This window comes from Kitasatospora sp. NPDC024654 (genome assembly GCF_055559155.1).
Window position 1 is genome coordinate 1 of sequence record NZ_JBVHLF010000032.1, and the last position, 57,671, is coordinate 57,671.

General features: G+C 73.9%; 15 protein-coding genes and 3 pseudogenes (1 of these 18 running past the window's edge). 12 read left to right on the forward strand and 6 right to left on the reverse strand.

Annotated features, from left to right (window positions below):
- The 5 genes from ACZ38L_RS20025 to ACZ38L_RS20045 form a co-directional block, all read left to right on the forward strand.
- The coding region (locus ACZ38L_RS20025) for a type I polyketide synthase (protein ID WP_465695050.1) at positions 1-6,508 on the forward strand (6,508 nt) is incomplete at its 5' end.
- A 43-nt stretch (positions 6,509-6,551) separates the two neighbouring features.
- Entirely contained in the window at positions 6,552-21,494 is a 14,943-nt protein-coding gene (locus ACZ38L_RS20030) for a type I polyketide synthase (protein WP_465695055.1), read from the forward strand.
- Between the two features lie 24 nt (positions 21,495-21,518).
- Positions 21,519-32,774 (forward strand): type I polyketide synthase, encoded by an 11,256-nt coding sequence (locus ACZ38L_RS20035; RefSeq protein WP_465695203.1) that lies wholly within the window; start codon positions 21,519-21,521, stop codon positions 32,772-32,774.
- A 66-nt stretch (positions 32,775-32,840) separates the two neighbouring features.
- Entirely contained in the window at positions 32,841-43,052 is a 10,212-nt protein-coding gene (locus ACZ38L_RS20040) for a type I polyketide synthase (protein ID WP_465695059.1), read from the forward strand.
- Between the two features lie 88 nt (positions 43,053-43,140).
- A complete protein-coding gene (locus ACZ38L_RS20045) occupies positions 43,141-43,917 on the forward strand; it encodes a thioesterase II family protein (protein WP_465695062.1) in 777 nt (258 codons plus the stop codon).
- A gap of 195 nt (positions 43,918-44,112) precedes the next feature.
- Here ACZ38L_RS20045 and ACZ38L_RS20050 read toward each other — a convergent pair whose 3' ends face one another.
- The gene (locus tag ACZ38L_RS20050; RefSeq protein WP_465695066.1) at positions 44,113-45,735 is read right to left on the reverse strand and encodes a carboxylesterase/lipase family protein; all 1,623 of its coding nucleotides are present in this window, start codon (positions 45,733-45,735) and stop codon (positions 44,113-44,115) included.
- Between the two features lie 196 nt (positions 45,736-45,931).
- Between ACZ38L_RS20050 and ACZ38L_RS20055 the strand changes: the two genes are divergently transcribed.
- On the forward strand, positions 45,932-46,429 hold the full coding sequence (locus ACZ38L_RS20055) for a P-loop nucleotide/nucleoside kinase family protein (protein ID WP_465695071.1): 498 nt from the start codon (positions 45,932-45,934) through the stop codon (positions 46,427-46,429).
- 127 nt (positions 46,430-46,556) lie between these two features.
- Here the strand turns inward: ACZ38L_RS20055 and ACZ38L_RS20060 are convergent, their stop codons facing one another.
- Complete coding sequence (locus ACZ38L_RS20060) at positions 46,557-46,919, reverse strand: DoxX family protein (protein ID WP_465695205.1); 363 nt, start codon at positions 46,917-46,919, stop codon at positions 46,557-46,559.
- Between the two features lie 264 nt (positions 46,920-47,183).
- On the opposite strand from ACZ38L_RS20060, the pseudogene ACZ38L_RS20065 reads away from it, so the two are divergent.
- The 3 pseudogenes from ACZ38L_RS20065 to ACZ38L_RS20075 form a co-directional block, all read left to right on the forward strand.
- Positions 47,184-47,468 (forward strand): annotated as a pseudogene (locus ACZ38L_RS20065) (helix-turn-helix domain-containing protein); the annotation flags it as partial.
- Between the two features lie 7 nt (positions 47,469-47,475).
- A pseudogene (locus ACZ38L_RS20070) lies at positions 47,476-48,378 on the forward strand (LysR family transcriptional regulator); the annotation flags it as partial.
- 195 nt (positions 48,379-48,573) lie between these two features.
- A pseudogene (locus ACZ38L_RS20075) lies at positions 48,574-49,011 on the forward strand (LysR substrate-binding domain-containing protein); the annotation flags it as partial.
- Positions 49,012-49,070: 59 nt separating this feature from the next.
- Here ACZ38L_RS20075 and ACZ38L_RS20080 read toward each other — a convergent pair.
- Positions 49,071-50,117: a TolB-like translocation protein gene (locus ACZ38L_RS20080; protein WP_465695075.1), complete on the reverse strand. Its 1,047-nt coding sequence runs from the start codon at positions 50,115-50,117 to the stop codon at positions 49,071-49,073.
- 418 nt (positions 50,118-50,535) lie between these two features.
- Here ACZ38L_RS20080 and ACZ38L_RS20085 point away from each other — a divergent pair, with 418 nt between their 5' ends.
- The gene (locus tag ACZ38L_RS20085) at positions 50,536-51,711 is read left to right on the forward strand and encodes an alanine--tRNA ligase-related protein (RefSeq protein WP_465695079.1); all 1,176 of its coding nucleotides are present in this window, start codon (positions 50,536-50,538) and stop codon (positions 51,709-51,711) included.
- A 139-nt stretch (positions 51,712-51,850) separates the two neighbouring features.
- On the opposite strand, the gene bla is transcribed toward ACZ38L_RS20085, so the two are convergent.
- On the reverse strand, positions 51,851-52,654 hold the full coding sequence (gene bla, locus ACZ38L_RS20090; protein WP_465695083.1) for a class A beta-lactamase: 804 nt from the start codon (positions 52,652-52,654) through the stop codon (positions 51,851-51,853).
- A gap of 219 nt (positions 52,655-52,873) precedes the next feature.
- Here bla and ACZ38L_RS20095 point away from each other — a divergent pair, with 219 nt between their 5' ends.
- On the forward strand, positions 52,874-53,761 hold the full coding sequence (locus ACZ38L_RS20095) for a LysR family transcriptional regulator (protein ID WP_465695087.1): 888 nt from the start codon (positions 52,874-52,876) through the stop codon (positions 53,759-53,761).
- Entirely contained in the window at positions 53,758-54,675 is a 918-nt protein-coding gene (locus tag ACZ38L_RS20100; protein WP_465695091.1) for a serine hydrolase, read from the forward strand. The genes ACZ38L_RS20095 and ACZ38L_RS20100 overlap by 4 nt, the downstream gene beginning before the upstream one ends.
- A gap of 58 nt (positions 54,676-54,733) precedes the next feature.
- On the opposite strand, the gene ACZ38L_RS20105 is transcribed toward ACZ38L_RS20100, so the two are convergent.
- Entirely contained in the window at positions 54,734-56,941 is a 2,208-nt protein-coding gene (locus ACZ38L_RS20105; RefSeq protein WP_465695095.1) for a xanthine dehydrogenase family protein molybdopterin-binding subunit, read from the reverse strand.
- Positions 56,938-57,671, reverse strand: the 3' portion of a protein-coding gene (locus tag ACZ38L_RS20110) for an FAD binding domain-containing protein (protein ID WP_465695099.1). 256 nt of this gene lie beyond the right edge of the window; 734 of the gene's 990 nt are visible here — the last part of the coding sequence; its start codon lies beyond the right edge, outside the window — the gene reads right to left on this strand; the stop codon is at positions 56,938-56,940. The genes ACZ38L_RS20105 and ACZ38L_RS20110 overlap by 4 nt, the downstream gene beginning before the upstream one ends.

Consider the following 57,671-nt stretch of genomic DNA (forward strand, 5'->3'; position numbering starts at 1 on the left):
GGAGTTCGAGGCTGAGCTTGCCGCTCTGGGGGCTGAGGTTGTGACGGCTGCTTGTGATGTGGCGGATCGTGATGCGTTGGCGGCGTTGTTGGCGGCTGTTCCGGTCGAGTGTCCGTTGACGGGGGTGGTGCATGCGGCGGGTGTCATCGATGACGCGGTGGTCGAGTCGTTGACGCCGGAGCGTGTTGATCGGGTGTTCCGTCCGAAGGTTGATGCGGCGTTGTATTTGGATGAGTTGACGCGGGATTTGGGGTTGTCGGCGTTTGTGGTGTTCTCCTCGGCGGCTGGTGTGTTGGGTAGTGCGGGGCAGGGCAACTATGCGGCGGCGAATGCCTTCCTGGACGCGCTCGTGGAGCGGCGTCGGGCGGTGGGGTTGCCGGCGGTGTCGATGGCTTGGGGTCTGTGGGCGGAAAGCAGCAAGTTGAGTGGCGGGTTGAGTGAGGCGGATCGGCGTAGGATCTCCCGTTCCGGGATGGCCGCGCTCGAGTCCGCGGACGGCCTGGCGCTCTTCGACGCCGCCATCCGGTCCGCCGAGCCGGTGCTGGTGCCGACGCGGTGGGATGCGCGGGTCCTGCGGGAGTCGGCCCGCTCCGGCGCGCTGCCGCCGCTGCTGCGGAACCTGGTGCCCGCGTCGGCGCGTCGTGCTGTCGCGACGGCGGTCGCGCGGCCCGGCGCGTCGCCGGCGCTGGCGCAGCAGCTGGCCGGCCTCCCGGAGCCCCAGCAGCACGAGCTGCTGGTGGGTCTGGTCCGTACCCACGCTGCCGCGATCCTGGGTCACGGCCGTGCTGATTCGATCCAACCAGCGCAGGCGTTGCGGGAGTTGGGATTCGACTCGCTGACCGCCGTGGAGCTTCGCAACCGGCTCGGCACTGCCACCGGCGTGCGGCTGCCCGCCAGCCTGGTGTTCGACTACCCGACACCCCTGGCGCTGGCCGGCCACCTGCGTGATCAGCTGGTCGACCTACCGCGCACCGCTCCCGCTGCCGTGATTGCCTCGGACCGGAGCGACGAGCCGATCGCGATCGTGGCGATGAGCTGCCGCTACCCCGGCGGGGTGCGGTCGCCGGAGGAGCTGTGGCAGCTGCTCGCCTCCGGCACGGACGCCATCTCCGAGTTCCCCGTCGACCGTGGCTGGGACCTCGATCTGCTCTCCGCCGACACCCCCGACAAGGCGGGCAGCAGTCACACCCGCGAGGGTGGATTTCTGCACGACGCCGGTGACTTCGACGCGGCGTTCTTCGGGATCTCGCCGCGTGAGGCGCTGGCGATGGACCCGCAGCAGCGGTTGCTGCTGGAGACCTCGTGGGAGGCGTTCGAGCGAGCCGGGATCGATCCGACCTCGGTGAAGGGTTCGCGGACCGGGGTGTTCGCGGGTGTGATGTACCACGACTACGCCTCCTCGCTGCAGACGGTCCCCGAGGACGTGGCGGGCTTTCTCGGCACGGGTAACTCGGGGAGTGTCATCTCGGGCCGGCTGTCCTACTCCTTCGGCCTGGAGGGGCCGGCGGTGACGGTGGACACCGCGTGCTCCTCCTCGCTGGTGGCGCTGCACCTGGCGGTGCAGGCACTGCGACAGGGCGAGTGCACGCTCGCCCTCGCCGGCGGTGTGACCGTGATGGCTGGGCCAGGGGCGTTCGTGGAGTTCAGCCGGCAGCGTGGGCTGGCGGCCGACGGTCGCTGCAAGGCGTTCGGCGCCGCGGCGGACGGGACCGGGTGGGCCGAGGGCGCGGGCATGCTGTTGGTGGAGCGGCTGTCGGACGCGGAGCGCAACGGGCACCCGGTGCTGGCGGTGGTGCGGGGTTCGGCGGTGAACCAGGACGGTGCGTCGAACGGTCTGACGGCGCCGAACGGGCCGTCCCAACAGCGGGTGATCCGGCAGGCGTTGGCGAGTGCGGGGCTCTCCCCGGCGGATGTCGACGCGGTGGAGGCGCACGGGACCGGTACCACGCTGGGTGACCCGATCGAGGCGCAGGCGTTGCTGGCGACCTACGGGCAGGACCGCCCCGAGGACCGGCCGCTCTGGCTGGGCTCGTTGAAGTCGAACATCGGGCACACCCAGGCCGCGGCGGGGGTGGGCGGCATCATCAAGATGGTGCAGGCACTCCAACACGGCATGCTGCCCAGGACCTTGCACGCGGAGCAGCCGTCCCCGCACGTCGACTGGTCCACCGGCGCGGTGCGGCTGCTGACCGAGCCCGTCGCGTGGGCGGAGAACGGGCATCCGCGTCGGGCCGGCGTCTCCTCGTTCGGGTTCAGCGGGACCAACGCGCACGTCATCGTCGAGCAGGCGCCATCCGCGCCGCCCGTTCGCCGTGACCCGGAGCGGTCCAGCCGGATCGCGACCCCCTGGGTGCTGTCAGCCAAGGGGTCCGAGGCCCTGCGGGACCAGGCCGCGCGGCTTCTCTCGTACGCGCAGGGGCGTGACGACCTGGTGGCGGCCGACATCGCGTACTCGCTGGCCACGTCCAGGGCCGCGCTGGAGCACCGTGCGGCCGTGGTCGCTTCCGACATGGCCGGGGCGCTGGAAGGCCTGCGCGCGCTGGCGAACGGCGAGCCGTCCGGCTCGGTCGTCCGCGGCCTCGCGGCGCCGGGTGCCAGGGTGGCCCTGCTGTTCTCGGGGCAGGGGAGTCAGCGGTTGGGGATGGGGCGTGAGTTGTACGCGTCGTTCCCGGTTTTCACCAACGCCTTCGACGCGGTGTGTGCTGCCGTGGACGTTCACCTTGGGCGGTCGTTGCGTGAGGTGGTGTTCGGTGCGGACGCCGGGCTGTTGGAGCGGACGGAGTTCGCGCAGCCGGCGTTGTTCGCGGTCGAGGTGGCGCTGTTCCGTCTCGTCGAGTCGTGGGGTGTGCGGGCGGACGTCCTGGCCGGGCACTCGATCGGTGAGTTGGCCGCCGCGCATGTGGCGGGGGTGTTCTCGCTGGCGGATGCTGCTCAACTCGTCGCTGCTCGTGGGCGGTTGATGCAGGTGTTGCCGTCGGGTGGGGTGATGGTGGCGGTGCGGGCCTCGGAGGGCGAGGTGTTGCCGCTGCTGGCCGGGCGTGCGGATCGGGTGGGGGTTGCCGCGGTCAACGGGCCGTCGTCGGTGGTGCTTTCGGGTGCCGAGGACGCGGTGGTCGAGGTCGTGGCGCTGTTGGCGGCCGAGGGTCGTCGTACGAAGCGGTTGGCGGTGTCGCACGCGTTCCATTCGCCGTTGATGGAGCCGATGCTGGCGGAGTTCCGCGCGGTGGCCGAGGGTGTCACCTTCGGTGCTCCGACGCTGCCGATCGTTTCCACGTTGACCGGACGGCTTGTCGCCGAGGGTGAGTTGGGCGACCCGGAGTACTGGGTGCGTCACGTTCGTGAGAGCGTCCGGTTCGCCGACGCCGTGCGGACCCTCGCGGCCGAGGGGGTGACGGCGTTCCTGGAGGTCGGACCCGGTGGTCTGACCGCGATGGCCCAGGAGGCCCTGGCCGACTTCGATGCCGTCGCGGTCCCGGTCCTGCGCGCCGACCGGCCGGAGGACGTGGGCTTCGCCGCCGCCCTGGCCCAGCTGCACGTACACGGCGTTCCCCTCGACTGGGACGTGGTCTTCGCGGACACCGGCGCCCGGCGCGTCGAGCTCCCCACGTACCCCTTCCAGCGCCGCCGCTACTGGCTGGAGTCGACCCGGCCGACCGGTGATGTCGCCTCGGCGGGCCTGACGGCGGCGGACCACTCCCTGCTGGGCGCCGCGGTCACGCTGGCCGGCGGCGAGGGCGTCCTGCTCACCGGTCGCCTGGCTCTCAACACGCACCCCTGGCTGGCCGATCACGCGGTGATGGGCACGGTACTGCTACCCGGAACCGCCCTGGTGGACCTCGCGCTGCGGGCCGCCGAGGAGGTGGGCTGCGAGTGCGTCGAGGAGCTGACCATCCAGGCGCCGCTCGTCCTGCCCGAGCAGGCCGGCGTCCAGCTCCAGGTCGTCGTGGCGCCCGCCGACGGCAGTGGCCGCCGCACGCTGACGATCTACTCGCGCCGCGAGGGCGGCGACGCGGCGGACGAGCCGTGGACCAGCCATGCCGCGGGTGTGCTCGGGGCCGGCCCGGGCGCGGAGTTCGAGCTTTCCGAGTGGCCCCCAGCGGGGGCGAGTGCGGTAGACGCCGAAGCGCTGTACCAGCGGATGGCCGGCCTCGGTCTGGACTACGGCCGGGTGTTCCGGGGCCTGCGGGCCGCCTGGCGCGCGGGCGACGCCCTGTTCGCCGAGGTCGCGTTGCCGGAGGGCACGGACGTCGGTGGGTTCGGCGTGCATCCGGCCCTGCTGGACGCGGCGCTGCACGCGGTCGGCCTGGGCGGGCTGCTGCCCGACACCGGTCAGGCACGGGTTCCGTTCTCCTGGAGCGGCGTGCGCCGGTACGCGCTCGGCGCGGGCGCCCTGCGGGTCCGCCTGGCCCCGGCCGGCGCGGACGCGGTGTCCCTGCTGCTCGCGGACGGCACCGGTCGCCCCGTCGCCTCGGTCGACTCGCTCGTCCTGCGTCCCATCTCCGCCGAGCAGTTGGCCGCTGCTCGCGGTGCGCGGCCCGACTCGCTCTACCGGGTCACCTGGACGCCCCTGCCGCTCGGCAACACCGCCGCCGATGCCGTACCTGGGCACTGGGCGCTGCTGAGCGGCACGGACGCCGGGCCGGCTGAGGCCCTGACCGCTGGCGGCCTCACCCCGGAGATCCACACCGACCTGTCCGGCCTGCTCGCCGTGTCGGGCGTCCCCGACACCGTGTTGGCGTTCTCGCCCCGGCCGTCCACCGAAGCGGCGGGCACGCCGGAAGCGGCCCGTACCGCGACCGGGCACGCCCTCGCCCTGCTGCGCGAGTGGCTGGTGCACCCCGGTACCGAGCCCGCCCGGCTGGTGGTGGTGACACGCGGTGCCATCGCGGTCGACGGCGTGGTCGACGGCGCGGGTGCGGCGCAGCCGGATTCGGCGCAGGCCGCGGTCTGGGGCCTGCTCCGCTCCGCCCAGTCGGAGCACCCGGGCCGGTTCGTCCTGGTCGACCTGGACGACCACGAGGACTCCGCGCGCGCCCTGGCAGCGGCCTTGCCGGCCGCCGTGGTCGCCGGTGAACCGCAGCTGGCGCTGCGTGGCGGTCGGGTGTTCGTGCCACGGCTGGCGCGTGCCGCGGCGGCCGCCGCCCCGGCGGTGCCGGGGCTGGACCCGGCGGGCACCGTCCTGGTGACCGGTGCGACCGGCGCGCTGGGCCGGCTGGTGGCGCGGCACCTGGTGTCCGTCCACGGGGTGCGGCACCTGCTGCTGACCAGCCGCCGTGGGCCGGCCGCCGACGGCGCGAGCGAGTTCGAGGCCGAACTGGCCGCGCTGGGCGCCCGAGTGACGACGGCGGCCTGCGACGCGGCCGACCGCGACGCGCTCGCCGCGCTGCTCGACGCGGTGCCGGCCGAGCACCCGTTGACGGCCGTGGTGCACGCCGCCGGTGTCCTGGACGACGCGCTGGTCGACTCGTTGACACCGGAGCGCCTGGACCGGGTGTTCCGCCCGAAGGTGGACGCGGCCTTCCAACTGCACGAGCTGACCCAGCGCTTCGACCTCGCGGCGTTCGTCCTGTTCTCCTCGCTGGCCGGCACCCTCGGCACCGCCGGGCAGGCCAACTACGCCGCCGCCAACGCCTACTTGGACGCGCTGGCGGAGCGGCGCCGCCTCCAGGGCCTGGCGGGCGCCTCGCTCGCCTGGGGGCCGTGGGCCAGTGCCGAGGGCATGCTGGGCGAGTTGGACGGCGAGGTGCTCGGGCGGATGGCCCGGGGCGGGGTGACCCCGTTGTCGGTGGAGGAGGGACTGGCCCTCTTCGACGCGGCCTGCGCGGCAGCCGCGCCGAGCGCGGAGGCCACCACCGGTGCCCCGGGCGTGCTCGTCCCGGTCCGGCTGAACCTCGCGGCCCTGCGGGCCCGTGCGGAGACCCAGCCCCTGCCTGCCCTCCTGCGCGGTCTGGTGCGGGCCCCGGCCCGGCAGCCGGCCCGGGCGACCGCCACCCCGCTGGCGGAGCAACTGGCCGGAGCGTCGCCGGAGAAGCGCCGGCGGGTCCTGCTGACCACCGTTCGCGGCGAGGTCGCCGCGGTCCTGGGCCACGCCTCGGCCGAGGCGGTCGGTGGCACGCAGGCCTTCCGCGAGCTCGGCTTCGACTCGCTCACGGCCGTCGAACTGCGCAACCGCCTGGGCGCCGTCACCGGGCTGCGTCTGCCGGCCAGCCTGCTGTTCGACTACCCGACGCCGGCGGCCCTCGCCGACCACCTCGGCGCCTCGATGCCGGCCGGGGGGGAGGCGGCGCCGCCGTCCCCGCTCGCGGAGATCGACCGGCTCGAAGCCGCGCTGGCCGCCTCCCCGCAGGACCGGGGCATGCGCAGCACGGTCACCATGCGCCTGGAGGTCCTGCTGTCGAAGTGGAACGAGGCGGAGGACCAACACCGCGCCACCGACCCGGGCACCTCGGTCGAGTCGGCCACCGACGAAGAACTCTTCGAGCTGCTGGACAACGAGCTCGGCACCTGATCGACAGGCACGAACCCCCTTGGCGTTGAGGAACAGAATGCAGATGACTGACGAGAACAAGCTCCGGGACTACCTCAAGCGTGCCACTGTCGACCTGCGCCATGCGCGCCAGCGGCTGCGGGAGGTGGAGGGCAGGAACCACGAGCCGATCGCGATCGTGGCGATGAGCTGCCGCTACCCCGGCGGGGTGCGGTCGCCGGAGGACCTGTGGAACCTGGTCGCGGACGGCGGCGACGCGATCTCCGAGTTCCCGACCGACCGCGGCTGGGACCTGGAGGCGCTGTACCACCCGGACCCCGAGAACCCCGGCACGACCTACACCCGCGAGGGCGGATTCCTCCACGACGCGGGCGAGTTCGACCCGGCCTTCTTCGGCATCGGCCCGCGTGAGGCGCTGGCCATGGACCCGCAGCAGCGGCTCCTGCTGGAGGCCTCCTGGGAGGCGGTGGAGCGGGCCGCGATCGACCCGCGCTCGTTGCGCGGCAGCGACACCGGTGTCTTCGCCGGCGTCATGTACCACGACTACGTCTCCCGGCTGCCGCAGATGCCCGAGGGCATCGAGGGCTACGTGAGCACCGGCAACTCCGGCAGCGTCGTCTCCGGCCGGATCGCCTACACGCTGGGCCTGGAGGGTCCGGCGGTGACGATCGACACCGCGTGCTCGTCCTCGTTGGTCGCACTGCACCTCGCCGTCCAGGCACTGCGCCAGGGTGAGTGCTCGCTGGCGCTGGCCGGCGGCGTCACCGTGATGGCGGGCCCGACGACGTTCACCGAGTTCAGCCGCCAGCGGGGTCTGTCGCCCGACGGCCGGTGCCGGGCGTTCTCCGCCACCGCGGACGGCACGGGCTGGGGCGAGGGCGTCGGCGTGCTGCTGGTGGAGCGGCTCTCCGACGCCCGCCGCAACGGGCACCCGGTGCTGGCGGTGGTGCGGGGGTCGGCGGTGAACCAGGACGGTGCGTCGAACGGTCTGACGGCGCCGAACGGGCCGGCTCAGCAGCGCGTCATCCAGCAGGCGCTGGCCAACGCCCGGCTCTCGCCCGCCGAGGTGGACGCGGTGGAGGCGCACGGGACCGGCACCGCGCTGGGCGACCCGATCGAGGCGCAGGCGCTGCTGGCTACCTACGGGCAGGACCGCCCCGAGGACCGGCCGCTCCGGCTCGGGTCGATCAAGTCGAACATCGGCCACACCCAGGCCGCGGCCGGGGTCGCCGGTGTGATCAAGATGGTGCAGGCGATCCGGCACGGGGTGCTGCCACCGACGCTGCACGTGACGGCCCCCTCGCCGCACGTGGACTGGTCGGCCGGCGCGGTGTCGCTGGTGACCGAGGCGACCGCCTGGCCCGAGACGGGCGCGCCCCGGCGCGCCGGCGTGTCGGCCTTCGGCGTCAGCGGCACCAACGCGCACGTCGTCATCGAGCAGCCGGAGCCGGAGCCGGAGGCGGACGCGAACGCCGGAGGCACCGGGCAGGCCGGGCCGGCGGTCGCGCTGCCGCTGATCCCCTGGGCCCTGTCCGGCAAGGACCAGGACGCCCTGGTGGCCCAGGCCGAGCGTCTGCGCTCGCACCTCGCCGCCGACCCGGCACTCGACGCCACCGACGTCGCCTTCTCCCTGGCCACCTCCCGCTCGGCGTTCGAGCACCGAGCCGTGCTGCTCGCCGAGGACCGGGCCGGTCTTGACGAGGCCTTGGCCGCGCTGGCCGTCGGCGAGCCCGAGCCGACCCTGGTGCGCGGCGTCGCCGAGGACGTCCGCCAGGTCGCCCTGGTCTTCCCGGGCCAGGGCTCGCAGTGGGCCGGCATGGCCGTGGAACTGCTCGACGGTTCCGCGGTGTTCCGCGAGCGGATCCGCCAGTGCGAGGACGCCCTCGCGCCGCACGTGGACTGGTCGCTGACGGCCGTGCTGCGCGGCCGGGACGGCGCCCCCGGGCTGGACCGGGTGGATGTCGTGCAACCGGTGCTGTTCGCGGTGATGGTGTCCCTGGCCGAGCTGTGGGGTTCGTTCGGGGTGCGCCCGGAGGCGGTGGCCGGGCACAGCCAGGGTGAGATCGCGGCCGCCTGCGTGGTGGGCGCGCTCTCCCTCGAGGACGCCGCGAAGGTGGTGGCGCTGCGCAGCCAGGCGCTGGTCGCGCTGGCCGGCCGGGGCGGCATGATGTCGGTCGGCCTGCCGCTGGAGCGCCTGACCCCGCGTCTGGAGCCGTGGGGCGAGCGGCTCTCGGTGGCCGCGGTCAACAGCCCGTCGTCGATCGTGCTCTCCGGCGACCCGCAGGCGCTGGCCGAGCTGCGCGAGAGCCTGCTGGCCGACGACGTCCGGGCCCGGATGATCGCCGTCGACTACGCCTCGCACTCGGCGCAGGTCGAGTCGGTGCGCGAGCGGGTGCTGGCCGACCTGGCGGACATCGCGCCGCGCTCCTGCGACGTGCCGTTCTACTCCACCGTGACCGGCCAGGTGCTGGACACCGCCGGGCTGGACGCCGAGTACTGGTACCGCAGCCTGCGCCAGACCGTGCGGTTCGAACAGGCCACCCGCTCGCTGGTGGAGCACGGTCACGGTGCGCTGATCGAGGTCAGCGCCCACCCGGTCCTGACGATCGGCATGCAGGAGACCATCGACGCCCTGGACAGCGACGCCGTGGCCCTGGGCACCCTGCGCCGGGGCGAGGGCGGCCCGGCCCGCGTGCTGCGCTCGGTCGTCGAGGCCCACGCGCACGGCGTCGGCGTCGACTGGCCGGCGGTCTTCGCCGGCACGGGCGCCCGTACGGTCCCGCTGCCGACCTACGCCTTCCGGCACCAGCGGTTCTGGCTGGACGCCCCGCACACCAGCGGCGACGCCGCCGGCCTCGGGCTGGGCTCGGCCGACCACCCGTTGCTGGGCGCCGTCGTCACCCTGGCCGACTCGGACGGCCTGTTGCTCACCGGCCGGCTGTCCGCGCAGACCCAGCCGTGGCTCGCCGACCACGTCGTGCTGGGCACGGTGCTGCTCCCGGGCACGGCGTTCGTCGAGCTCGCGATCCGGGCCGGCGACCAGGTGGGCTGCGGCCTGCTTGAGGAACTGACCCTCCAGGCACCGCTGTTCTTCCCCGACCACGGCGGCGTGGTGGTGCAGGTCACGGTCGGCCACCCGGACGGGAGCGGCCGGCGCTCCTTCGGCCTGTACTCGCGGCCCGAGGACGCGGCCGCGGACGAGAACTGGGCCTGTCACGGCACCGGCGTGCTGAGCGTGAGCTCCGCCGCGCCCGATGAGGACCTCACCGCCTGGCCGCCCGCCGACGCGACCGCGATCGACCTCACCGACTTCTACACCCGGCTCGCCGAGCGGTCCTTCGACTACGGCCCGGTCTTCCAGGGGCTGCGGGCCGCCTGGCGGCGCGGCGAGGAGGTCTTCGCCACGGTGGCGCTGCCCGCCGAGGTGCGGCCGGAGGCGGGCAGGTTCGGCCTGCACCCGGCGTTGCTGGACGCGGCGCTGCACGCCGTGGGCTTCGGGCCGCTCGGCGACATGGGCACCGGCCGGCTGGCGTTCTCCTGGGAGGGCGTGCGCCTGCACGCCACCGGCGCCGCGGAGCTGCGCGTGCGCCTGGCTCCCACCGGCGCCGACGCCGTGTCGGTGACCGCCGCGGACGGCACGGGTCGGGTGGTGGCCACCGTGTGCAGGCTCTCCTTCCGCACGGTGAGCGAGGAGCAGCTCCGCTTCGCCCGCGGCGGTCACCACGACGCGCTCTACCGGGTGGACTGGACGGCGCTGCCCGTGGTGGCCGCCGCGCCGAGCGGGCCGTGGGCCGTGCTCGGTGACGACGCCTCGGCGGCCGTGCGCGCGCTGCGCGCCGGCGCCCAGCGGGCGGCCTGTTACCCCGACCTGGCCGCGCTGGCCGAGGCCGTCTCGACGGGTGCGCCGCTGCCCGAGGTGGTGGTGGCCGTACTCCCCGGCGTCCCCGGCGTCCCCGGCGTCCCCGGCGTCCCCGCCGGCCTCGCCGGCGAGACCGGCGCACAGTCCGTCCGGACCACCGCGCGCGACAGCCTCGCGCTGGTGCGCGCCTGGCTCGCCGAGGAGAGGTTCGCCCCGTCCCGACTGGTGCTGCTCACCAGCGGCGCGGTGGCCACCCGGCCCGGGGCGGACGCTCCGGGCCTGGACCACGCGCCGGTCTGGGGCCTGGTCCGCTCCGCGCAGTCCGAGAACGCCGACCGGCTGGTCCTGGCGGACATCGACGACCACCCCGACTCCTACCGTCTGCTGTCCGCCGCCATCGCCACCGGCGAGCCACAACTGGCCCTGCGTGCCGGGGCGGTGTCCGTCGCGCGGCTGGCGCGCGTGCCGCTGCGGGCCGCGCCGGACACCGCCGGGGACGTCGCCGCCCCGCTCGACGGCTCCGCGCTCGACCCGAACGGCACCGCCCTGATCACGGGCGGCACCGGCGCCTTGGGCAAGCTGGTCGCCGAACACCTCATCACCGCGCACGGCATCCGGCACCTCGTACTGACCAGCCGCCGTGGGCTCGCCGCCGGGGGCGCCGCCGAACTGCGCGAGGAGCTGTCGGCCCTCGGCGCGTCCGTCACCGTCGCCGCCTGCGACGCGGCCGACCGCGGCGCGTTGGCCGAACTGCTGGCGGGCATCCCCGAGGACCGGCCGCTGACCGCCGTCATCCACGCGGCCGCCGTGGTCGCCGGTGGCCTGGTCGACTCGCTGACCGCCGACGAGCTCGACCGGGTGCTGCGCCCCAAGGTCGACGCGGCGCTCAACCTGCACGAACTGACCCGGCACCTGGACCTGGCCGCGTTCGTCCTGTTCTCCTCCTTCGCCGGCACGCTCGGTGGCGCCGGGCAGGGCGCCTACGCGGCGGGGAACGCGTTCCTGGACGCCCTGGCCTGCCACCGCGTGGCCCAGGGGCTCGTGGCCTCCTCGCTGGCCTGGGGCGTGTGGGAGGAGCGCGGCGCGCAGACCCGGTTGGAGGCCGGCGACCTCCAGCGGATGGCCCGCGCCGGCCTGGTGCCGCTCTCGGCCGAGGAGGGGCTCCGGCTCCTCGACGTCGCCCGCGTCCTGGACGACGCGGCCCTCGCGCCCGTCCGGCTGGACCTCGCGGCGATGCGCGCCCAGGCAGCCGGCGGCACCGTGCCCGCCCTGCTGCGTGGCCTGATCAGGACGCCGGTGCGGCGCGCCGCGGAGGCGGCGGCCGGTGAAGTCTCCGCCGAGCTGCGGCGGTTGGCCGCGCTCTCGTCGGTCGACCGCCGGCAGGCGCTGGTCAAGCTGGTCCGCACCCAGGCGGCGGCCGTGCTGGGCCACACCGCCGCCGAGCTCATCGACCCCGGGCGGGCCTTCCGCGAGCTGGGCTTCGACTCCCTCGCGGCGATGGAACTGCGCAACCGCCTCGGCGCCGCGACCGGTGTCCGGTTGCCGGCCACCGCCGTCTTCGACCACCCGACCCCCGCGGCCCTGGCCGGCTACCTGCTGGAGGAGGTCGCCGGCGGCGGGCAGGAGACCCTGGTCACCGCCGCCCCGGCGCACGCCGGCCACCCGGCCGACCACGCCGAGCCGATCGCGATCGTCGCGATGAGCTGCCGTTTCCCGGGCGAGGTGCGCTCGCCCGAGGAGCTGTGGAGCCTGGTGGCCGACGGCGCCGACGCGATCACCGGCCTCCCGACGAACCGCGGCTGGGACCTCGAGCGGCTCTACGACGCCGACCCCGACGCGCCGGGCCGCTGCTACACCCGCGAGGGCGGATTCCTGCACGACGCGGACGAGTTCGACCCGGAGTTCTTCGGGATCTCGCCGCGTGAGGCGCTCACCATGGACCCGCAGCAGCGGCTGCTGCTCGAGACCTCCTGGGAGGCGTTCGAGCGGGCCGGCATCGACCCGGCCGCCCTGCGCGGCAGTCGGACCGGCGTCTTCACCGGTACGAACGGCCAGGACTACGCCGCCGGCCTGCGCCGGCAGGACGCCGAGGGCCTGGAAGGACACCTGCTCACCGGAAACTCCGCGGCGGTCGTCTCCGGCCGCCTCGCCTACACCTTCGGCCTGGAGGGGCCGGCGGTGACGGTGGACACCGCGTGCTCCTCCTCGCTGGTCGCGCTGCACCTGGCGGCGCAGGCGCTGCGCTCGGGCGAGTGCTCGCTGGCGCTGGCCGGCGGTGTCACCGTGATGTCCACTCCCGGGGCGCTCATCGCCTTCAGCCGCCAGCGCGGCCTCTCCGAGGACGGGCGCTGCCGGGCCTTCGCGGCCTCGGCCGACGGCACCGGCCTCTCGGAGGGCGTCGGCATGCTGCTCGTCGAGCGGTTGTCGGACGCCCGCCGCAACGGGCACCCGGTGCTCGCGGTGGTGCGCGGCTCGGCCGTGAACCAGGACGGCGCCTCCAACGGTCTGACGGCGCCGAACGGACCCGCGCAGCAGCGGGTGATCCGGCAGGCCCTGGCGAGCGCGGGGCTGTCCGCGGCGGACGTCGACGTGGTGGAAGCCCATGGCACGGGCACCACGCTCGGCGACCCGATCGAGGCGCAGGCCCTGCTCAACGCCTATGGGCAGGGGCGCTCCGAGGGCAGCCCGCTGTGGCTCGGGACGGTCAAGTCCAACATCGGGCACACCCAGGCCGCGGCGGGCGTGGCGGGCGTCATCAAGATGGTGATGGCGATGCGCCACGGGGTTCTGCCGCGGACCCTGCACGTGGACGAGCCGTCCCCGCACGTGGACTGGTCCGCGGGCGCGGTGCGGTTGCTGACCGAGCCGGTGGCCTGGCCGGACGAGGCGCATGCGCGCCGGGCCGGCGTGTCGTCCTTCGGCGTGAGCGGCACCAACGCGCACGTCATCATCGAACAGGCTCCCGCACAGGCGACGGATGAGCCGATGCACGAGCCGACGCACGAGCCGACGGACGTGCCGCAGCCGACCGCGTCGGCGCCCGCTGTCGTGCCGTGGATGCTCTCCGCGAAGGACCCGCGAGCCCTGCGGGACCAGGCCGCGCGGCTTCTCTCGTACGCGCAGGACCGTGACGATCTGGTGGTGGCCGACGTGGCCTACTCGCTGGCGACCTCCCGCGCCGCGCTGCATCACCGCGCTGCCGTCATCGGCACGGACCGGGACGAACTGCTCGCCGGGCTGGGCGCGTTGGCCCGTGGTGAGGCGCTGAACAGCACGGTGGAGGGTGTCGCGGTCGCGGACGCCAGGCTCGCGTTCCTGTTCTCGGGGCAGGGGAGTCAGCGGTTGGGGATGGGGCGTGAGTTGTACGCGTCGTTCCCGGTGTTCGCGGCTGCCTTCGACGAGGTCTGCGCGCATCTGGACGTTCATCTCGAACGGCCGTTGCGTGAGGTGGTGTTCGGTGCGGATGCCGGGCTGCTGAACCGGACGGAGTTCGCGCAGCCGGCGTTGTTCGCGGTCGAGGTGGCGCTGTTCCGTCTCGTCGAGTCGTGGGGTGTGCGGGCGGACGTCCTGGCCGGGCACTCGATCGGTGAGTTGGCCGCCGCGCATGTGGCGGGGGTGTTCTCGCTGGCGGATGCTGCCGAACTCGTTGCTGCTCGTGGGCGGTTGATGCAGGTGTTGCCGTCGGGTGGGGTGATGGTGGCGGTGCGGGCCTCGGAGGGCGAGGTGTTGCCGCTGCTGGCCGGGCGTGCGGATCGGGTGGGGGTTGCCGCGGTCAACGGGCCGTCGTCGGTGGTGCTTTCGGGTGCCGAGGACGCGGTGGTCGAGGTCGTGGCGCTGTTGGCGGCCGAGGGTCGTCGTACGAAGCGGTTGGCGGTGTCGCACGCGTTCCACTCACCGTTGATGGAGCCGATGCTGGCGGAGTTCCGCGCGGTGGCCGAGGGTGTCACCTTCGGTGTCCCGACGCTGCCGATCGTTTCCACGTTGACCGGACGGCTTGTCGCCGAGGGCGAGTTGGGTGACCCGGAGTACTGGGTGCGTCACGTCCGCCACGCGGTCCGGTTCGCCGACGCGGTCCGGGCGCTGGCGGCCGAGGGCGTGACGGCGTTCCTGGAGGTCGGACCCGGCGGAGTGTTGACGGCGATGGCCCAGGAGACCCTGGCCGACTCGGATGCCGTCGCGGTCCCGGTCCTGCGCGCCGACCGGGCCGAGGAGTTGGCGTTCACCGCCGCCCTGGCCCAGCTGCACGCGCACGGTGTCGCCCTCGACTGGGAGGCGGTCTTCGCCGGTCGCGGCGCCCGGCGCGTCGACCTGCCCACCTACGCCTTCCAGCGCGAGTCGTACTGGCTGAAGGCGTCCGCGCCGGAGGCAGGCGAGAGCGTCGCCGGGGACCCGGCGGAGGCGGGCTTCTGGGAGTTCGTCGAGCGTGCGGATCTGGCCTCACTGTCCGAGCAGTTGGAGGTGGACGGGGAGGCCCCGCTCAGCTCGGTGCTCCCGGCGCTCTCCACCTGGCGTCGCCGGCGGCGCGAACACTCGGTCGTGGACGGCTGGCGCTACCGGGTCCTGTGGAAGCCGCTGGCCGCACGCGGCGAGGCCGAGCTGGCCGGCAGCTGGCTGCTCGTGGTTCCGGCCGGCCAGGAGGACCACCCGATCGCGACGGCGGTGCGGGCGGCTCTGGGCGCGCACGGCGCCGACGTCGTCGAGGTGGCTGCTCGGGCCGACGACGACCGTCCGGCGCTGGCCCGGCGCCTGGTCGAGGCGGTCGACGCCGAGGCGCCGCCCGCCGGTGTGCTGTCGCTGCTGGCCCTCGGCGAGGACCGACACCCGGAGTACGCGGCGCTGCCCGTGGGGCTGGCGCTGACCACCCTGCTGGTCCAGGCCCTGGGCGACGCCGGAGTGGACGCGCCGCTGTGGTGCGCCACGCGCGGCGCGGTCGCGGTCGGCCGGTCGGACGGCGCGGAGAGCCCGTCCCAGGGCACGATCTGGGGCCTGGGCCGCTCGGTCGCGTTGGAGTACCCGCGGCGCTGGGGCGGTCTGGTCGACCTCCCGGACGCGCTGGACGAGCGCTCGGCCCGCCGGCTGGCCGCGGTGCTGGCCGGTGCGAGCGGCGAGGACCAGATCGCGGTCCGCTCCTCCGGCACCTTCGTCCGCCGGCTCGCCCGCGCGTCCGTCGGCGCGTCCGTCGCGGGCCGTGCCTGGCGGCCCCGGGGCACGGTGCTCATCACCGGCGGCCTCGGCGCGCTGGGTACCCGGGTGGCCCGGCACCTCGCGCGCAACGGCGCGGAGCACCTGGTACTGACCGGCCGACGCGGCCGGTTCGCCGCCGGGGCCGCCGAGATCGCCGCCGAGATCGAGGCGTTGGGCGTCCGCGTGACCATCGCGGCCTGCGACGTGTCGGACCGGGACGCGGTGGCCCGACTGCTCGCGGAACTGCCGGCGGAGGACCAGCCGGCCGCCGTCGTGCACGCCGCGGGGATGCCCCAGTTCGCGCCCATGACGCAGACGACCCTGGCGGACCTCGCCGAGGTGATGTCCGCCAAGGTGGCCGGCGCGACGCACCTGGACGAGCTCCTGGGGGACCGTCCGCTGGACGCGTTCGTCCTCTTCTCGTCCGTCGCCGGCGTCTGGGGCAGCGGCAGTCAGGCCGGCTACGCCGCAGCCAACGCGTTCCTGGACTCCCTGGCGCAGCGGCGTCGGGCCCGGGGCCTGGCCGCGACCGCGGTGGCCTGGGGCCCGTGGGCCGAGGGCGGCATGGTGGGCGGCGAGGAGGCACAGGCGCACCTGCGCCGCCGTGGCCTGCCCGCCATGGCGCCGCAGGCGGCGATCGCCGCCCTCCAGCAGGCCCTGGACCAGGACGAGACGGCGGTCGTGGTGGCCGACGTGAGCTGGGAGCGCTTCGCTCCCGCCTTCACTGTCACCCGCCCCAGCGCGCTCCTCGGTGATCTGCCCGAGGTGCGGCGGGCGCTGTCCGCCGCCGGGGGCGCGCAGGCGCAGCCCGGGGCCGGACTCTCCTCCTTCGGCGAGCAGTTGGCCGCGCTGCCGACCGCGGAGCGCGACCGCGTCCTGCTCGATCTGGTCCGGACCGAGGTGGCCAAGGCACTCGGCTACCCGGGTCCCGAAGCGGTCACGCCCGACCGGGCGTTCAAGGACCTGGGCTTCGACTCGCTCACCGGCGTCGAGCTGCGCAACCGGCTGAACGTCGGTACGGGGCTGCGGCTGCCGACCACTCTGGTCTTCGACCATCCCAACGCGGCGGACCTCGCCGCTTTCCTGGCCGCCGAGGTCTCCGGACAGCGGGGCGCCAGCGCCCCCGTGGCGGCGACGGCGGCGGCCGGGGCCGACGAGCCGATCGCGATCGTCGCGATGGGCTGCCGCTTCCCCGGCGGTGTGCGGTCGCCCGAGGAGCTGTGGCGGCTGCTCGTGGACGAGGTGGACGCGGTGTCCCAGTTCCCGACCGACCGCGGCTGGGACACCGAAGCCCTGTTCGACCCGGACCCGGAGAAGTCGGGCACCAGCTACGTCAACGAGGGCGGCTTCCTGCACGACGCGGGCTCCTTCGACCCACGGTTCTTCGGCATCTCGCCGCGCGAGGCGCTCGCCATGGACCCGCAGCAGCGCATCCTGCTGGAGGTGGCCTGGGAGACCCTGGAACGGGCCCGGCTCGACCCCGCCTCGGTGCGCGGCAGCCTGACCGGCGTCTTCGTCGGCTCCAGCTACCAGGGCTACGGCGCCGGGCTGCGTGAGCTGCCGGAGGGCGTGGAGGGGCACCTGCTCACCGGCAGCTCCTCCTCCGTCATGTCGGGTCGGATCGCCTACGCGCTCGGGCTGGAGGGCCCGGCGGTGACCGTGGACACGGCCTGCTCGTCGTCGCTGGTCGCCCTGCACCTGGCGACCCAGGCGCTGCGGCAGGGCGAGTGCTCGCTGGCCCTGGTCGGCGGCGCGGCCGTGATGGCCAGCCCGAACGCCTTCGTCGAGTTCAGTCGCCAGCGCGGCTTGGCCGCCGACGGCCGCTGCAAGCCCTTCGCCGCCGCGGCGGACGGCACCGGCTGGGGCGAGGGCGTCGGCATGCTGCTGGTGGAGCGGCTCTCGGACGCGCAGCGCAACGGGCACCCGGTGCTGGCGGTGGTGCGGGGTTCGGCGGTGAACCAGGACGGTGCGTCGAACGGTCTGACGGCGCCGAACGGACCAGCCCAACAGCGGGTGATCCAGCAGGCGCTGGCCAACGCCCACCTCTCCGCCGCCGAGATCGACGCGGTGGAGGCGCACGGGACCGGCACCGCGCTGGGTGACCCGATCGAGGCGCAGGCGCTGCTGGCTACCTACGGGCAGGACCGCCCCGAGGACCGGCCGCTCTGGCTCGGCTCGATCAAGTCGAACATCGGCCACACCCAGGCCGCCTCGGGCGTCGCCAGCGTGATCAAGACGGTGCTGGCGATCCGACACGGCGCGCTGCCCAGGACGCTGCACGTGGATGAGCCGTCCCCGCACGTCGACTGGTCGGCCGGCGCGGTGCGGTTGCTGACCGAGCCGGTGGCCTGGCCGGCGGGCGACCGCCCGCGCCGCGCCGCCGTGTCCTCCTTCGGCGTCAGCGGCACCAACGCGCACACCATCATCGAGCAGGCCCCGCAGGAGGATGCCGTCACGGTGACCCCGGCCGACGGGGACCCGCAGCGCCACCTGCCCTGGGTGCTCTCCGCCAAGGACGAGCCGGCCCTGCGCGAGCAGGCGCACCGGTTGCTGGCCGCCGTCGAGGGCCACTCCTCGGCCTCCCCGGCCGACCTCGCCCTCTCCCTGGCCGTCTCCCGTACGGCCATGGACCACCGGGCCGTCGTCGTGGGGCGCGGCAGCGCCGACCTGGTCGCGGGGCTCGGCGCGCTGGGCCGGGGTGAGGCGGCGGCCGGCCTGGTACGAGGGGTCGCCGCTCCTTCCGGAGGTCGACTGGTGCTGCTCTTCTCGGGGCAGGGGAGTCAGCGGTTGGGGATGGGGCGTGAGTTGTACGCGTCGTTCCCGGTGTTCGCGGACGCCTTCGACGAGGTCTGCGCGCATCTGGACGTTCATCTCGAACGGCCGTTGCGTGAGGTGGTGTTCGGTGCGGATGCCGGGCTGCTGAACCGGACGGAGTTCACGCAGCCGGCGCTGTTCGCGGTCGAGGTGGCGCTGTTCCGTCTCGTCGAGTCGTGGGGTGTGCGGGCGGACGTCCTGGCCGGGCACTCGATCGGTGAGTTGGCCGCCGCGCATGTGGCGGGGGTGTTCTCGCTGGCGGATGCTGCCGAACTCGTTGCTGCTCGTGGGCGGTTGATGCAGGCGTTGCCGTCGGGTGGGGTGATGGTGGCGGTGCGGGCCTCGGAGGGCGAGGTGTTGCCGCTGCTGGCCGGGCGTGCGGACCGGGTGGGGGTTGCCGCGGTCAACGGGCCGTCGTCGGTGGTGCTTTCGGGTGCCGAGGACGCGGTGGCCGAGGTCGTGGCGCTGTTGGCGGCCGAGGGTCGCAGGACGAAGCGGTTGGCGGTGTCGCACGCGTTCCACTCACCGTTGATGGAGCCGATGCTGGCGGAGTTCCGCGCGGTGGCCGAGCGTGTCACCTTCGGTGTCCCGACGCTGCCGATCGTTTCCACGTTGACCGGACGGCTTGTCGCCGAGGGCGAGTTGGGCGACCCGGAGTACTGGGTGTGTCACGTCCGCCACGCGGTCCGGTTCGCCGACGCCGTGCGGACCCTCGCGGCCGAGGGCGTGACGGCGTTCCTGGAGATCGGCCCCGGCGGCACGCTCGCCGCGATGGCCCAGGAAACCCTGGCGGACGGCGGCGCCACGGTGATCGTGCCCGCCCTGCGCGCCGACCGCGGGGAGGAGCTGGCCCTCACCACCGCTCTCGCCCAACTGCACGTGCACGGCATCTCGCCGGCGTGGGACGCGGTGTTCGCGGGCGGCGGCGCCCGGCGCGTCGACCTGCCCACCTACGCCTTCCAGCACCAGCGGTACTGGCTGGAGGGTACGAGGACGCGGGCCGGTGCGGCGTTGCCGGTCGACGCGGCGGAGGCCGAGTTCTGGGACACCGTGGAGCACGGGGAGCCGCGGGCGCTGGCCGAGCGCCTCGGCGTCAGCGCCGAGGCCCCGCTCGGCTCGGTGTTCGCCGCGCTCTCGGCCTGGCGCCGCGAGACCAGGACGAGGAAGACCGTGGACAGCTGGCGCTACCAGGCCACCTGGAAGCCGTGGACCGACCTCCCGTCCGGCCCCCTGTCCGGGAGCTGGCTGGTCGTCACAGCGGACGACGAGGTCGCGGAGGCCTGCGCGCGCGCTCTGCGGGAGCGGGGCGCCGACCCGTCGACGCTCACCGTCACCGACGCCGGAACCGATCGCGAGGCGCTCGCCAAGCTGCTGCGCGAGACCCTGCCGCAGGACACCCCGACGGTCGGGGTGCTCTCCCTGCTGGCTCTGGACGAGCGCGCGCATCCGATCCACCAGGCGCTGCCCGTCGGCCTGACCTCGACCGTGACCCTGGTACAGGCGCTGGGGGACATCGAGCTGGACGCACCGCTGTGGTGCGCCACCCGGGCCGGCGCCTCGGTCGGCCGTTCCAACCCCGTCGAGCACCCGTTGCAGGGGCTCGTGTGGGGTCTGGGCCGCGCGGTCGCGCTCGAACAGCCCCAGCGGTGGGGTGGGTTGGTGGACCTGCCCGCGACGCTGGACGAGCGCGCCCTGGGCCGTCTGATCGATGTGCTCGGCGGCGCTGGTGACGAGGACCAGCTGGCGGTGCGCGGCTCGGGCGTGTTCGTGCGCCGACTGGTCCGGGCCTCGCGGACCACCCCCGAGCGGGAGTGGCGGCCGCGCGGCACGGTGCTGATCACCGGTGGCACCGGCTCGCTCGGCGGCCACGCGGCACGCTGGTTGGCGCGCAACGGCGCCGAGCACCTGGTGTTGACCAGCCGGCGCGGCGCGGCGGCCGATGGAGCGGACGAACTCCGCGACGAGCTGCGGGCGTTGGGTGCCGAGGTCACCATCGCCGCGTGTGATGTGGCCGACCGCGACGCGCTGGCAGGGCTGTTGGACTCCCTTTCGGTGGACCGTCCGCTGACAGCGGTCGTGCACGCCGCCGGCCTGCCGCAGTTCACCACCGTCATGGAGACGGGCCTGGCCGAGTTGGCCACCGTGGTGGCGGCCAAGGTGGCGGGCGCCGTGCACCTCGACGAGCTGCTCGGCGCACGGGAGTTGGACGCCTTCGTGCTCTTCTCCTCGGTCTCCGGGGTGTGGGGCAGTGGTAGCCAGGCCGCCTACTCGGCGGGCAACGCCTTCCTGGACTCCCTGGCGCAGCAGCGTCGGGCCCGGGGCCTGGCCGCGACCGCGGTGGCCTGGGGCCCGTGGGGCGAGGGCGGCATGGCGGCAGAGGAGGGTGCGGCGGAACACCTGCGCCGCCGTGGCCTGCCGCAGTTGGCGCCCGAGCTGGCCGTCTCCGCGCTCCAGGACGCCTTGGACCGGGACGAGACCGCGGTGGTGGTGGCGGACGTCGACTGGTCCCGGTTCGCGCCGTCGTTCACCATCGGCCGCGTGAGCCCGCTGCTCGGCGACCTGCCCGAGGTCCGGGCGGTGCTGGCGGAGGCCCGCAGCGGTGATGACGCCTCGGACACCGGGGCGTCGGAGCTGACCCGGCGCCTCGCGGGCCTGCCCCGGTCCGACCAGCACGAGGCCCTGCTCGACGTCGTCCAGGCGGAGGCCGCGGCCGTGCTTGGCTACGTCGGGGCCGACGCGATCGAGCCCGACCGGGCGTTCCGGGAGCTCGGATTCGACTCGCTCACCGCGGTCGAGCTGCGCAACCGCATCGCCACGGCGACCGGGCTGCGGCTGCCGACGACGATGGTCTTCGACTACCCCACACCCGGCGCGCTCACCGACCACCTGCGGTCCGAGCTCCTCCCGGAGACCGCTGCGGTCGCCGGTGGTGTCATGGCCGGTGGCGAGCAGGACGCGCAGGTGCGGCAGGCCCTGGCCGCCATCCCGCTGACCCGCCTCAGGGAGGCGGGGCTGCTGGAAGCCCTGCTGCGGCTGGCGGAGCCCGGCGACCGGCTGCCGGCGTCCGGTGACCCGGACCCGGCGGAGTCCATCGAGACGATGGACATCGACAACCTCGTCGAACTTGCCCTTGGCGAACGCGATTTCTGAAACGGCCTGAGTACGGAGCAGATGATGACCACCTCGAACGAGAAGATCGTTCAAGCACTGCGGGCCTCCCTTCAGGAGACCGAGCGGCTGCGCCGGCAGAACCGGAAGCTGATGGAGGACGCCGCCGAGCCCATCGCAATCGTGGCGATGAGCTGCCGCTTCCCGGGCGGTGTCACGTCACCCGAGGACCTGTGGCGGCTGGTCGCCGAGGGCGGTGACGCGATCGGCGGCTTTCCCACCGACCGCGGCTGGGACCTGGACGCGCTCTACGACCCCGACCCCGACAACGCGGGTACCTGCCATGTCCGCGAGGGCGGCTTCCTGCACGACGTCGCCGAGTTCGACGCCGGGTTCTTCGGGATCTCGCCGCGCGAGGCGCTGATGATGGACCCGCAGCAGCGACTGCTCCTCGAGACCACCTGGGAGGTCTTCGAGCGGGCCGGCCTCGACCCGAGCGCGCTGCGGGGCACGCGGACCGGCGTCTTCGCCGGCACCAACGGGCAGGACTACGCACGGCTGTCCAACTCGCCGGAGGACTTCGACGGTCACCTGGGAACCGGGAACGCGGCCGCCGTGATCTCCGGTCGGATCGCCTACTCCTTCGGTCTGGAGGGGCCGGCGGTGACGGTGGACACCGCGTGCTCGTCCTCGCTGGTCGCGCTGCACCTGGCGGCGCAGGCGCTGCGACGCGGGGAGTGCGCGCTGGCCCTGGTGAGCGGTGTGACCGTGATGTCGACGCCCGGCGCGTTCATGGAGTTCAGCCGGCAGCGCGGGCTGGCGGCCGACGGTCGCTGCAAGCCGTTCTCCGCCGCGGCGGACGGCACCGGCTGGGCCGAAGGCGTCGGCATGCTGCTGGTCGAGCGACTGTCCGACGCGCGCCGCAACGGCCACCAGGTGCTGGCCGTGGTCCGGGGTTCGGCGGTGAACCAGGACGGCGCCTCCAACGGGCTGACCGCGCCGAGCGGCCCCGCGCAGCAGCGGGTGATCCGCCAGGCCCTGGCGGACGCGGGGCTGTCCGCGGCCGAGGTGGACGTGGTGGAGGCGCACGGGACCGGGACGTCGCTGGGTGACCCGATCGAGGCGCAGGCGCTGCTGGCGACCTACGGGCAGGAGCGCCCGGAGGGTCGGCCGCTCTGGCTGGGGGCGCTGAAGTCGAACATCGGGCACACCCAGGCCGCGGCCGGCGTGGCGGGCGTGATCAAGATGGTGATGGCGATGCGGCACGGCACCCTGCCGGGCACGCTGCACCTGGACGAGCCCTCGCCGCACGTGGACTGGTCGGCCGGGGCCGTGCGGCTGCTGACCGAGGCCGTGGCCTGGCCGGAGCACGACCACCCTCGGCGGGCGGGCGTGTCGTCGTTCGGCGTCAGCGGGACCAACGCCCACGTGATTCTCGAAGCGGTGCCCGCACGGACGGCGGTAGCGGCGGAAGCGGGCGCACGGCCCGAGACGGGCGGGCGGACCGTCGACGCGACCGCCCTCCCGGTGCCGTGGACGGTCTCGGCCCGCAGCGCGGAGGCACTGCGCGAGCAGGCCCGGCGGCTGCTGGCCCACCTGGCGGAGCAGCCGGCGTTCGCTCCCGCCGACCTCGGCCTCTCGCTGGCCACCTCCCGTGCCGCACTGCCCTACCGGGCCGCCGTGGTCGGCACCGGTCGGGACGGGCTACTGCGCGGCCTGGAGGCACTGGCGCGGGACGCGGTCGACGCCGACCTCGTCCGTGGCGTCGCGGCACGGAAGAACAAGGTCGCGTTCCTGTTCTCGGGGCAGGGGAGTCAGCGGTTGGGGATGGGGTGTGAGTTGTACGCGTCGTTCCCGGTGTTCGCGGCTGCCTTCGACGAGGTCTGCGCGCATCTGGACGTTCATCTCGAACGGCCGTTGCGTGAGGTGGTGTTCGGTGCGGATGCCGGGCTGTTGGAGCGGACGGAGTTCGCGCAGCCGGCGTTGTTCGCGGTCGAGGTGGCGCTGTTCCGTCTCGTCGGGTCGTGGGGTGTGCGGGCGGACGTCCTGGCCGGGCACTCGATCGGTGAGTTGGCCGCCGCGCATGTGGCGGGGGTGTTCTCGCTGGCGGATGCCGCTGAACTCGTGGTGGCTCGTGGGCGGTTGATGCAGGCGTTGCCGTCGGGTGGGGTGATGGTGGCGGTGCGGGCCTCGGAGGGCGAGGTGTTGCCGCTGCTGGCCGGGCGTGCGGATCGGGTGGGGGTTGCCGCGGTCAACGGGCCGTCGTCGGTGGTGCTTTCGGGTGCCGAGGACGCGGTGGTCGAGGTCGTGGCGCTGTTGGCGGCCGAGGGTCGCAGGACGAAGCGGTTGGCGGTGTCGCACGCGTTCCACTCACCGTTGATGGAGCCGATGCTGGCGGAGTTCCGCAAGGTGGCCGAGCGTGTCACCTTCGGTGTCCCGACGCTGCCGATCGTTTCCACGTTGACCGGACGGCCCGTCAACGAGGGCGAGTTGGGCGACCCGGAGTACTGGGTGCGTCACGTCCGTGAGAGCGTCCGGTTCGCCGACGCCGTGCGGACCCTCGCGGCCGAGGGGGTAACGGCGTTCCTGGAGGTCGGACCCGGTGGTCTGACCGCGATGGCCCAGGAGACCCTGGCCGACTCGGATGCCGTCACCGTCCCGGCCCTGCGCGCCGACCGGCCGGAGGACGTGGCCTTCACCACCGCCCTGGCCCAGCTGCACGCGCACGGCGTCGCCCTCGACTGGGAGGCGGTCTTCGCGGGCCGTGGTGCCCGGCGCGTCGACCTGCCGACCTACGCCTTCCAACGCCGCCGCTACTGGCTGGAGTCCTCGGTCTTCTCGGCCGACCCGGTCGCCGCCGTCGACCCCGTCGAGGCCGGCTTCTGGGAGACGGTCGAGCACGAGGACCTGGAGGCGTTCGCGGGCCGTATCCAGGTGGCCGAGGACGCCCCACTGACCTCCGTCCTGCCGGCACTCTCCAGTTGGCGGCGCGAGCATCGGGAGCAGTCCACGGTGGACGGCTGGCGGTACCGGATCGTCTGGAAGCCCGCCGCCGAGCTCAAGGACGCCGAGCCGACCGGGCGTTGGCTCGCCGTGCTACCCGCCGGACAGGACGGCGACCCATGGGCGTCGGCCGTCATGCGCGCTCTGCGCGAGCACGGCGCCGAGGCCGTGCCGGTCCTCGTGGACACCGAGGCCGGCCGCGAGGCCCTCGCCGAGCGACTGCGCAGCGTCCTCGGGGACCTCGCCGCGGCAGATCCGGACGCGGAGCCTGTGACCGTCACCGGAGTGCTGTCCCTGCTCGCGGTGGACGAACGGCCGCATCCCGTCCACGGCGTGTTGCCGGCGGGCCTGACCGCGACCCTCGCGCTGGTCCAGGCACTCGGTGACGCGGGCCTGGAGGCTCCGCTCTGGTGTGCCACCCGGGGCGCGGTGTCCATCGGCTCCTCCGACCCGATCCGCAGTGCCCACCAGACGCAGGTGTGGGCACTGGGCCGGACCGTGGCACTGGAGCACACCCGGCGCTGGGGCGGTCTGGTGGACCTCCCGGACGTGCTGGACGAGCGCTCGGCCCGCCGGCTGGCCGCAGTGCTGGCCGGACCTGGCGCCGAGGACCAGCTGGCGGTGCGCGGCTCGGGCGTCTTCGTCCGGCGGCTGGCGCGCGCTCCGCAGGGCACGGTCACGGCGGGAGCCGCCTGGCGGCCGAGTGGGACCGTCCTGATCACCGGTGGTACGGGCGCCCTCGGCGGTCACACGGCACGCTGGTTGGCGCGCAACGGCGCCGAGCACCTGGTGCTGACCAGCCGGCGTGGCCCCGCGGCCGAGGGGGCGGCTGAACTCCGTGACGAGCTGGTGGCGTTGGGTGCCGAGGTCACCATCGCCGCCTGCGATGTGGCCGACCGGGAGGCGTTGGCGCGGCTGCTCGACGGGCTGCCGGCCGAGTACCCGCTGACCGCCGTGGTCCACGCCGCCGGCGTGGGCACGCCCGGCCTGCTCGCCGACACCACACCGGAGGAGTTCGCGCGGGTGCTGGCGGCGAAGGCGGCGGGTGCGCTGCACCTGGACGAGCTGCTGGGCGAGCGTCCGCTGGACGCGTTCGTGATGTTCTCCTCGATCTCCGGCGTCTGGGGCGCCGGCGGCCAGGCCGCCTACGCGGTGGCCAACGCCGCACTCGACACGCTGGCCGAGCGGCGCCGGGCCCGCGGGCTGGCGGGCACGGCGGTGGCCTGGGGACCCTGGGCCGACGGCGGCATGGTCGAGGACGGTGACGCCGAGGACCGGCTGCGGCTGCGCGGACTGCCCGCGCTCGCCCCCGCGCTGGCGATCTCCGCGCTGCGGGGCGTGCTGGACCGCGACGAGACCACCGTGACGGTCGCGGACGTCGTCTGGGAGCGGTTCGCGCCGTCCTTCACCCTGCTGCGGACCAGCCCGCTGCTCGGCGACCTGCCCGAGGTCCAGGCCGCGCTGGCGGCCACCGCCGACACGGACGGGGCTCCCGACGACGCCGCGCCCGCGTTCGTCCAGCGGGTGACCGCGCTCTCCGGGGCCGAGCAGGGACGCGCGGTGCTCGAACTGGTCCGGACCGAGGCGGCCGCGGTGCTCGGCCACAGCGGTGCGGAGTCGGTGGCCGCCGACCGCGCCTTCCGCGAGCTGGGCTTCGACTCGCTGACCGCCGTCGAGCTGCGCAACCGGCTGACCAGGGCGACGGGCGTCCGGCTGCCGGCCACCCTGGTCTTCGACTACCCGTCACCCGCCGTGCTGGCCGCACACCTGCGCACCGAACTGACCGGTGCGCTCGGTGCGGGCGCGGTCGCGGGCGCGGTCGCCACGGTCGCACCCGCACTCCGCGACGACGAGCCGATCGCCATCGTGGCGATGAGCTGCCGCTACCCGGGCGAGGTGCGCTCACCCGAGGAGCTGTGGCGGCTGGTGGCCGAGGGCCGTGACGCGGTGGCCGGGTTCCCGGCGGACCGCGGGTGGGACCTGGAGACGCTCTACGACCCCGACCCGGACCGGCCGGGCACCAGCTACGCCAAGGACGGCGGATTCCTCTACGACGTCGCCGACTTCGACCCCGCCTTCTTCGGCATCTCGCCGCGTGAGGCGCTCGCCATGGACCCGCAGCAGCGGTTGCTGCTGGAGCTGACCTGGGAGGCGTTCGAGCGGGCCGGGGTCGACCCGACGGCGGTGCGGGGCACCCGGACCGGCGTGTTCATGGGTTCCGGCTACCAGGACTACGCGGCACGCCTGTTGAGCGTGCCACAGGACCTGGAGGGCTACATCGGTACCGGCAGTTCGGCGAGTGTGGTGTCGGGCCGGATCGCCTACTCCTTCGGTCTGGAGGGGCCGACCCTGACGGTGGACACCGCGTGCTCGTCCTCGCTGGTCGCCCTGCACCTGGCGGCACAGGCGCTGCGGCGCGGCGAGTGCACGCTCGCGCTCGCCGGCGGCGTCACCGTGATGTCCAGCCCGAACGCCTTCATCGAGTTCAGTCGTCAGCGCGGGCTGGCCGCCGACGGTCGCTGCAAGCCGTTCGCCGCCGCGGCGGACGGCACGGGCTGGGGCGAGGGTGCGGGCGTGCTGCTGGTGGAGCGGCTCTCGGACGCGGAGCGCAACGGGCACCCGGTACTCGCGGTGGTGCGGGGTTCCGCGATCAACCAGGACGGCGCGTCGAACGGTCTGACGGCGCCGAACGGCCCCGCGCAGCAGCGGGTGATCCGGCAGGCCCTGGCGGACGCGGGGCTGTCCGTGACGGACGTCGACGTGGTGGAGGCGCACGGCACGGGCACCACGCTGGGTGACCCGATCGAGGCGCAGGCGCTGCTGGCGACCTACGGGCAGGACCGCCCCGAGGACCGGCCGCTGTGGCTCGGCTCGTTGAAGTCGAACATCGGCCACACTCAGGCCGCGGCCGGGGTGGGCGGCATCATCAAGATGGTGCAGGCGCTCCAGCACGAGGTGCTGCCGAAGACCCTGCACGTGGACGAGCCCACGCCGCACGTGGACTGGTCCGCCGGGGCCGTGGAGCTGCTGACCGAGCCCGTCGACTGGTCGCACCCCGGCCGGCCGCGCCGAGCGGGGATCTCCTCCTTCGGGGTGAGTGGTACCAACGCGCACGTGATCATCGAGCAGGCGCCCGTACGACCGGTGGGTGAGCCGACTCCGGCTCCCACCGATTCGGCGTCCGAGTCCGGCGTGCCGTGGGTGCTCTCCGCGAGCACCCCGGAGGCACTGCGCCAGCAGGCCGAGCGGCTGTGCTCGTACCTGGTCGAGCGCCCGGAGCTCGGGGTGGCGAACGTCGGCCTGTCGCTGGCGACCTCCCGCGCCGCGCTGCATCACCGCGCTGCCGTCATCGGCACGGACCGGGACGAACTGCTCGCCGGGCTGGGCGCGTTGGCCCGTGGTGAGGCGCTGAACAGCACGGTGGAGGGTGTCGCGGTCGCGGACGCCAGGCTCGCGTTCCTGTTCTCGGGGCAGGGGAGTCAGCGGTTGGGGATGGGGCGTGAGTTGTACGCGTCGTTCCCGGTGTTCGCGGCTGCCTTCGACGAGGTCTGCGCGCATCTGGACGTTCATCTCGAACGGCCGTTGCGTGAGGTGGTGTTCGGTGCGGATGCCGGGCTGCTGAACCGGACGGAGTTCGCGCAGCCGGCGTTGTTCGCGGTCGAGGTGGCGCTGTTCCGTCTCGTCGGGTCGTGGGGTGTGCGGGCGGACGTCCTGGCCGGGCACTCGATCGGTGAGTTGGCCGCCGCGCATGTGGCGGGGGTGTTCTCGCTGGCGGATGCTGCCGAACTCGTGGTGGCTCGTGGGCGGTTGATGCAGGCGTTGCCGTCGGGTGGGGTGATGGTGGCGGTGCGGGCCTCGGAGGACGAGGTGTTGCCGCTGCTGGCCGGGCGTGCGGACCGGGTGGGGGTTGCCGCGGTCAACGGGCCGTCGTCGGTGGTGCTTTCGGGTACCGAGGACGCGGTGGCCGAGGTCGTGGCGCTGTTGGCGGCCGAGGGTCGCAGGACGAAGCGGTTGGCGGTGTCGCACGCGTTCCACTCACCGTTGATGGAGCCGATGCTGGCGGAGTTCCGCAAGGTGGCCGAGCGTGTCACCTTCGGTGTCCCGACGCTGCCGATCGTCTCCACGTTGACCGGACGGCCCGTCAACGAGGGCGAGTTGGGCGACCCGGAGTACTGGGTGCGTCACGTCCGTGAGAGCGTCCGGTTCGCCGACGCCGTGCGGACCCTCGCGGCCGAGGGGGTAACGGCGTTCCTGGAGGTCGGACCCGGTGGTCTGACCGCGATGGCCCAGGAGACCCTGGCCGACTTCGATGCCGTCGCGGTCCCGGCCCTGCGCGCCGACCGGGCCGAGGAGTTGGCGTTCACCGCCGCCCTGGCCCAGCTGCACGCGCACGGCGTCGCCCTCGACTGGGAGGCGGTCTTCGCCGGTCGCGGTGCCCGGCGCGTCGACCTGCCGACTTACGCCTTCCAACGCCGCCGCTACTGGCTCGACACGAAGCCGACGGTCGGCGACCTCACGAGCGCCGGTCTGCGGTCGGCCGAGCACCCCCTGCTCGGTGCCGCGCTCGCGCTGGCCGGTGGTGAAGGTGCGCTCCTGACCGGGCGGTTGTCGCTCTCCGCGCAGCCCTGGCTGGCGGAGCACGTGGTGATGGGCGCGGTGCTGCTGCCGGGTACCGCGCTGGTGGATCTGGCGCTGCGGGCGGCCGACGAGGTGGGCTGTGACCTCCTGGACGAGTTGACCCTCCAGGCGCCGCTCGTTCTGCCCGAGCAGGGCGCGGTCCAGTTGCAGATCGCGGTGGGCGGCGCCGACGAGTCCGGCCGCCGCACCGTCCAGGTGCACTCCCGGCCGGACAGCGCCGAGGCCCACGACCCGTGGACCTCGCACGCCACGGGCACCCTGGCCACCGCGCAGCCGGCGACCGACGAGGAGCTGTCGTCCTGGCCGCCGGTCGCTGCCGAGGTGGTGGGGGCCGAGGGTTACTACGAGCGGTTGGCGGAGCTCGGGTTCGGTTACGGTCCGGTGTTCCGGGGGCTGCGCGGGTTGTGGCGGCGGGGTCAGGAGGTGTTCGCCGAGGTCGCGTTGCCGGAGGGTACGGAGGTCGGCGGGTTCGGTGTGCATCCGGCGCTGCTGGACGCGGCGTTGCACGCGGTCGGTCTGGGTGGGCTGTTGCCCGACACCGGGCAGGGGCGGATCCCGTTCTCCTGGAGCGGGGTCCGGCTGTCCGCGACCGGTGCGAGCGCCCTGCGGGTGCGGCTGGCCCCGGCCGGCCCGGACGCCGTCTCCCTGCTGGTCGCCGACGGCACCGGCCACCCCGTCGCCGCGATCGACTCCCTCGTCCTGCGCCCCGTCTCGGGCGACCAGCTCGCCCAGGCGCGACGCCCCGAACACGAGGACGAGCTGTACCGGATCACCTGGCCAACGGTGTCCCTCGCGGCCGGACCGGCCGGGTCCGCCGCGCGGACCGAGAGCGTTCCGCGCGCCGGCTGGGCCCTGCTCGGCGAGACCGAGCCCACGGTGACCGCCGTCGTGCTGGCGGAGACCGGCGGTCGTGTCGCGCTCCACCCCGACCTCGCGGCGCTGATCGCGGCCCTCGACGCCGGTGCCACGCCACCGGACGTGGTGTTCGCCACCGCCACACCCGGTGGCGGGAGCGCAGCCGACGTCCGCAGGACGACCCGTCAGGTCCTCGAACTGGTCAGGGGCTGGCTGGCCGAGGAGCGGACGGCGCAGTCGCGGCTGGTCCTGCTCACCCGCGGCGCGGTCGCTCCCGAGCCCGGCGAGGCCGTGGCCGATCCGGCCCAGGCCGCGGCCTGGGGCCTGGTGCGGTCCGCGCAGTCGGAGAACCCGGACCGGATCCTCCTGGTCGACCTGGACGGCCACCAGGACTCCGTCCGCGCCCTGCTGGCCGTGCCGGCCGCGGGCGAGCCGCAGCTCGCGGTGCGCCGCGGCGTGGCGTTCGCCCCCCGGCTGGCCCGGACGGGGACCAGCGGGGCCCTGCGCCCCGCCCCCGGCTCCGTCGGCTGGCGGCTGACGACCAGTGGCACGGGCACGCTGGACGGCTTGGCGCTGACCGAGAACCCGGCCGCCACGGCCCCGCTGGGCGAGGGTCAGGTCCGGATCGCGGTGCGCGCCGCCGGGGTGAACTTCCGGGACGCGCTCATCGCGCTGGGCATGTACCCGGGCGTGGCCTCGCTGGGCAGCGAGGCCGCCGGCATCGTGCTGGAGACCGGGCCCGGGGTCACCGGCGTGGCCCCCGGGGACCGTGTGCTGGGCATGATCCCCGAGGCCTTCGGGCCGCTCGCGGTCGCCGACCACCGCATGGTGGCGCGGATGCCGCGCGGCTGGACCTTCGCCCAGGCCGCGTCCGTGCCGATCGTCTTCCTCACGGCCTACTACGCGCTGGTCGACCTGGCGGGGCTGCGCCCCGGTCAGTCGCTGCTGGTGCACTCGGCGGCGGGCGGCGTCGGCATGGCGGCCACCCAGCTGGCGCGCCACCTCGGCGCCGAGGTCTACGGCACCGCGAGCCCCGGCAAGTGGGCGGCGCTGCGGGCCGGTGGCCTGGACGAGGCGCACCTCGCCTCCTCCCGCACGCTCGACTTCGAGCAGCGGTTCCTGGCGGAGACCGGCGGCCGTGGCGTGGACGTGGTGCTGAACTCGCTGGCCGGCGAGTACGTCGACGCCTCACTGCGGGTGCTGGGAGACGGCGGGCACTTCCTGGAGATGGGCAAGACGGACGTCCGCGGTGCCGAGGAGGTCGCCGCGGCCCACCCGGGCGTGTCCTACCTGGCCTTCGACACGATCGAGGCGGGGCCGGACCGGATCGGTGCCATGCTCCAGGCGCTGGTGGAGCTGTTCGAGCTGGGCGTGCTGCGGCCGCTGCCGGTGACCGGCTGGGACGTGCGGCAGGCTCCCGAGGCCCTGCGTCACCTCAGCCAGGCCCGGCACGTCGGCAAGCTCGTGCTCACCGTGCCGGCCGCGCTCGACCCCCACGGAACGGTGCTGGTCACCGGCGCCACCGGCGCGCTCGGCGGCGTGGTCGCCAGGCACCTGGTGACCGAGCACGGCGTACGGCAGCTCGTCCTCACCAGCCGGCGCGGCCTCGCGGCCGAGGGGGCGTCCGAACTGCGCGACGAGCTGGTGGAGTTGGGTGCGGAGGTGACCGTGGCGGCCTGCGACGCGGCCGACCGGGACGCCGTCGCCGAACTGCTGGCGGGGATCTCCGCCGACCACCCGCTCACCGCGGTGGTCCACGCGGCCGGGGTGCTGGACGACGGCACGGTCGCCTCGCTGACCCCCGAGCGGCTGGACGCCGTGCTGCGCCCGAAGGTGGACGCGGCCCTCGTCCTGGACGAGCTCACCCGCGAGCTGGACCTGTCGGCCTTCGTGCTGTTCTCCTCGATCGCCGCCACCCTCGGCAGCGCCGGGCAGGGCAACTACGCCGCGGCCAACGCGTTCCTCGACGCGCTGGCGCTGCGGCGGCGCACGGCCGGCCTGCCCGCGACCGCCATGGCCTGGGGCCCCTGGGCCGAGGGCGGCATGGCGGCGGGGATGGACGAGTCGGGCCGGAGCCGGATGGCGCGCTCCGGGCTGGTCTCGTTCCGGGCCAAGGAGGGCCTGGAGCTCTTCGACGCCGCCCGGTCGGGCGAGCACGCCCTGGTGGCTCCGGTGCGCTTCGACTCCTCGGCCGACCGGGGCGCCACCTCGGCCACGGTTCCGGCGATCCTGCGCGGGCTGGTCCGCGCGCCCGCGCGGCGCACGGCCGAGGCCGCGACGGGCGGTGCGGACACCCTCCAGCGGCGGCTGAGCGGCCTGCCGGAGGGGGAGCAGACCCGCCTCCTGCTGGACGTCGTGCGCACGCACGTGGCGGCGGTGCTCGGGCTCGGCGGTCCGCAGGACGTCGAGCGCGGCCGCGAGTTCAAGGCCCTGGGCTTCGACTCGCTGACCGCGGTGGAACTGCGCAACCGGCTCGGCGCCGCCACCGGACTCCGGTTGCCCGCGACGCTGGTGTTCGACTGCCCGACCCCCCTCGCGCTGGCCGAGCGGGTCCGCGCGGACCTCGCGCCCCGGCAGGTGGCACCGGCGCTGGCGGTGTTCGGCGAGATCGACCGGCTCGAGGCGGTCCTCGGCGCGATCGGCTCGGACGACGAAGTCGTGCGCTCCCGGGTCCGGACACGCCTGCAGAGCGTGCTCGCCGCGCTCGGCGACACCCCCGTGGCCGGCGCGGACGACGGGAACGCGGACGGGGCCGACGAGCGGCTCCAGGCCGCGACCATCGACGACATCTTCGAGCTGATCGACCAGGAACTCGACGGTTCCTGACCCCTGCGGCTCCACCGAATCGCAGTACCACAGCACTTCCTGACTCACATGGCGGGTGAACGAGACATGCAGAACGAGCAGAAGTTGCTCGACTATCTCAAGCGTGTGACGGCTGATCTGAAGCAGACCCGGCGGCGGTTGCACGAGGTGGAGACGAAGGACCAGGAGCCGATCGCCATCGTGGCGATGAGCTGCCGCTACCCCGGGCAGGTCAACAGCCCGGAACAGCTCTGGCAGTTGGTCGAGAGCGGCGCCGACGCGGTCTCCGGCTTCCCCACCAACCGTGGCTGGGACCTGGCGGACCTCTACGACCCGGACCCTGACCGGCCCGGGAAGTGCTACACCCGCGAGGGCGGGTTCCTGCACGGGGCGGGCGAGTTCGATCCCGGCTTCTTCGGGATCTCGCCGCGCGAGGCGCTGGCCACCGACCCGCAGCAGCGGCTGCTGCTGGAGGTCGCCTGGGAGACCTTCGAGCGGGCCGGAATGGATCCCCTCTCGGTCAAGGGCTCGCGCACCGGCGTCTTCGTCGGCCTCGCCTACCAGGGGTACGCGGGTGACGGTGAGAGCGCGCAGGAGCTGGAGGGCTTCCTGCTGACCGGCACCGCGCCCAGCGTCGCCTCGGGCCGGATCTCCTACACCTTCGGGCTCGAAGGCCCGGCACTGACGGTGGACACCGCGTGCTCCTCCTCGCTGGTGGCGCTGCACCTGGCGGTGCAGGCACTGCGCCGGCGGGAGTGCTCGCTGGCCCTGGCCGGCGGTGCGGCGATCATGGCGAGCACCGGGATGTTCACCGAGTTCAGCCGCCAGCAGGGGCTCTCGGTGGACGGCCGGTGCAAGTCCTTCTCGGCCGACGCCGACGGCACGGGCTGGGGCGAGGGCGTCGGCATGCTGCTGGTGGAGCGGCTCTCGGACGCGCAGCGCAACGGGCACCCGGTGCTGGCGGTGGTGCGGGGTTCGGCGGTGAACCAGGACGGTGCGTCGAACGGTCTGACGGCGCCCAACGGGCCCGCCCAACAGCGGGTGATCCAGCAGGCGTTGGCGAGTGCGGGGCTCTCCCCGGCGGATGTCGACGCGGTGGAGGCGCACGGGACCGGTACCACGCTGGGTGACCCGATCGAGGCGCAGGCGTTGCTGGCGACCTACGGGCAGGACCGCCCCGAGGACCGGCCGCTCTGGCTGGGCTCGTTGAAGTCGAACATCGGGCACACCCAGGCCGCGGCGGGGGTGGGCGGCATCATCAAGATGGTGCAGGCACTCCAACACGGCGTCCTGCCCAGGACCTTGCACGCGGAGCAGCCGTCCCCGCACGTCGACTGGTCCACCGGCGCGGTGCGGTTGCTGACCGAGCCGGTGGCCTGGCCGGCGGGGGACCGCCCGCGCCGCGCCGCCGTGTCCTCCTTCGGCGTCAGCGGCACCAACGCCCACACCATCATCGAGCAGGCCCCGGCCGCCCCCGTGACGGCCGACGACCCGCAGGCGCAGCCCGAGCCCACCTCCGTCGTGGCCGCCGCGCCGGTCTCCTGGGTGGTCTCCGCGCGGAGCAGGGCAGCCCTGCGCGAGCAGGCGGAACGGCTGCTCTCCCATGTGCTCGGCCTGCCCGACGTACGCGCCGTCGACGTCGCCTTCTCGTTGGCGACCTCGCGCGCCGCGCTGGAGCACCGAGCGGTGGTGGTCGGCGCGGACCTCGCCGAACTCACCGACGGCGTGCGCGCGGTGGCCGAGGGGGCCTCGGCGCCGAACGTGGCCGAGGGAGCGACCGGCCGGGAGGACAGGCTCGCGTTCCTGTTCTCGGGGCAGGGGAGTCAGCGGTTGGGGATGGGGCGTGAGTTGTACGCGTCGTTCCCGGTGTTCGCGGACGCCTTCGACGAGGTCTGCGCGCATCTGGACGTTCATCTCGAACGGCCGTCGCGTGAGGTGGTGTTCGGTGCGGATGCCGGGCTGTTGGAGCGGACGGAGTTCACGCAGCCGGCGTTGTTCGCGGTCGAGGTGGCGCTGTTCCGTCTCGTCGAGTCGTGGGGTGTGCGGGCGGACGTCCTGGCCGGGCACTCGATCGGTGAGTTGGCCGCCGCGCATGTGGCGGGGGTGTTCTCGCTGGCGGATGCTGCTCAACTCGTCGCTGCCCGTGGGCGGTTGATGCAGGCGTTGCCGTCGGGTGGGGTGATGGTGGCGGTGCGGGCCTCGGAGGACGAGGTGTTGCCGCTGCTGGCCGGGCGTGCGGACCGGGTGGGGGTTGCCGCGGTCAACGGGCCGTCGTCGGTGGTGCTTTCGGGTACCGAGGACGCGGTGGCCGAGGTCGTGGCGCTGTTGGCGGCCGAGGGTCGCAGGACGAAGCGGTTGGCGGTGTCGCACGCGTTCCACTCACCGTTGATGGAGCCGATGCTGGCGGAGTTCCGCAAGGTGGCCGAGGGTGTCACCTTCGGTGTCCCGACGCTGCCGATCGTTTCCACGTTGACCGGACGGCTTGTCGCCGAGGGCGAGTTGGGCGACCCGGAGTACTGGGTGCGTCACGTCCGTGAGAGCGTCCGGTTCGCCGACGCCGTGCGGACCCTCGCGGCCGAGGGGGTAACGGCGTTCCTGGAGGTCGGACCCGGCGGTCTGACCGCGATAGCCCAGGAGACCCTGGCCGACTCGGATGCCGTCGCGGTCCCGGCCCTGCGCGCCGACCGGGCCGAGGAGCTGGCCTTCACCGCCGCCCTGGCCCAGCTGCACGCGCACGGTGTCGCCCTCGACTGGGACGCGGTCTTCGCCGGTCGCGGCGCCCGGCGCGTCGACCTGCCCACCTACGCCTTCCAACGCGAGTCGTACTGGCTGGAGTCGGCCGCCCGTGAGCGGCGCGAGCAGTCGGCCCTGGAAGGCTGGCAGTACCGGGTCACCTGGACGCCGCTGCCCGACACCGCGTCCGTGCCGGCGGAGGGCCGCTGGCTGCTCCTGACACCCGCAGGGCAGGGCGCGCGGGCCACCGCCACCGCGCTGCGGGAGGCGCTGGCCGCGCGGGGCGCGAGCGTCAGCTGCCTGGACGTCGACGAGGCCGACGACCGGCAGACCCTCGCCACCCGCCTGCGCGAGGCCGCCGACGGCGAGGCCCCACCGCGCGCGGTGGTGTCCCTCCTCGCATTGATCGATCGTCAGACAGCCGATGGCGCGACCGCATCGCTGCCCGCCGGTGTGGCGCTGACCCTCACTCTGGTGCGGGCCCTCGGTGAGGCGGGCGTCGAGGCGCCGCTCTGGTGCGTCACCCGGGGGGCCGTGTCCGTTGGCGCACCCGACGAGCTGTCCAGCCCGGCCCAGGCGCAGATCTGGGGTCTCGGCCGGGTGGTCGCCCTGGAGCACTCCGACCGGTGGGGCGGCCTTGTCGACCTCCCCCCGGCCGGCGGCTCGGGGGAGAGCCGGCCACAGCTCGACGAGCGGGCGCTGTCCCGACTGGTCTCCGTCCTCACGGCGGACGGCGACGAGGACCAAGTGGCCGTGCGTGACACCGGGGTCCTGGCCCGGCGGTTGGCCCACCTCGCCCCCGACGACCTCACACCGGCCTCTCGGCCGGCCGATCCGGAGAGTGCCGACGGGTGGGCGCCGCGCGGGACCGTCCTGATCACCGGCGGCACCGGCGCGCTGGGCGGGCACGTCGCCCGCTGGCTGGCCGGCCGCGGCGCCGAGCACCTGGTGCTCACCAGCCGGCGCGGACCCGCCGCACCGGGCGCGGAGACGCTGCGCGCCGAGCTGGAGCAGCTCGGCGCCCGCGTGACGATCGCCGCCTGCGACGTCTCGGACCGGGACGCGCTGGCGCGGCTGCTGGCCGAACTGCCGGCGGAGTGCCCGCTCACCGCGGTGGTCCACACGGCCGGCATCGACACCCCGGCGATGCTCGCCGAGACCGACCCGGCGCAGTTCGCCGCCGTGGTGGCGGCGAAGGTCGCGGGCGCGGCCCACCTGGACGAGCTGCTCGGAGACCGTCCGCTGGACGCCTTCGTGCTGTTCTCCTCGATCGCCGGTGTCTGGGGCGGCGGCGGCCAGGGCGCGTACTGCGCCGCGAACGCCTACCTGGACGCGCTGGCCCAGGCGCGCCGGGCCCGTGGCGTGACGGCGACCGCCGTCGCCTGGGGTCCGTGGGCCGAGGCGGGCATGGCCGGCTCGGCCCCGGTCGCCGACAGCCTGCGCCGCCGGGGCCTGCGGCCGCTGTCGCCGAGCGCGGCGATCGCCGCGCTGGCGCGGCTGCTGGAGCGCGACGAGACCGCCGTGACGGTGGCCGACGTGGAGTGGGAGCGGTTCGCGCCAGCGTTCACCGTGGTCCGGCCGAGCCCGTTGCTGGCGGACCTGCCCGAGGTCCGGGCGGCCTTGCGGCCGGCCGCGGGCCCGCAGGACGGCGACCTCTCCGACGAGGCCGCCGCGCTGCGTCGCACCCTCGCCCAGGCGGACCCCGCCGAGCGCGACCGCGCGCTGGTGGAGCTGGTCCGCGTCGAGGCGGCCGCCGTGCTCGGGCACCGCGGTGCCCACCTGGTCGAACCAGGGCGGCCCTTCCGGGAGTTGGGCTTCGACTCGCTGACCGCGGTGGAGCTGCGCAACCGGCTGACCCGCGCCACCGGCGTCCAGCTGCCCACCACCGTGGTGTTCGACTACCCCACGGCCATCTCGCTGGCCGGCTGGCTGCTGGTCGAGCTGTTGGGTGCGGCGCCCGAGACCGGTGCCGGGCGGGGGACCGAACTGGCCGCCCAGGACGAGCCGATCGCGATCGTGGCGATGAGCTGCCGGTTCCCGGGCGGAGTGCGCAGCCCCGAGGAGCTCTGGCGACTGGTGGCCGAGGAGACCGACGCGATGTCGGTGTTCCCGTCCAACCGCGGTTGGGACCTGGAGTCGCTCTTCCACCCCGACCCCGACCATCCGGGCACCACCTACGCGCGGTCCGGCGGCTTCCTGTACGACCTGCCCGACTTCGACGCCGCCTTCTTCGGCATCTCGCCGCGCGAGGCGGTGGCCATGGACCCGCAGCAGCGGCTGCTCCTGGAGACCTCCTGGGAGGTGTTCGAGCGCGCCGGGATCGACCCGACGACGGTGCGCGGCACCCGGACCGGCGTCTTCGTCGGCACCGGCTACCAGGACTACCTCCAGCGTGGCCTCGACGTCCCGGACGGCGTGGTGGGCTACCTGGGCACCGGCAACGCGGCCAGCGTGGTGTCCGGGCGCATCTCCTACACGCTCGGCCTCGAAGGCCCGGCGGTCACCGTGGACACCGCGTGCTCGTCCTCGCTGGTGGCCCTGCACCTGGCCGTTCAGTCGCTGCGCCAGGGCGAGTGCTCGATGGCGCTGGCCGGCGGTGTCACGGTGATGTCCAACTCCGGCGCGTTCGTGGAGTTCAGCCGCCAGCGCGCGCTCTCCGCCGACGGTCGCTGCAAGGCGTTCGCCGCCGCGGCGGACGGCACCGGCTGGGGCGAGGGCGTCGGTCTGCTGCTGGTGGAGCGGCTCTCCGACGCCCGCCGCAACGGCCACCGCGTGCTGGCGCTGGTGCGTGGCAGCGCGATCAACCAGGACGGCGCGTCGAACGGCCTGACCGCCCCGAACGGCCCCGCCCAGCAGCGGGTGATCCGCCAGGCCCTGACGAACGCGGGCCTCAGTGCGGCCGAGGTCGACGTGGTGGAGGCGCACGGCACGGGCACCACGCTGGGCGACCCGATCGAGGCGCAGGCCCTGCTGGCGACCTACGGCCAGGAGCACCCGGCGGACCGGCCGCTCTGGCTCGGCTCGCTGAAGTCGAACATCGGCCACACCCAGGCGGCCGCGGGCGCGGGCGGCATCATCAAGATGGTGCAGGCGCTCCAGCACGAGCTGCTGCCGCGCACGCTGCACGTGGACGAGCCCACGCCGCACGTGGACTGGTCCGCGGGAGCCGTGCGGCTGCTGACCGAGCCCGTCGCGTGGTCGCCGGGTGTCCGCCCCCGGCGGGCCGGCGTCTCCTCCTTCGGGATGAGCGGCACCAACGCCCACGTGATCATCGAGGAGGCCCCCGCCGGCACCGCGGCCGACGGCCCTGCCGACACCCTCGCCGACGGCTCCGCCCCGCGGCAGGCGCCGCTGGATCCGGTGGCGGTGGCCCTGCCGCTGGCCGCCCGCACGGTCGGCGCGTTGGAGGAACAGGCCGGGCGCCTCGCGTCGCTGCTGCGCGCCGAACCCGACCCGCGCCCCCAGGACGTCGGCTACTCGCTCGCCACCACGCGCTCGGCCTTCGAGCAGCGGGCGGTCGTGGTGGGCGCCGACCGGGCGGAGCTGATCACCGGGCTGGAGGCGCTGGCGGCCGGCGGCTCCGAGCGCCGGGTGGCGCGCGGCACCGCCGGGGGTGAGCCGAAGGCGGTGTTCGTCTTCCCCGGTCAGGGCTCGCAGTGGCCCGGCATGGCGGTGGAACTGCTGGACACCTCCGCGGTGTTCCGGGCCCGGATCGCCGCCTGCGGCCAGGCGCTCGCCCCGTTCCTGGACTGGAGTCTGGAGGACGTGCTGCGCGAGGCACCCGGCGCGCCCGGGCTGGACCGGATCGACGTGATCCAGCCGGTGCTGTGGGCGGTCATGGTGTCGCTCGCCGAGCTGTGGCGCTCCTGCGGTGTGCGGCCCGCCGCCGTCGTGGGGCACTCGCAGGGCGAGATCGCGGCCGCGTGCTTCGCGGGCGCGCTGTCGCTCGAGAACGGCGCCCGGATCGTGGCGCTCCGCAGCCTGCTGCTCGCGAGGCTGTCGGGTGGCATGGTCTCGATGCCGCAGCCGGAGGCGGAGGTCGCCCAGCGGCTGGAGCGTTGGGAGGGCCGACTGAGCGTCGCCGCGATCAACGGCCCGCGGACCGTGGTCGTCTCCGGCGACCTCGACGCGCTGGCGGAGCTGATGGCCTCCTGCGAGGCCGATGGGGTGGCGGCGAAGCGGATCGTCCGGGTGGACTGCCCCTCGCACTGTGCCCTGGTCGAGGTCCTCCGGGACGAACTCGCCGAGATCCTCGCCGAGACCGCCCCCGGGGCGCCGAGTGTGCCGTTCTACTCCACGGTGACCGGGACGAGGGTGGAGACCGAGCTGGACGCCGGGTACTGGTACCGCAACCTGCGCCAGCCCGTGCAGTTCGAGCGGGCCAGCCGGCAGCTTCTGGCCGACGGCCACCAGGTCTTCGTCGAGGTCAGCCCGCACCCGGTGCTGGCGTTCGGCCTGCAGGAGACGATCGACGCCGTCGCGAGCGAGGACGACGGCACGCAGGACGCGGTCCCGCCTGGCGCCCTGTCGCCGACCGTGGTGCCGACCCTGCGGCGCGGCGACGGCGGCCCGCGGCGCTTCCTGACCTCGCTGGGGGAGGCGCACGCCAACGGCGTGGTGGTCGACTGGCGTGCGGTCTTCGGCGGTTGGGACGCTCGGGAGGTGGACCTGCCGACCTACCCCTTCCAGCGGCAGCGGTACTGGCTGGACACGGTGGCGGGCCGGCCGGCGGAGCCGACGGCGGCCTCCGTGGTGGACGCCGAGTTCTGGGCGGCGGTCGAGCGCGAGGACCTGGCGGCGCTGGCCGAGGACCTGCGGCTGGACGAGGACGCCACCCTGCGCTCGGCCCTGCCCGCGCTCTCCTCCTGGCACCGGCGCCGCCGCGATGAGTCCGTGGTGGACGGCTGGCGCTACCGGATCACCTGGCGGCCGGTCCCGGACCCGGCGACGCCCGCGTTGTCCGGGACCTGGCTGGCGGTCCTGCCGCACGAGCCGTCGGCCGATCCGGCCGTCGAACTGGCGCTGAACTCCCTGGTGGCGCACGGCGCGGACGTCGTCCGGCTGGTCGTGGCCAGCGGCGAGGACCGGCAGGTGCTGAGCGGGCGGCTGCGCGCGGCCCTCGCCGGCCTCGGCGACGCCGCCCTCGGCGGTGTGCTGTCGCTGCTCGCGCTGGACGAGCGGCCGCACCCCGAGCACCCGGGCCTGTCCCACGGTCTGGGCCGGTCCCTGACGCTGGTGCAGGCGCTCGGCGACGCCGAGGTCCCGGCCCCGCTCTGGTGCGCCACCCGCGCAGCGGTGTCGACCGGTGCCCTCGACCCGCTGCGCAGCACCGCGCAGGCGCAGGTCTGGGCGCTGGGCCGGGTCGCGGCACTGGAACTCCCGGCCCGCTGGGGCGGTCTGGTCGACCTGCCCGACGGCGTGGCGGCCTCGGACGGTCGCGTCGCCCGCCGCCTGGCCGGGGCGCTCTCCGGCGTCACGGCCGAGGACCAGGTCGCGGTGCGGGCCGGCGGGACGTACGCCCGACGGATGGTCCGGGCCCCGCGCCCGGCCGACACCGGGGTGCGGCCCTGGCAGCCGCGCGGCACCGTGCTGGTCACCGGCGGCACCGGCTTCGTCGGCGGTCAGGTGGCCCGCCGGCTCGCGGCCGACGGCGCCGAACACCTGGTGCTGACCAGCCGCCGTGGCGCCGGCGCCACGGGCGCCGAGGAGCTGCGGGACGAACTGGAGGCCCTGGGGGCCAAGGTGACGATCACCGCGTGCGACATGGCGGACCGGGAGGCGGTGGCAGCACTGGTGGCATCCCTGGACGACCTGGCGCCGCTGAGCGCGGTGGTGCACGCCGCCGGCGTCGGCGGCGTCGCCGCGATGCTCGCGGACACCACCGAGGCGGACTTCGCCGCCGTGCTGGGCGCGAAGGCGCTGGGTGCCGCGCACCTGGACGAGCTGCTCGCCGACCGCCCGTTGGACGCGTTCGTCCTGTTCTCCTCCGGCGCCGCCGCCTGGGGCAGCGGCGCCCAGGCCGCCTACGCGGCCGCGAACGCTTTCGTGGACGCGCTGGCCGAGGACCGCCGCGCCCGTGGGCTGACCGCCACCTCGGTCGCCTGGGGCGCCTGGGGCGGCGGGGGCATGGTCGACGCCGCGTCCGAGGAGCGCCTGCGGCTGCGGGGCCTGGACCCGATGAGCCCCGGACTGGGGGTCCTGGCGCTGCGTCGCGCGGTGGAGAGCGAGGACGGCACGCTGGTCGTCGCCGCCGTGGACTGGGAGCGTTTCGTGCCCGGCTTCACCGCGGCCCGGCCCAGTCCGCTGATCGGCGACCTGCCCGAGGTCGCCCGCCTGCTCGCCGCCCGGGAGGCGGAGGCCGCCGCGGACGGCGGTGCCGAGCCGCCGCTGCAGCGCCGGCTGGCCGAGCTGGCGGTGGAGGAACACGCCTCGGAGATCGTGGAGTTCGTCCGGAGCGAGGCCGCCGCCGTGCTCGGCCACCCGTCGAAGGACGCGGTCCAGGCCCAGCACGTCTTCCTGGAGCTGGGCTTCGACTCGCTCACCGCGGTCGAGCTCGGCAAGCGGCTCAGCCGGGCCAGCGGTCTGCGGCTGCCGAGCACGCTGGTCTTCGACCACCGGACCCCGGCCGAGGTCGGCCGACGGCTGCTGTCGCTGCTGGCGGAGGGGCGCGGCCCCGAGGCCGGGGCCGCCACCTCGGCCGCGAACCGGGGAACGGGAGCGGCTTCGGCCCAGTCGGAGGACATCATCGTCTCGCTCTACCGCCGGGCCGGTGAACTCGGCCGGCTCGACGAGGGGATCGAGCTGGTCACCGCCGCCGCCCGGCTGCGTCCGGTCTTCGACGTGGCGTCGGCCGGCGACAACCTGCCCGACCCGGTCCACCTGGCGCGGGGCGAGGACGGGCCGCAACTCGTCTGCCTGGGCCCGTACATGGCGCCCTCGGGGGTCCACCAGTACGCCCGCTTCGCCGCCGCGTTCGGTGGCCGGCGCGGCATCTGGGCGCTGCCCGAACCCGGCTTCGCTCCGGGGGAGTCGCTGCCCGAGGACGTCGCCGCGCTGATCGAGGTGCACGCCACGGCCATCGGGCGGAGCGTGGGCCGGCAGCCGGTCGTGCTCGTCGGCTACTCCTCCGGAGGCTGGGTCGCGCACGCGGTGGCCTGCCACCTGGAGCGGCTCGGCCACCCGGTCGCGGGAATCGTCATGCTGGACACCTTCACCCGCGAGCAGCGCATGGGTGAGCGCTTCCAGTCGGCGGTGGTGGTGGGGCAGTCGGAGCGCTTCGACTTCGTCTCCGCGCCGGGCACCCAGCTGACCGCGATGGGCGGCTACCTGCGGATCTTCGAGGACTGGGACGCCCCGCGGGCCACCGCCCCGACCCTGGTGGTCCGCGCCGCGGAGTGGATGGCCCAGGACGAGACGGGCGTCGACGACCGCCCGGCGCCCCCGGAGCACGCCGACACGGTGACCGAAGTGCCCGGCGACCACTACACGTTGATGGAGCGGTACGCCCACGAGGCCGCCGAGGCAGTCGACGAGTGGCTGGAGAAGCTGGGCCCGGCGGGGGAGTGAGCACCGCGCACCGCAGCACCCCTTCTCGAACCGAACTACCAACCACACCATGGGACTCCCACCTACGACGTAAGGAACGACCCCTCCCGTGAACGACCCAGCTGAGGACAACGGCCTGTGGATCCGCAGGTTCCACCCGCGCCCGGACGGTGACGTCCGCCTGGTCTGCCTGCCGCACGCCGGCGGCTCCGCGAGCTTCTTCTTCCCGGTGTCGCAGGCGATGCCGCCGTCCGTCGACGTCCTGTGCGTCCAGTACCCCGGCCGCCAGGACCGCCGTGCCGAACCGGTCATCGACAACATCCCCGACCTCGCCGACCAGGTGTTCGCCGCCCTCCTCCCTTGGGCGGACCGGCCGTTGGCGCTCTTCGGCCACAGCATGGGTGCCAGCCTGGCGTTCGAGGTCGCCCGGCGCCTGGAGCGGGAGAAGGGCCTGGTCGCAGCCGGCCTCTTCGCCTCCGGCCGCCGTGCCCCCTCCACCCACCGGTCCGAGACCGTGCACCTGCGCGACGACAACGGCATCATCGCCGAAATGCGGAGCCTGAGCGGCACCGACGCCCGCCTCCTCGGTGACGAGGAGATCCTGCGCATGATCCTGCCCGCCATCCGTGCCGACTACCGGGCCGCCGAGACCTACGCCTACCAGCCCGGCGAGGCCCTGCACTGCCCGGTGGTCGCCCTGGTCGGCGACAGCGACCCCAAGGTCACCGTCGACGAGGCCGCGGCCTGGGCCAACCACACCGAGGGCCCCTTCGACCTGCGGGTCTTCCCCGGCGGCCACTTCTACCTGGCCGACCATCAGGCCGCGGTCATCAAGGAGATGACCGACCGCCTGCCCGGGACCGGACCCCGGCCACCGGGGCTGTGAAGTTCGCGCACCGGCACGGAACGGGGCAGGCACGGCCTCCGGGCGATCACGAGGTGTCGAAGCCCCGATCGCCGCGACGGAGGACCGTGCCCGCCCGTTCCTCATCGCCCTGTGCCGCGACGGGGCCGGGCCGGGACCCGTCCCGGCTCGGCCTTCGTCCGTTCGGTCCGCCGGGCGCCGAGCCCGTCGCGTGGCTCAGCCCTGCGCGGACCAGCCCTCCAGGTCCCAGGCGGGGAAGGAGTAGTCGTCCCACAGCGCGCGTTCGGTGTCCTGCGGCGCGTTCTGCACCCGTTCCGGCACGTCCCAGATCTTGGTGGCCCTCACCGCCGGGGTGTAGCTCGGCCACCCCGGCGACCCGGTGCGGGCGAACCCCGACCAGGCGTCCATCATGTCCCGGGAGAGCGCGGTGAGCTGCGGCCGCTCGGCGGCCAGCGTGGCGGCCCCGCGCGGGTAGGCACCGAGGTCCAGGTTGCCGAGCACGAACGGCAGTTCCTCGGTGTGCATCGCGCCCAGGTTCTGCGCCTCCGGCAGGCCCGCGACATACGGAACGTGCCAGTCGAACCGGTAGACGTAGGTGGGCCGCCAGCGGGCCTGCGCCTGGGCCATCCGCAGCGTGGGCACCCGCATCATCTGGTCGGTGAGCATGGCGTTGACCACCCGGCCCGGCGCCAGGCCCGGCCGGTCGGCCGCGTACACCTGGAACATCTGCTGCTTCCGGTCGGCCAGCACCGCCGGGAAGCTGCGGTAGGCGGAGAGCGGCAGGTCCAGCACCTGGGGTTCGAAGAGCGCCCAGTAGTCGGTCTCGTTCTCGGTGGTGCCGGCCATCAGCTCGACCCCGCGGGCGCTGCCGGCCGCGATCCGGTCCACCACCGGACCGGGAACCAGGACGCCGTCGACGTACGGGCCGAAGAAGAGCGCGTCGGCCAGGCCCGAGACACCCTGCTGGGCCTTCTGCTGGAGCTGGAGCAACTGCTGGGTGCTCATCGCGTCCAGCTGCGCCACGCTGGTGATGTTCCCGACGGCCAGTACGTGCGCGGCGGCATCGTGCGCGTACTGCCGGGTGTGCACGAGGTAGCCCGGCCCGCTCTCCACGATGGCGCGCTGGAACAGCCGTTCCGGATGGTCGCCGGCCAGCAGCGCGGAGATCGAGATCGCGCCGGCCGACTGACCGAAGACGGTGACCCGGCCCGGGTCACCGCCGAACGCGCCGATCTGTCGCCGCACCCAGCTCAGTGCCGCGACCTGGTCGCGCAGCCCGTTGTTGCCGGAGCCCGCGTAGCGTGGGTCCAGGTCACCGAGTTCGGTCCAGCCGAGCAGGCCGAGCCGGTAGTCGACGCTGACCACGACCGCGTCACCGCGCGCGGCCAGCGCCGCGCCGTCGAAGTCCGGCTCGCTCGCCGCGCCGAGTTCGTCCGCGCCGCCGTGCAGGAAGACGAGCACCGGCCTGTGCGCGCCGCCGGAACGCGGCTGCCAGACCTGGGTGTACAGGCAGTCCTCGGTGCCGCCGCCACCGCCCTCCAGGTCCTGCGGGCAGCCCGGCTTGGCGGTGGTCGCCGCCAGCGTGCCGGGCCAGGGCATGGGCGGGGCGGGCGGCAGGAACCGCCGGGCCCCGGTGGGCGGCGCCGCGTACGGGACGCCGAGATAGGCGCAGGTGGCGCCCTGGGCCAGGCCCCGTACCCGCCCCAGTGTGGTGGTGGCGCGACAGTCGTGGCTGCTCGCCCCGCTCGCCGGGGCGGCCGCGCCGAGCAGGCCGCCCAGGAGCAGGGTGAGCGTGGCCGCCACCGCCCCCGTCGTCCTGCCGATGGTCCTACGGAACACGAAGCACTCCCCTTTCGTGCCGGCGCCCAGGGCTGACTGGGCATCAGTTGCCCCCAGCCTGGGCAACCGGGTGTCCTCGGGGCATCGGCGCGCGGGTTGATCCGCGTCTCTCCACCCGAGGGTGGAGTCGCCGCCCGGCGGCCGGGGGCGGCCACCTCGGCGGGCCCTCCCCCGGTCGACTCACTACCCTGGTCCCATGACGCAGCTGGCGAGCACGGTGGTGCTGATGTGTGGGCCTCCGGGAGCGGGCAAGACCACGTACGCGATGGCTCTGGTGCGCCGCGGCTACGTTCGACTCTCGATCGACGAGGTGGTCTGGCAGCGGATCGGCCGGCGTGATGCCGGCCTGGTGCTGGAGACGGAGAGGTACGACGAGCTCAAGGACGAGATCCGCCGCCAACAGCGGTGGGAGCTGGTCGAGTTGATGCGTGCCGGGCGGGACGTGGTGGTGGACTACAGCTTCTGGAGCCGTGCCGCCCGCGACGAGTACAAGGCGTTGGTGGAGGGCCACGGCTGCCGTTGGGAACTGGTCCACCTGAAGGCGGACCGGGCAACGCTGGAGCGTCGCCTCGCGGTCCGCAACCGCGAGGACGGTGCCAACGCCGTCACCGTGGACGCGAACCTGCTCAGCCGCTACCTGGCCAACTTCGAGGAACCGGAAGGGGAGGGCGAGCGGGTCCTCGTACAGGCCTGAAGACGGCACGACCGGGGGCGCGAGGCGCTGGGGTCGGGTCAGGTGGATCAGCCGCCGGCGCGCCGTCTCGAGAGCGCCGGCTCGTCATCGTGGCAACGAACTCACGGACCGCCGGCCCCGCCTGAGGTCACAGCCAGGTCATCGCGAGCCGGCCGGTCACGACCGCGGCGAGCAGGAGCGTGACGTTGAGGGCGACTTGGCGGTCCCCGAGGCTCAGGTGAACCCCGGTCGCGCCGATCTGCAGGACCACGAACCCGACGGCGGCAGCCAGGGCCAGCCAGGGCGCGACACCGGTCAGCGGTGGGAGGACCAGCCCGATCGCGCCGAGCGCCTCGATCACCCTGAGGGCGCTGACGGCCGGCATCGGGGTGCTGTCCACCCAGGCCATCGTCGATCTGAGTCGCGCACGGCTCCGGACCAGCTTCACCGTGCCCCCGTAGAGGTAGAAGAGGGCGAGCAGGCCGGCAACGATCCAGTACGCGACGTTCACGATTCCCATCCACGGTTCCCAGTTGTAGGTGACCACATCGCCACCGGTGGAGCGCCGGCAGAGGGCGCACGCGCGTGCGGGCGGCGCGTAGCGGGCCCGGACCTTCAGCGGTGGCCGCCGCCGCGGCTGTCCGGATCCGGTACGGGCCGCCGGGCGGCGTCGTCCTTCCTGCCTAGTGCTGTGACCACATAGGTCCACCGGGTTGGCGCTGGCAGGCCCTCGACCGGTTGGATGTCGCGAGATGTCCAGCTCGGAAGGGGCGCGATGGCAGAGCCAGTCATGGTCCGCAGGCTCATGGATCACGAAGGACAGCAGTTACAGAGGATCGTGCGGCGGGGCAGCACCAGCTCGGTACGCTACCGGCGGGCGGTGATGCTGCTGGCCTCGGCCGGTGGCAACCGGGTGCCGGTGATCGCCCAACTGGTTCAGGCGGACGAGGACACGGTGCGGGACGTGATCCATCGGTTCAACGAGATCGGCCTGGCCTGCCTGGGCCCTCAGTGGGCGGGAGGCCGTCCCCGCCTGCTCAGTCCTGACGACGAGGACTTCGGCGTCAATGGACCTCGACTTGCGACTCGTGCGCTACTTCACGGTCGTGGCGGAGTACGGCAACTTCGGCCGGGCCGCCACCAGGCTCCACCTGGCGCAGCCGTCGCTGAGCCGTCAGATCCAGCGACTGGCGGCTCAGCTCGGTGTCCGGCTGTTCGACCGCTCGCCGCAAGGCAGCAGCCTCACCGACGCCGGTCAGGCCTTCCTTCCCAGGGCCCGGATACTGCTCCAAGAGGCCGAGCAAGCCGCTCACACGGCCAGAGCCGCCGTCCAGCCCCGTACCATCACCGTCGGCCGCGCCGAAGGACTGGTCATCACCGTCTGTGTGCAGGAACTGCGCCGCCGGCACCCTGACGGCCAGGTCCGCACCAGGCACCTCGACTGGCGGGACACGCGCGCCCTCGCCGAGGGGCGGGTCGACGCCCTCGTCGCGTACAGGCCCCTGCCCTTGCCCACGGACGGCTTCCGGGTGACCAAACTCCATGAGGAGTCGCGGGTACTGGTCACGTCGGCAAGTCATCATCTGGCGAACGAGAAAACCGTCAGCCTGCGGGCTCTGTCGGACGGGGAACTGGTCGCCTGCGTCAGCACTCCGGTCCTCTGGAGCACGCCCAAGCCCGTCGGCAACCGCCCGGCACCACCCCCGCCCGCGATCGACGACAGCTACGAGGACAAGCTGGAACTCATCGCCACCGGCCACTGTGTCGCGATCTTCCCTGCCGGCGATCGACGCGCTGCTGTGCGCGAGGACATCGCCCTGGTGCCCGTCATCGACATCGATCCCTGCGAGGTCGTGCTCGTCACGCGCGCTGACGACCCCAACCCGTTGCTCGGATCGCTGGAAGACGTCGCGCGTACATTGCTCGGCACAGCCTCCCGACGGGAGAACGACGAACTGCCGGTCAATCAACTGAACCCGTTGCCTCTGCGAGGTGTTCCAGATGGCTGTCGCCGCGCTGCACAGTCAGCGGGGCTGTCGAACCAAGTTCAACCAGTCGTTGCAACACTGTCTGCCAGGAGCAATTTTAGATGCTCATTGAGCGCTTCAGCAGGGGTTCTCCAGTCGAGGGTCTTGCGGGGCCTGCTGTTGAGGGCGGCGGCAACTGCGTCGATGGTCGACGTCGCCCCGACCCGGGGGCCGTTCGACGAGACCGGCCTGACCGTGCACGAGCTGCGCGCCGACGATCCGCTGGCCCGCCGTGACCGTCTGGACCTGGCCGACCTGGCCGACCTGGCCGACCTGGCCGACCGCCGTTGGTTCCTGTTCCCGGAGGGCACCGACGCCGTTTGGCAGTCGTACTGGAGCGGCGGCGAGCGCCGCGAGGGTCCGGTGGTGCGCGCCGTCGAGGAACGCCGGCAAGCCGTTCTCTGGAACGGCATGGTCGGCATGACCCTCCTGGACCTCGAGCCGGCGGAGGGGCTCACCGCGGTGCCGCTGACCGACATGCCGCCGAGTCGCGTGGTGGCGGCGTGGAACGAGGGCGACACGAATCCACTGATCCGCTCGTTCGTCCAGATCGCGACCGCCGCCTACCGCGGCTGAGCGCCGCGTGCCGGACGTGGGCGGCGCCTGCCTCCGGCACGGTCCCTCCCCGCCGCCGGTCAACGGTAGGCCGGCAGGCCCGGGTGGGTGGAGATCAGGGTCGGGGCGGCGGACCCGTCGGCCGGGAGACTGGCGATGCCGTCGGGCGTGCGCACCGCGATGGTGGTGCCGTCCGGGGAGAGCGCCGGCTCGGTGTAGTCGGTGGTCGGGTTCGGGGTGAGGTCCTTGGCGGGCGACCGCGGGGTCTCCAGGTTCTGCTCGAAGACGTGGTCGTGCGCGCCGACCGAACGGACGAAGACCACCTCCTCCCCGTCGGCGGTGACCGTCGGCTCGGAGCCGGGAGCGACCTGGAAGACCATCTGGCGGAGGTAGTCGTCGCGGAGGTAGACGTCGCCGGTCCGCGTGTTGGCGAAGACGACGGCGCCCTTGGTGCCAGCGCCGTTCGGCCAGGTGTTGGCGGTCTGCGGCATGTTCTGGACGCCGTCCATGCCGGAGCTCAGGTCCAGCGGGGCCGGGGTGCCGTCGACGGCGTCGGCCGGGATGGTCTCCAGGCTGGTGACCCCGCCCGCGGTGGAGACGAAGAAGATGTCCTGCCGCGCGGTCAGGTTGCTCTGGTCGGCCGCGACGTGGTGCCAGGCCGGGTGGGACCAGCTCTGCCCGGGGAGGTGCTTCGCGACGACCACCCGCCCGCTGCCGTCCGGGTTGGCGGTGACCAGGTCGCCGTCGCCGTCGACGAAGACGGCCTTGCTGCCGTCCGAGGACCAGGCGAGGTCGCGGACCGCGGTGCCGAAGTCCACCGAGGTGCCGTTCATCAGGACGTACGGGGTCCCGTCGCTGATGGTCAGTCTGCTGTTCCCGGTGCCGTTCATGGCCGGGCGCGCGCTCTTGGTGGGAGTGGGGGTGGGGGTGGGGGTGGGCGCGCCGGCGGCGAGGGTGGCGGGGCCGTCGGCCGGATTGCCGGGCGTGGCCGGCGCGCTGGCGGCGGGCGGGGCGGCCTTGGCGGTGTCGTCCGGGCCGCACCCGGTCAGCAGCAGTGCGGTGCCGGTGACGGCGGAGGTGAGAGCGATGGCGGCGGCGGTGCCGCGGCGTCTGGCGTGGGCGGGCATGAGAGTTCCCCCGAGGCTGAGTCCGGTGACGGGAGGAGCATTCCCGCGTGGCGTCCCGGATCGGTGCGGTCGGTGTCACAGCCGTGCAACAAGCCGACACACCGGCGGCAGGCCCGCTCTTGCCCCACCGCATCCCTTGCGGCCCGGTCCGCGGCACGTGACCAAGGCGTGCGCGGTGAAATCGGGTGGCCCGGGAGCACCGGGTGCGTTACCTTCGGCGTTGTGAACGTCATGAGCCGGACCACCACCGCGACCGCGCGAGCTACGAGCTCGCCGGTTGCCGCCGCCTGACGTACTCCCACTTCCCACCGGCGACCGGAAACGGTCTGCCGGTGGTTCCATGGCGTTCCCGCCCCGGTTCCGATGATCGTGCGGACCCGTTCCCCGGTGCCTCCCGCTGCGCGTAAGGAGCCAGCCCGTGAACACCGATCAGATCGTCCGCACGTTCGTCGAGTACTTCGAGGAACGCGGCCATCGCCGAATCACCGGTTCGACCCTGCTGCCACCCCCCGGTGACCCGGTGCTGTTCACCACCTCGGGCATGCACCCGCTCACCCCGTACCTGGAAGGGCGCCCGCACCCCCTCCGCCGGCGGCTGGTCAACGTGCAGCGCTGTCTGCGCACCACGGACCTCGAGGAAGTCGGCGACCGCACCCATCTGACCGTCTTCGAGATGCTCGGCACCTGGTCGCTCGGCGACTACGAGGGCCCGTTGAGCCTCGACTGGGGGTACGAACTGCTCACCGACGGGTTCGGCATCGACCCGGGGCTGCTCCATGCCACGGTCTTCGGCGGCGACGACCAGACCGGTCCGGACACCGCCTCCCTGGAACTGTGGCAGCGGCGCGGGGTGCCGGTGGAACTCACCGTCGAGGACAACTGGTGGTCCAACGGTCCGACCGGCCCGTGCGGCCCCGACTCGGAGATCTTCCTGTGGACCGGCGACACCCCGCCGGAGTCCACGCCGACCAGGGACGACCGCTGGGTGGAGGTCTGGAACCACGTGATGATGCGCCACCGACGACTCGCCGACGGTTCACTCGTACCGCTCCCGCAGCGCAACATCGACACCGGACTCGGCCTGGAACGGCTGGCCTCGCTGCTCCAGGGCCGGCGTTCGGTGTTCGACTGCGACGTCTTCGGCCCCTGGCGCCGGATCGTGCCGGCCCTGTGGCAGTTGGACGACCCGTCACTGCGGCTGGTCTGCGACCACCTCCGCTCGGCCATCGTGGTGATCGGCGACGGGGTGCGCCCAGCCAACACCGGCCGCGGCTACGTACTGCGCCGGCTGGTCCGGCGGGTACTCACCGTGCTGCGGCGCGACGATCCGCGGCGCGGTCTCGCCGACCTGCCGGACGAGCTGATCAAGCACACCCTGGACCACTTCCGCCAGGACGGGGAACCGGCCACCGTGCGCCGGGTGCTGCTCGAGGAGGAACTCCGTTTCGTCCGGCTCCTGGAGCGCGGCCGGCAGGTACTGTCCCGCTCCCGGTTCCGCGGCCCGTTGGGCGAGGAAGACTTCCACTACCTCCACGACACCCACGGTCTGCCGCGTGACCTCGTCCTGAACCTGCTACGGAGTCCATCCCGCTGACTTCTCGCGTTGCTGGCCCATCTCACGGGTGCAGGTGCGGTTGGCGGGATCGCGCCGGTCCGCGGCGGGGCCGGCGCCGCCGGGCCATCCGTGCCCGCGTTGCTCGTCAGGGTAGCGGTGCGTCCGCCAGCGGCGCCGGCTAGCGGAGCGCCGCGAGAGTCGCCTTGGTGGCGTCCGCGATCAGGGCGTCGTCGGAGGACGCGCCCGCGGAACCGCGGTCGGACAGGATGGCGATGACGATCGGAGCGCCGCTGGTCGGCCAGGCGATCGCGATGTCGTTGCGCGTGCCGTACCCGCCGTTGCCGGTCTTGTCACCGACCTTCCAACCGGAGGGAACCCCCGCCCGGATGTAGGGGCCGCCGGTCGTGTTCGCCACGAGCCAGCCGGTGAGGAGTTGCGTCCGGCTGCTGGGCAGCACGTCCCCGAGGACGAAGGCGCGCAGATCGGTGCCGAGCGCGCGTGGACTGCTGGTGTCCCGGGGGTCGCCGGGGGTCGCCTCGTTCAGTGTCGGTTCGGTCCGGTCGACGTTGGTCGTCGTGTCTCCCAGGCCGCGAAGCGCCGCTTGGAGTTCGGCGGCCCCGCCCAGCTGGCTCAGCATCAGGTTCGCGGCGGTGTTGTCGCTGTACTCCAGCGCGGCCGCGATGATGTCGCGCAGCGCCATCCCGGTGCCGACGTGCTGCGACGTGACCGGCGAGTACTGGACGAGGTCCGAGGCGCCGTAGGTGATGACGCGGTCGAGTTGGGCGTCCGTGTCGCGCCCCAGCAGGATCCCGGCGGCGAGGGCCTTGTAGGTCGAGGCGTACGCGAACCGTTCGTCCGCTCGGTACGCCACCGTGCGACCCGTCGCGGTGTCCACCGCGTAGACGCCGAGTCGGGCGTGGTACCGCCGCTCGATCTCGGCGAGGGCCTGAGTCGAGGGGCCGCCCTGCGATGCGGTCGGCACCGCTGATGCCGGAGCGGTCGTCGGGACGGCCCGGGCCGATGTGGCCTCGTGGCTCCCGGCACACCCGCTCAGGAGGCCCGACGCGAGGAGGAGGGGCGCGGTGAGGAGGGCTGTTCGGTAGGTCGAGGGAGGCATGACCAGTAGCCTCGCGCCGTTCGTCCATCCGCGCAAAGACAGAAATGAAGTTTTGCATGCTGTTCTGGCATAAGATCGAGTGCCATGGATCTGGTGGGCGCGTGTCGCGTGTTCGTGTACGTGGGTGAGCGCGGCAGCTTCACGCTCGGCGCCGCGGCGGCCCGGGTGCCGCAGTCCGTGGCGAGCCGGCGGATCGCCGCGCTCGAGGACCACTTCGGGGCGCAGCTGTTCGACCGTTCGACGCGGCGGGCGGCGCTGACCCCGTTCGGGCGCGACATGCTCGCGTCCGCGAAACGGCTCGTGCGGTTGGCGGAGGCGCTGGAGCACGACGCCGAGCAGGCGAAACTGCGGCCGCTCGGTCTCGCGGTGCCCGAGACGTGCTCACTGCGGCACCTGGCGATGCTCGATGCGGCCGCTCGCGCCCGGAACACGGTCCTGGACTTCCGTTCCGCCGGCCCGGCGGAACGCGCGGAGCTGCTGCGGTCGCACGAGGTGCGCACCGCGCTCCTCGCGGTCCCACCGGCCGACGCCGACTGGACCGTGTCGCTCGGCGTCGCGTCGCCGACGGACGGCGGCCCGGAGCCGTTCCACCTCGAAACCCTGCGGCCTGGGCGGACACGTCGATCGATGCCGCGCCTGTGGATCCAGCCGGAAGACGACGTGCCGCACATCCGGGACCGGCTGGAACAGCTCGGCCACCGTGCCGCGCTCGTGCCCGCACAGATCTCGGTCGCCGCGTCGTTGATCGCCGCCGCGTCCGAGACGATGCGCACCGGCGACCTCCTCCTCTGCTCGGCAGCGCAGGCGAACGAGCTGGGGTTGCGCTGGCGCGGGCTGGCGGGGGCAACCGTCGCCCGCGGGTACAGCGTCTCAGCGGTCACGGGCGACGACGCGCGACGGCTGCGCGTCGACCTGGGTGAGCACGTGGCCCGGGCCGTGGGGACGGCGACGGATGGTGAGGAACGCCCATGAACGACGAACGGGTGATGCGGGAACTGCGGGGCCTGCTGGCCGACGCGGGGCTGTCGGGCTCCTTCCTGGTCCGGGACCTGGCGACCGGCGAGGAGATCGGCCTTGACCCGGACCTCGAGTTCCCCGTCGCGTCGTTGGTCAAGGTGCCGCTCGCGGTCGCCGTGCTGGGCCGCATCCACGACGGGCGCATCGACGGGTCCGAGCTGATCGACGTCGCGCCGGGGCTGATCACGTCGCCGGGGCCGGCGGGCCTGAGCAAGTTCCGCCACCCCGCGCGCGTCGCTGTCGACGACCTGCTCTACCTCACCATCGCGATCAGCGACAACGCCGCCGCGGACGCACTCTTCGACCTGGTCCCGCCCGCCGAGGTCGCTCGTGCCATGCGCGAGGCGGGGATCACCGGCATCGCGGTGCGCCACCGCATGCGCGACCTCGTCGAGACTCCGGCGGAGCGACTCGGCCCGGGCGGGGTGAACCTGGCCCACTCCCTCGCGATCGGATCACGGACAGCGGGACGGGGGCACCTGATCCCCCAACTCGACGTGAGCCGCGCGAACTCCGGTTCCGCACGGGCCTTCGTCGACCTGCTGGAGGCCCTGTGGGTCCCCTCGCGCGTTCCGGCCGACGTCACCGCACAGGTGCGCTCGCTCATGGGCGAGAACGTGGTTCGACAGCGATTGACGCCCGACTTCAGCTCCGACGCCTCGAAGTGGTCGTCGAAGACCGGCACGCTGCTGAACCACCGCCACGAGGTCGGGGTGGTCGAGCACGAAGACGGCGGAACCTTCGCCGTCGCCGCACTGACCGAATCCAACGTCCCGGCCGCCATCCAACCCGCCGCCGAAGCACTCATGGCACAGGTCGCGCGGACGCTGCACGATCAGCTCCGGGGCGGCCGGCACCGACCGCGGTGAAGGTGGGAACACCGCGCGGCACGGTCGGGGGCAGCCGGGGGCGGCCGTCTGTGCGCCCTCACAGCAGGGCGTCCAGCGTGATCGGCAGCTGACGCAGGCGTTTCGCGGTGGCGTGGTACACGGCGTTGGCGATCGCGGGCGCGATGCCGACCAGACCGACCTCGCCCACGCCCTTGGTACCGGTGGCGGTGGCACGGTCGGGCTCGCCGACGAAGATCACGTCGAGGTCCGGGACGTCGGCGTTGACCGCGACCAGGTAGTCGGCGAACGTGCCGTTGGCGATGCGGCCGGTACACGGGTCGGTGACGGTGTCCTCGAACAGGGCCAGGCCGATGCCGCCGACCGTACCGCCGATGATCTGGCTTCTCGCCGTCTTCTCGTTGAGGATGCGGCCACCGTCGATCACGGAGACCACCCGCGCGACCCGGATCAGGCCGAGGTCCGCATCGACCCGTACCTCCACGAACTTCGCGCCGTACGCGCCGGCGAGGGACAGGCCCAGTTCGGTGGCGACCGGCGGGGTGCTGTTCCCGTTCGCCGTGAGTTCGGACAGCCCGTGCCGGGCGAGGAGGTCGGCGTAGGACTCCCCGCGGTCCGGGCGGCCCGCTGGGTGGATCCTCCCGTCGGCGCATTCCACGTCATCCGGGGAGACCCCCAGCAGGGGCGAGTCGGCGTCCCCGCGGGCGAGTTCGGCGAACGAGCGGACCAGCCCGCGGCACGCGTCGTGCACGGCGTTGCCCAGCGCGCCGGTCAGGCCGGAACCACCTGCCATCGTCGAGTAGGGCATGTCGGAGTCGCCCAGGTCGAAGCGGACCAGGTCCAGGGGCAGGCCGAGTTCGTCGGCGGCCAGCTGGGCCATCACGGTGTAGGTGCCGGTTCCGATGTCGGTCGCCGCGCTGCGTACCAGCGCGCTGCCGTCGCTGTTGACGGTGGCCTGCGCCGAACACGGTTGCCCGAACCAGGGGAACATCGCGCTCGCCATGCCGTAGCCGACGAGCCAGTCGCCGTCGCGCATCGAGCGCGGCTCGGGGTTCCGGTCGGCCCAGCCGAAGCGTCGCGCGCCGACCTCGTAGCACTCCAGGAGAGCCTTCCCGGACCAGGGGAGCCCGTTGCGCGGGTCGACGTCGGTGTGGTTGCGCCGCCGCAGCTCCAGCGGGTCCATGCGCAGCTCGTGGGCGAGCTCGTCGAGCGCCGACTCCAACGCGAAGTTGCCCTGCGCCGCGGCCGGGGCGCGCATCGACGTCGGAACGGCGATGTTGAGCCGGGCCTGCCGGTCCCGTGTGATCACGTTGGGGCACTGGTAGAGGTAGGCGGTCTCCGACGAGAACGGCTCGAAGTCGCTCCCCTCCATGCTCAGGGAGCTGAGGCTGCGGTGGTCGAGGGCCACCAGCTCGCCGTCGCGGGTGGCGCCGACGCTCAGCCACTGCACGCCGTGGGGACGGTGCCCGACGGAGGTGAACATCTGCGGCCGGGTCAGCACCAGCTTGACCGGTCGCTCGAGCATCCGGGCGGCCATGGCGGTCAGGACCACATGCGGCCACACGCGCAACCCGGCACCGAAGCCTCCACCGACGTAGGGCGCCAGGACCCGTACCGAACTCTCCGGGATGCCGAAGACCATGGCGAGGGTGGTCCGCACCATCGACGGCCACTGGCTGGTGTCGTGCACGGTGAGGGTGTCGCCCTCCCACGCGGCCAGGGTGGCGAACGGTCCGAGCGGGTTGTTGGTGTTGTCGGCCGTGGTGTAGGTGGCCCGGAGGGTCACCTCGGCGGATTCCAGCGCCGCGGCGGCGTCACCGCGTGAGGTGTCCATGCCCCAGGGATCGAGGAGCTGTTCGGCCCGCGGGTCCTGGAGGTCCAGCAACGGCTCCGTGGCCTCGTAGTCGGCCCGCACCAGGCGTGCCGCGGCGGTGGCCTGCTCCGGGGTCTCCGCGACCACGAAGGCGATGTGCTGCCCGTGGTGGACGATCCGGTCGCTCCGCAGCGGTGGGGGCGACGACGCACCGAGCGCCGTCGTCGGGCCCGTCCCCACCTTCAGGGCGTTCTCGTGGGTGAGGACGGTGAGCACGCCGGGTGCGGCCTCGGCGGCTTCGGTGTACATGCGCACGATGCGGCCCGCGGCGATGGTGCTCTGCACCAGGACGCCGTAGGCCTGGCCGGGGACGCTGAAGTCCGCCGGGTACGGGGCGGTGCCGGTGACCTTGCGCGGTCCGTCGACCCGGTTGATGCCCGCGCCGACCAACGGCCTGCTTTGGACGGTGCTCATGCGGTCACCCCGGAAACGGTCCGCAGTGCGCGCACCAGGGTGCGCCGGGCGAGCGGCACCTTGAACGCCGTTCCCGGAACGGTCCAGGCGTCGCGCATGGTCGCCTCGGCGGCGTCCAGGAACGTGGCCCTCGTGGCGGGCGCGCCGGTCAGGACGTGCTCGGCCTCGTAGGACCGCCACGGCTTCGTCCCCACACCACCCAGGCCGACCCTGGCCTGATCGATCGTGCCGCCGTCCACGACGAGGAGCACGGCGGCCGAGGTGAGGGCGAACTCGTACGACATCCGGTCCCGGACCTTGAGGTAGCCCGACCGGGCGACCGGCGGCGGCAGCGGGATCTCCACCCCGGTGATCAGCTCGGCGTGCTCCAGGACGTTCTCGCGCTGAGGGCTTTCGTCGGCCGTCAGGTAGAACTCCGTCAGCGGCACGGTGCGGGACTGCGACAGTCCCTGGATGTGCACGACCGCGTCGAGCGCCACCAGGGCGACGGCGAGGTCGGACGCGTGCAACGCGACGCACCGCTCGCTCGCGCCGAGCACGGCGTGCATCCGAGCCGCGCCCCGCACCGCCGCGCAGCCGGAACCCGGCGTGCGCTTGTTGCACTCACCGACCGTGGGGTCGCGGAAGTAGCGGCATCGCGTGCGCTGCAGCAGGTTGCCGCCGATGGTGGCCATGTTCCGCAGCTGTACCGACGCGCCCAGCAGGAGGGCCTCGCGCACCACGGGCAGCC

Bases quoted from the DNA above. Each gene is read 5' to 3' on its own strand.
- ACZ38L_RS20105 (WP_465695095.1), bottom strand. From the start codon at position 56,941: ATGAGCACCGTCCAAAGCAGGCCGTTGGTCGGCGCGGGCATCAACCGG.
- ACZ38L_RS20080 (WP_465695075.1), bottom strand. From the start codon at position 50,117: ATGCCCGCCCACGCCAGACGCCGCGGCACCGCCGCCGCCATCGCTCTC.
- ACZ38L_RS20100 (WP_465695091.1), top strand. From the start codon at position 53,758: ATGAACGACGAACGGGTGATGCGGGAACTGCGGGGCCTGCTGGCCGAC.
- ACZ38L_RS20035 (WP_465695203.1), top strand. From the start codon at position 21,519: ATGACCACCTCGAACGAGAAGATCGTTCAAGCACTGCGGGCCTCCCTT.
- ACZ38L_RS20055 (WP_465695071.1), top strand. From the start codon at position 45,932: ATGACGCAGCTGGCGAGCACGGTGGTGCTGATGTGTGGGCCTCCGGGA.
- ACZ38L_RS20095 (WP_465695087.1), top strand. From the start codon at position 52,874: ATGGATCTGGTGGGCGCGTGTCGCGTGTTCGTGTACGTGGGTGAGCGC.
- ACZ38L_RS20030 (WP_465695055.1), top strand. From the start codon at position 6,552: ATGACTGACGAGAACAAGCTCCGGGACTACCTCAAGCGTGCCACTGTC.
- ACZ38L_RS20040 (WP_465695059.1), top strand. From the start codon at position 32,841: ATGCAGAACGAGCAGAAGTTGCTCGACTATCTCAAGCGTGTGACGGCT.